At 63.0% G+C, this 47,341-nt stretch carries 48 protein-coding genes; 18 read left to right on the forward strand and 30 right to left on the reverse strand.

Going from position 1 to position 47,341, the window contains the following annotated elements:
• Nucleotides 1-476: 476 nt before the first annotated feature.
• A complete protein-coding gene (locus BW995_RS19515) occupies nt 477-1,940 on the forward strand; it encodes a M23 family metallopeptidase (RefSeq protein WP_084195019.1) in 1,464 nt (487 codons plus the stop codon).
• A 35-nt stretch (nt 1,941-1,975) separates the two neighbouring features.
• Here the strand turns inward: BW995_RS19515 and BW995_RS19520 are convergent, their stop codons facing one another.
• On the reverse strand, nt 1,976-2,476 hold the full coding sequence (locus BW995_RS19520) for a DUF721 domain-containing protein (RefSeq protein WP_076402115.1): 501 nt from the start codon (nt 2,474-2,476) through the stop codon (nt 1,976-1,978).
• Between the two features lie 89 nt (nt 2,477-2,565).
• Here BW995_RS19520 and mutY point away from each other — a divergent pair, with 89 nt between their 5' ends.
• Complete coding sequence (gene mutY / locus BW995_RS19525) at nt 2,566-3,621, forward strand: A/G-specific adenine glycosylase (RefSeq protein ID WP_076402116.1); 1,056 nt, start codon at nt 2,566-2,568, stop codon at nt 3,619-3,621.
• Nucleotides 3,622-4,000: 379 nt separating this feature from the next.
• Here the strand turns inward: mutY and BW995_RS19530 are convergent, their stop codons facing one another.
• Both BW995_RS19530 and BW995_RS19535 read right to left on the reverse strand, forming a co-directional pair.
• Entirely contained in the window at nt 4,001-5,185 is a 1,185-nt protein-coding gene (locus tag BW995_RS19530) for an MFS transporter (RefSeq protein WP_076402117.1), read from the reverse strand.
• A gap of 255 nt (nt 5,186-5,440) precedes the next feature.
• Nucleotides 5,441-6,451, reverse strand: a complete 1,011-nt coding sequence (locus tag BW995_RS19535; protein WP_076402118.1) for a GlxA family transcriptional regulator — start codon at nt 6,449-6,451, stop codon at nt 5,441-5,443.
• 218 nt (nt 6,452-6,669) lie between these two features.
• Between BW995_RS19535 and BW995_RS19540 the strand changes: the two genes are divergently transcribed.
• Together BW995_RS19540 and BW995_RS19545 are read left to right on the forward strand one after the other, a co-directional pair.
• A complete protein-coding gene (locus tag BW995_RS19540) occupies nt 6,670-7,074 on the forward strand; it encodes a PRC-barrel domain-containing protein (protein ID WP_076402119.1) in 405 nt (134 codons plus the stop codon).
• A 57-nt stretch (nt 7,075-7,131) separates the two neighbouring features.
• Nucleotides 7,132-7,557: a PRC-barrel domain-containing protein gene (locus BW995_RS19545; protein WP_076402120.1), complete on the forward strand. Its 426-nt coding sequence runs from the start codon at nt 7,132-7,134 to the stop codon at nt 7,555-7,557.
• Nucleotides 7,558-7,661: 104 nt separating this feature from the next.
• On the opposite strand, the gene BW995_RS19550 is transcribed toward BW995_RS19545, so the two are convergent.
• Nucleotides 7,662-8,864 (reverse strand): pyridoxal phosphate-dependent aminotransferase, encoded by a 1,203-nt coding sequence (locus tag BW995_RS19550; RefSeq protein WP_076402121.1) that lies wholly within the window; start codon nt 8,862-8,864, stop codon nt 7,662-7,664.
• 258 nt (nt 8,865-9,122) lie between these two features.
• On the opposite strand from BW995_RS19550, the gene BW995_RS19555 reads away from it, so the two are divergent.
• Complete coding sequence (locus BW995_RS19555; protein ID WP_076402122.1) at nt 9,123-10,481, forward strand: diguanylate cyclase domain-containing protein; 1,359 nt, start codon at nt 9,123-9,125, stop codon at nt 10,479-10,481.
• A gap of 13 nt (nt 10,482-10,494) precedes the next feature.
• Here the strand turns inward: BW995_RS19555 and BW995_RS19560 are convergent, their stop codons facing one another.
• The 5 genes from BW995_RS19560 to BW995_RS19580 form a co-directional block, all read right to left on the reverse strand.
• Nucleotides 10,495-10,863: a hypothetical protein gene (locus tag BW995_RS19560; protein ID WP_076402123.1), complete on the reverse strand. Its 369-nt coding sequence runs from the start codon at nt 10,861-10,863 to the stop codon at nt 10,495-10,497.
• Between the two features lie 207 nt (nt 10,864-11,070).
• Nucleotides 11,071-11,592 carry a translation initiation factor IF-3 gene (infC, locus tag BW995_RS19565; RefSeq protein ID WP_076402124.1) on the reverse strand — a complete coding sequence of 174 codons (522 nt, stop codon included), beginning with the start codon at nt 11,590-11,592 and terminating at the stop codon, nt 11,071-11,073.
• A 275-nt stretch (nt 11,593-11,867) separates the two neighbouring features.
• The gene (gene thrS, locus BW995_RS19570) at nt 11,868-13,784 is read right to left on the reverse strand and encodes a threonine--tRNA ligase (protein ID WP_076402125.1); all 1,917 of its coding nucleotides are present in this window, start codon (nt 13,782-13,784) and stop codon (nt 11,868-11,870) included.
• Nucleotides 13,785-14,145: 361 nt separating this feature from the next.
• Complete coding sequence (locus BW995_RS19575) at nt 14,146-15,075, reverse strand: glycosyltransferase family 9 protein (RefSeq protein ID WP_076402126.1); 930 nt, start codon at nt 15,073-15,075, stop codon at nt 14,146-14,148.
• Entirely contained in the window at nt 15,072-16,271 is a 1,200-nt protein-coding gene (locus BW995_RS19580) for a glycosyltransferase family 4 protein (RefSeq protein ID WP_245821550.1), read from the reverse strand. Before BW995_RS19580 ends, BW995_RS19575 begins: the two co-directional genes overlap by 4 nt.
• 42 nt (nt 16,272-16,313) lie before the next feature.
• Between BW995_RS19580 and BW995_RS19585 the strand changes: the two genes are divergently transcribed.
• On the forward strand, nt 16,314-17,096 hold the full coding sequence (locus BW995_RS19585; protein ID WP_076402128.1) for an alpha/beta fold hydrolase: 783 nt from the start codon (nt 16,314-16,316) through the stop codon (nt 17,094-17,096).
• Between the two features lie 34 nt (nt 17,097-17,130).
• Nucleotides 17,131-17,571: an NADAR family protein gene (locus tag BW995_RS19590; protein ID WP_076402129.1), complete on the forward strand. Its 441-nt coding sequence runs from the start codon at nt 17,131-17,133 to the stop codon at nt 17,569-17,571.
• 77 nt (nt 17,572-17,648) lie between these two features.
• On the opposite strand, the gene BW995_RS21395 is transcribed toward BW995_RS19590, so the two are convergent.
• A complete protein-coding gene (locus BW995_RS21395) occupies nt 17,649-19,427 on the reverse strand; it encodes a DEAD/DEAH box helicase (protein ID WP_076402130.1) in 1,779 nt (592 codons plus the stop codon).
• 299 nt (nt 19,428-19,726) lie between these two features.
• On the reverse strand, nt 19,727-20,830 hold the full coding sequence (gene leuB / locus BW995_RS19600; protein WP_407656343.1) for a 3-isopropylmalate dehydrogenase: 1,104 nt from the start codon (nt 20,828-20,830) through the stop codon (nt 19,727-19,729).
• A 294-nt stretch (nt 20,831-21,124) separates the two neighbouring features.
• On the opposite strand from leuB, the gene BW995_RS19605 reads away from it, so the two are divergent.
• The 6 genes from BW995_RS19605 (at nt 21,125) to BW995_RS19630 (ending at nt 27,596) form a co-directional block, all read left to right on the forward strand.
• Nucleotides 21,125-22,507 (forward strand): ethanolamine ammonia-lyase subunit EutB, encoded by a 1,383-nt coding sequence (locus BW995_RS19605; protein WP_076402132.1) that lies wholly within the window; start codon nt 21,125-21,127, stop codon nt 22,505-22,507.
• A 5-nt stretch (nt 22,508-22,512) separates the two neighbouring features.
• Entirely contained in the window at nt 22,513-23,373 is an 861-nt protein-coding gene (gene eutC / locus BW995_RS19610; RefSeq protein WP_084195021.1) for an ethanolamine ammonia-lyase subunit EutC, read from the forward strand.
• An 86-nt stretch (nt 23,374-23,459) separates the two neighbouring features.
• The gene (gene eat, locus BW995_RS19615) at nt 23,460-24,881 is read left to right on the forward strand and encodes an ethanolamine permease (protein WP_076402133.1); all 1,422 of its coding nucleotides are present in this window, start codon (nt 23,460-23,462) and stop codon (nt 24,879-24,881) included.
• 90 nt (nt 24,882-24,971) lie between these two features.
• Entirely contained in the window at nt 24,972-25,517 is a 546-nt protein-coding gene (locus tag BW995_RS19620; RefSeq protein ID WP_076402134.1) for a DUF2867 domain-containing protein, read from the forward strand.
• Nucleotides 25,518-25,569: 52 nt separating this feature from the next.
• Entirely contained in the window at nt 25,570-26,601 is a 1,032-nt protein-coding gene (qhpR, locus tag BW995_RS19625) for an AraC-like transcriptional regulator QhpR (RefSeq protein WP_076402135.1), read from the forward strand.
• A 221-nt stretch (nt 26,602-26,822) separates the two neighbouring features.
• Nucleotides 26,823-27,596, forward strand: coding sequence for a hypothetical protein (locus tag BW995_RS19630; RefSeq protein WP_076402136.1), 774 nt, complete (start codon nt 26,823-26,825; stop codon nt 27,594-27,596).
• Here BW995_RS19630 and BW995_RS19635 read toward each other — a convergent pair.
• Nucleotides 27,587-28,546 (reverse strand): UDP-glucuronic acid decarboxylase family protein, encoded by a 960-nt coding sequence (locus BW995_RS19635; protein WP_076402137.1) that lies wholly within the window; start codon nt 28,544-28,546, stop codon nt 27,587-27,589. The genes BW995_RS19630 and BW995_RS19635 overlap by 10 nt on opposite strands.
• A 308-nt stretch (nt 28,547-28,854) precedes the next feature.
• The gene (gene leuD, locus BW995_RS19640) at nt 28,855-29,475 is read right to left on the reverse strand and encodes a 3-isopropylmalate dehydratase small subunit (protein ID WP_076402138.1); all 621 of its coding nucleotides are present in this window, start codon (nt 29,473-29,475) and stop codon (nt 28,855-28,857) included.
• 24 nt (nt 29,476-29,499) lie between these two features.
• On the opposite strand from leuD, the gene BW995_RS20915 reads away from it, so the two are divergent.
• Complete coding sequence (locus BW995_RS20915) at nt 29,500-29,640, forward strand: hypothetical protein (protein ID WP_175617137.1); 141 nt, start codon at nt 29,500-29,502, stop codon at nt 29,638-29,640.
• 16 nt (nt 29,641-29,656) lie between these two features.
• Here the strand turns inward: BW995_RS20915 and BW995_RS19645 are convergent, their stop codons facing one another.
• From BW995_RS19645 to ffh, 7 genes are all read right to left on the reverse strand, one after another.
• Nucleotides 29,657-29,956 carry a hypothetical protein gene (locus BW995_RS19645; RefSeq protein ID WP_076402139.1) on the reverse strand — a complete coding sequence of 100 codons (300 nt, stop codon included), beginning with the start codon at nt 29,954-29,956 and terminating at the stop codon, nt 29,657-29,659.
• A 148-nt stretch (nt 29,957-30,104) separates the two neighbouring features.
• A complete protein-coding gene (gene leuC / locus BW995_RS19650) occupies nt 30,105-31,514 on the reverse strand; it encodes a 3-isopropylmalate dehydratase large subunit (protein WP_076402140.1) in 1,410 nt (469 codons plus the stop codon).
• Nucleotides 31,515-31,728: 214 nt separating this feature from the next.
• Nucleotides 31,729-32,136 carry a 50S ribosomal protein L19 gene (gene rplS / locus BW995_RS19655; RefSeq protein ID WP_076402141.1) on the reverse strand — a complete coding sequence of 136 codons (408 nt, stop codon included), beginning with the start codon at nt 32,134-32,136 and terminating at the stop codon, nt 31,729-31,731.
• Between the two features lie 6 nt (nt 32,137-32,142).
• Nucleotides 32,143-32,925 (reverse strand): tRNA (guanosine(37)-N1)-methyltransferase TrmD, encoded by a 783-nt coding sequence (gene trmD, locus BW995_RS19660; protein ID WP_084195022.1) that lies wholly within the window; start codon nt 32,923-32,925, stop codon nt 32,143-32,145.
• Nucleotides 32,925-33,626, reverse strand: coding sequence for a ribosome maturation factor RimM (rimM, locus tag BW995_RS19665; RefSeq protein ID WP_076402142.1), 702 nt, complete (start codon nt 33,624-33,626; stop codon nt 32,925-32,927). Before rimM ends, trmD begins: the two co-directional genes overlap by 1 nt.
• A gap of 17 nt (nt 33,627-33,643) precedes the next feature.
• A complete protein-coding gene (rpsP, locus tag BW995_RS19670) occupies nt 33,644-34,033 on the reverse strand; it encodes a 30S ribosomal protein S16 (protein ID WP_076402143.1) in 390 nt (129 codons plus the stop codon).
• Between the two features lie 109 nt (nt 34,034-34,142).
• Complete coding sequence (gene ffh / locus BW995_RS19675; protein ID WP_076402144.1) at nt 34,143-35,669, reverse strand: signal recognition particle protein; 1,527 nt, start codon at nt 35,667-35,669, stop codon at nt 34,143-34,145.
• A 370-nt stretch (nt 35,670-36,039) separates the two neighbouring features.
• Here ffh and BW995_RS19680 point away from each other — a divergent pair, with 370 nt between their 5' ends.
• Nucleotides 36,040-36,798: a Crp/Fnr family transcriptional regulator gene (locus tag BW995_RS19680; protein ID WP_084195025.1), complete on the forward strand. Its 759-nt coding sequence runs from the start codon at nt 36,040-36,042 to the stop codon at nt 36,796-36,798.
• 143 nt (nt 36,799-36,941) lie between these two features.
• Here BW995_RS19680 and fmt read toward each other — a convergent pair whose 3' ends face one another.
• From fmt to BW995_RS19705, 5 genes are all read right to left on the reverse strand, one after another.
• Entirely contained in the window at nt 36,942-37,865 is a 924-nt protein-coding gene (fmt, locus tag BW995_RS19685; RefSeq protein ID WP_076402145.1) for a methionyl-tRNA formyltransferase, read from the reverse strand.
• A 30-nt stretch (nt 37,866-37,895) separates the two neighbouring features.
• Nucleotides 37,896-38,441, reverse strand: coding sequence for a peptide deformylase (gene def / locus BW995_RS19690; RefSeq protein WP_076402146.1), 546 nt, complete (start codon nt 38,439-38,441; stop codon nt 37,896-37,898).
• 64 nt (nt 38,442-38,505) lie between these two features.
• Nucleotides 38,506-39,081 (reverse strand): 16S rRNA (guanine(966)-N(2))-methyltransferase RsmD, encoded by a 576-nt coding sequence (gene rsmD / locus BW995_RS19695; protein WP_076402147.1) that lies wholly within the window; start codon nt 39,079-39,081, stop codon nt 38,506-38,508.
• A 2-nt stretch (nt 39,082-39,083) separates the two neighbouring features.
• Nucleotides 39,084-40,805 (reverse strand): pseudouridine synthase, encoded by a 1,722-nt coding sequence (locus BW995_RS21295; RefSeq protein WP_076402148.1) that lies wholly within the window; start codon nt 40,803-40,805, stop codon nt 39,084-39,086.
• On the reverse strand, nt 40,802-41,518 hold the full coding sequence (locus tag BW995_RS19705) for a gamma-glutamyl-gamma-aminobutyrate hydrolase family protein (RefSeq protein ID WP_076402157.1): 717 nt from the start codon (nt 41,516-41,518) through the stop codon (nt 40,802-40,804). The genes BW995_RS21295 and BW995_RS19705 overlap by 4 nt, the downstream gene beginning before the upstream one ends.
• A 182-nt stretch (nt 41,519-41,700) precedes the next feature.
• On the opposite strand from BW995_RS19705, the gene BW995_RS19710 reads away from it, so the two are divergent.
• The 3 genes from BW995_RS19710 to BW995_RS19720 are packed head-to-tail and all read left to right on the forward strand — an operon-like array spanning nt 41,701 to nt 43,165.
• Nucleotides 41,701-42,222 (forward strand): nucleoside deaminase, encoded by a 522-nt coding sequence (locus BW995_RS19710; protein WP_456152108.1) that lies wholly within the window; start codon nt 41,701-41,703, stop codon nt 42,220-42,222.
• 49 nt (nt 42,223-42,271) lie between these two features.
• Nucleotides 42,272-42,640 (forward strand): carboxymuconolactone decarboxylase family protein, encoded by a 369-nt coding sequence (locus BW995_RS19715; RefSeq protein WP_076402149.1) that lies wholly within the window; start codon nt 42,272-42,274, stop codon nt 42,638-42,640.
• Nucleotides 42,641-42,673: 33 nt separating this feature from the next.
• The gene (locus BW995_RS19720; RefSeq protein WP_076402150.1) at nt 42,674-43,165 is read left to right on the forward strand and encodes a hypothetical protein; all 492 of its coding nucleotides are present in this window, start codon (nt 42,674-42,676) and stop codon (nt 43,163-43,165) included.
• A 112-nt stretch (nt 43,166-43,277) separates the two neighbouring features.
• Here the strand turns inward: BW995_RS19720 and BW995_RS19725 are convergent, their stop codons facing one another.
• From BW995_RS19725 to BW995_RS19745, 5 genes are all read right to left on the reverse strand, one after another.
• The gene (locus BW995_RS19725) at nt 43,278-43,475 is read right to left on the reverse strand and encodes a hypothetical protein (protein WP_076402151.1); all 198 of its coding nucleotides are present in this window, start codon (nt 43,473-43,475) and stop codon (nt 43,278-43,280) included.
• Nucleotides 43,476-43,682: 207 nt separating this feature from the next.
• Complete coding sequence (locus BW995_RS19730) at nt 43,683-43,904, reverse strand: hypothetical protein (RefSeq protein WP_076402152.1); 222 nt, start codon at nt 43,902-43,904, stop codon at nt 43,683-43,685.
• Nucleotides 43,905-44,120: 216 nt separating this feature from the next.
• Complete coding sequence (locus BW995_RS19735) at nt 44,121-45,152, reverse strand: 4-(cytidine 5'-diphospho)-2-C-methyl-D-erythritol kinase (protein ID WP_245821552.1); 1,032 nt, start codon at nt 45,150-45,152, stop codon at nt 44,121-44,123.
• 22 nt (nt 45,153-45,174) lie between these two features.
• Nucleotides 45,175-46,953 (reverse strand): tetratricopeptide repeat protein, encoded by a 1,779-nt coding sequence (locus tag BW995_RS19740; RefSeq protein ID WP_139333017.1) that lies wholly within the window; start codon nt 46,951-46,953, stop codon nt 45,175-45,177.
• Between the two features lie 193 nt (nt 46,954-47,146).
• Nucleotides 47,147-47,341, reverse strand: a 195-nt coding sequence (locus BW995_RS19745; protein ID WP_175616971.1) for a 4Fe-4S dicluster domain-containing protein, incomplete at its 5' end; no start/stop codon positions are given.

Here is a 47,341-nt window from a genome sequence, read left to right on the forward strand (position 1 = left end):
TCCCGGCGTTTTCAGCGTCGTTGCCGTCGCGTCGTCGTCGGTGGAGCAGGTTCTATCCCCCCAGCCGCTAACCGTCAACTCCCTTTTTCAAAAAAAGTGTCATCGAACCGTTTTTTCTCTGCAACAGTTAACTGCCATAGGGATATCGCGCGCGAGGGACTGAACCACCCCGGAGCCATTCCATTAAATCGTTCAACCCCCATGACTGGCCCATATTTTTGCCGCATTCCTGCCGAATAACGCCTTGTCCGTCATGATACGATCTGTTCCAGACTGTTTCAGAAACGGGCAGAACGGAGCAATTCGTCTTGATTTTGATAGAAATTACAGACGAATGGATGGTTGACTTAAAGCAATATGTCTTTCATCCTCCGTCCATCGCACGTTTTTGTAGGGATCACTCGCCGTCATCGTTACCCCGATGATGCTGCGGGAGGCTTTTGGTGCTTGTCTTCGCAAGGGGGAGCAGTCCATACATGGGATACAAGAAACCGCTTCTGTTCGCTGGCTTGGGCATGCTGGCCGGTGCGGCATCCGTAGCCCTGTTGACTGCCTTGATGCCGTCCGGCCCCGAAGAGAGCCTGGCGCAGCAGGCGATGGACTCGATGGAGCTGTCAGCCTCGGCGGTTCATACTCCGTCCTCTTTTGCATCGGTCCCGGCAACGGCGGATAATGCCGTCATCACCAGCCCGCGCAGCGCCAGCCGTCCATCGGCCGTGCCACGGCAACCAGCCAACGGCGTGCAGCTTGCCTCCCTCGGCCCCACCGAGCAGATTCCGGGCCTTCATCAGGAAACCATCAAGGTTCAGCGCGGCGATACCCTGCTGGGCATGCTGGTCGAGGCCGGGGTCAATTCCCAGGAAGCCCACGACTCGATCGCTGCCATGAAGCAGGTCTATAACCCGCGTGACCTGCGGCCAGGCGACGAAATCACCCTGACCTTCCTGTCCGGCCCGCAGGACCGCGAGTTCTATGGATTCTCGCTCGAAGCCGATCCGGTGCGCACCGTTTATACCGCCAAGGAAAACGAGGGCGGTTTTTCGGCCAACGAGCTAAAGGCCAAGCTGTCGGAACAGACCTTCCGCTTTGAAGGCAAGATTCACTCCAGCCTGTTCCTCGCCGCCACCCGTCAGGGCGTTCCGCTGGATGCGCTGCAAGAGCTGATCAAGATCTTTTCCTATGACGTCGACTTCCAGCGCGACATTCAGGACGGCGACAGCTTCCAGATCCTGTTCAAGCAAAAGGCAACGCCGGATGGCCAGCCGGTGGGCGATGCCTACCTGCAATTTGCCTCACTGACCCTGTCCGGCAAGGTGTTTGCCCTCTATCGCTTTGAAGACGCCGATGGCTCGGTTGATTACTACAACGAAAAGGGCCAGAACGTTCGCAAGGCCCTGCTGCGCACCCCGATCAACGGCGCCCGCCTGTCGTCCGGGTTCGGTATGCGCACCCACCCGGTGCTGGGCTATTCCAAAATGCACAAGGGCGTCGACTTTGCCGCCCCCACCGGCACCCCGATCTATGCCGCCGGTGACGCCACGGTCGAAGTGGCCGGGCCGTTCAGCAGCTATGGCAACTATGTCCGCCTGCGCCATACCAGCGACTACGCCACTGCCTATGGCCACATGAATGCCGTTGCCAAGGGCCTGAAGCCCGGCATGCGCGTCCGTCAGGGCGATGTGATCGGCTATGTCGGCAGCACTGGCCGCGCCACCGGCCCCCACCTGCACTATGAAATCCTGAAGGGTGGCTCTCAGGTTAACCCGATCGGTGTCCGCTTCCCCTCTGGCCGGACGCTGGCCGGCAAGGATCTGAAAAACTTCCTCGCCTCGCGCAAAAAGATGGAAGACACCTACGCCGCCCTGCCGGTCAGCAGCCGCAACAATCTGGCGCTCAGTCAGAACAGCGACTCGCAGGACGAACAGGAAAACGTCGAATAAGAAAACCGGGGCAGACACATTCTGCCCCGGTTTTTTTACGTCTCTTTCTTTTGCCGCCCGCGCATCGACCGCCCCAACGACAGCAGGGCCTCTTTCAGGTCGGGGTCGGCAATTCCGGCCACCGTCGCCTGCAAATCCTGCTCTTCCGCCGAGGACAGGAGCCGCATCTCCGGCCCCTTGTTGGCCCGGCGGGGCGGCAGCGGGGCCTGAATGATCTTCATCCGGCTGAGAGCCGCATAATTATAAAAGCGATTCACCCGCTCGATGATCCGGGGGGCTTCGTGTTGCAGCATGGTCGCCGCCGGGCCGCTGCCCACCCGGATGGTCAATTCACCATTGTCGCGCTTGTCGCGGGGAAAGCGCACACTTTCCGGCTGCGACAAAGCCGCCAGTGTCGGCCCGACAATCGCCGCCCAATGGCGCACCAGATCACCTTCGGCCAGACCGCGCTTGCCCAATAGCGGACGGGTTAGTTTGTCGGTGACCGCACCAACCGCTTTCAGGCCGTTACTGGGGCGACGTTCCTGCTGTGACATCCGGGCTGCTCCTGTGGCATGAGAGGGCTTGTGTTTTTGCCGCACCTCGGCCTTGATACCAGCTCAGTTTATACCGGGTCGAAAAACCGATGGAAGCAGATCGTCTCAGCCGCACCTTGCTCGCATGGTACGACGCCGAAGCCCGCCGCCTGCCGTGGCGTTCACCGCCCGGAGTCTACGCCGACCCTTACCATGTCTGGCTGTCGGAAGTGATGCTGCAACAAACCACCGTTGCCGCCGTCATCCCCTATTTCCGCAAGTTTCTCGACCGCTGGCCAACCGTGCTGGACCTTGCCGCCGCAGACTCCGAAGAGGTGATGGCTGCCTGGGCCGGGCTAGGCTACTACGCCCGTGCCCGCAACCTGCTGAAATGCGCCCAGCATGTGGCCAGCGTTCTGGGCGGGCGCTTTCCCGACACCGAAGACGGCCTGCGCAGCCTGCCCGGCATCGGCGATTACACCGCTGCCGCCATTGCCTCGATTGCCTTTGGCCGGGCAACGGTGGTGGTTGATGGCAATGTCGAACGGGTAATGGCCCGGCTGTTTGCCGAACAAGCCCCCCTGCCCGGCGTCAAACCCCGCCTGAAGCAGCGGGCGGCGCAGTTGGCACCGCAGGAACGGTGCGGAGACTATTCTCAGGCGTTGATGGACCTGGGGGCCACCCTGTGCACCCCGCGCAACCCGGCCTGTGGCCTGTGCCCGTGGGTGCGCGACTGTCAGGGCCGCCTGCAGGGCATTGCCGCCGACCTGCCCGCCCGCACCCCCAAGGCCGAAAAGCCGACCCGCCACGGGCTGGCGTTCTGGATTGCCCGCTGGGATGGCTCGATCCTGCTGCGCAAGCGGCCTCCGCACGGTCTACTGGGCGGAATGCTGGAAGTCCCCTCGACTCCATGGCGCGACAGCAGCGAAGGCGGAGCATGGACACTGGACGAGGCCAGCAAACACGCCCCGCTATCCTGTAGCTGGCACCCGGTCCGCGGCACGGTGCGCCACACCTTCACCCACTTTCATCTTGAAATGACAGTGGTGACCGGAATCGCCCGGGGCGGCGAACCACCCGCCAGCCGCTGGGTCAGCCCGGAGTCGCTGGGCGAACAGGCCTTGCCAACCATCATGCGCAAGATTGTCCGCCACGCGATGCTTTAAAGCAGATCCCAAGCAGATGGATACGCCTGCGACGACGTATTTGCTGGAATGCAAGAGCATTGTGCGAAAAGTGGGAATCGATTTTCGCAAAAATAATGCGACAAAACAAAAAGTTAGAGCAGCGTGCCTGCGTCCGGTCACAGTACACGACAGTAGGAAAACAAGGACGTGGAGCGCTGCTCCACACCTCGCTGGGGCCTGGAGGCCCCAGGCCCCATTAATTTGATATTGAAAGAAAAAATGGGGGTTTGGAGGCATCGCACCCAAACGAGCATGGGCGGTAGCCCACTTTTGTTTCCCTGCTGTCGTGTACTGTGGCGTCCGATTTAACGCACGCTGCTCTAAGGCCCCGACGAGGTGTGGAGCAGCCCTCCCTGCCCTAAGATTCGGCAGGAGCAGGGGCCACCAGACGCGGGGCCGCCATCAGCAGGATGACCGCCACCACGGCCACCAGCGCCATCATGCCGCCATTCAGCCAGCTCCAGCCGCCTCCGGCCACCGCCACTGCGGCAGCCAGCGAGGCGACCGCCGCCGAGGCGCTGGAGGTCAGCTCCATCAGTCCCTGCGCCGCCGGGCGTTCCTGCGAATCATGCCCCCGCCCGAGCAAGGTCGTCCCGGCCACCAGCATCACGTTCCACCCCGCCCCCAGCAGCAGCGAACTGACCGCAAAGGCCTCCAGCGAGCCATTGATCAGGGCGACTCCGCCACTGACCAACAACAACACCGCTCCCAGCAGCAGAATCTTTTGCGACCCCAGCCGGTCCACCAGCCAGCCACTGACCAGCGCCGGAAGAAACATACCAAGAACATGGCCCTGTACCACCCACGAGGCTTCGCCGGTGGAGTGACCACAGACCACCATTGAGACCGGGGTGGCATTCATCACCAGAATCATCATCCCGTGACCACAGGCCGTCGCCAGCACCGCCGCCCGGATGGCGGGCCGTTGCAGCAACACCCTCATCATCGCCAGCGAGACATCGGGCCGGGGCTGGGCGACTCCACGCGGCAAACCGGCCAGCACCACCATCGCCGCCACAGCCAACACCGACAGCATCAGATAGGCCCCGATAAACGGCACTGGCAGAATTTCCCGACTGAGCGAGGCCAGCACCGGCCCGACCACCGCCGCCGCAATGCCCCCGGCCAGCACCAGCGAGGCCGCCCGCCCCTTGCCTTCGGGCGGAGCCGACTCCAGCGCGGCATAGCGATAACTCATCGCCGTTCCCTGATACACACCAAGGAACATCGATCCGAGACAGAACAGCGCAAAGCTCGACATCTGCACCCCGGCGGCATAGCTCAGCCCGCCCATCACTCCACTGGCCGCCCCGGCGATGAACACCGCCCGCCGCCCGTGCTGCGCCATCTGCCGCGCCAGAGTGGGGGCCAACACCATATAGGTCAGCACCAGCAGCGCCAGCGGTAACGACGCCAGCCAGACCGCCGGGGCCAACTGCCGCCCGACCACCAGCGTCAGGGTGATTCCAACAATGGAGCAGGACCAATAGAGAGCCTGCGCCACCGCAAGCCGCAGCAGCGGCGGTGACGTGAGAAACGACATCGCGATATCCTCGCCCGAAGATGAAAAGAAGACAGAAGGCTAGAGCCGTGAGCCCTGGATGTGACTCCACGGCACACGACAGTTGGCGGAATCAGTGCGGGCTACCGCCCGAACCCATTTGGTGGCGATGCCCCCAAACCCCCATTTTTCTTTAAAAATCAAATCAATGGGGTCCGGGGCCTCAAGGCCCCGGCGAGGTGTGGAGCAGCGCTCCATAATCTTTTGTGTACTGTGATGTGACTCATGCTCACTGCTCTAGCCCGCGCGGGACAACCCGAAGCGGGCGGCATAGTCCTGTGGACTGACCCCAAGATGACGGTGGAACGCCCGCCGCAGGGTCTCCGGGTGGCCAAAGCCGCAACAGCGGGCCACCATCGCCAGCGAGCTGGTCCCGCTCTGGACCATCTGGCGTGCCGCCTCGACCCGCAGCCGTTCAAGATAGCGCCCCGGCGACTCGCCCACCTGCTGGGCAAACACCCGCGAGAAGGTGCGCGGGGTCATCCCGGCCTGTTCCGCCATCTGTTCCAGCGTCAGGGATTGCCCCAGCACCGACGGCAACCATTCCAGCAACCCGGCCAATCGAGGAGCCCGTTCAAGGTCCGGGGCCAGAAAGGCCGAACACTGCGCCTGTCCGCCGGGACGACGCAGGAACATCACCAGCCGCCGCGCCACCGCCAGCGCCATCGACGGCCCCAAGTCGTCTTCGATCAGCGCCAGTGCCAGATCAATACCGGCGGTGATGCCCGCCGAGGTAAAGACATGAGCATCATCCTCGGCACCGTGACCATAAGTGTGCAGGCGGTCACTCTGCACCCGGATCGCCGGATAGCGGCTGGCAAGCTCGCTGGCCCGTGACCAGTGCGTCGTTGCTGGACGGCCATCAAGCACACCGGCTTCGGCGAGGGCAAAGGCTCCGCTGCACACTGACCCCAAGCGCGGTACCCGGCGTTCCTGCTGCCGCAACCAGTCAAGGAATCCTGCCGTCAGCACCGCCTGATCAATCCCCGGACCACCGACCACCAGCACCGTATCGCAGCCATCGGCCAGCGCCGGGTCATCAAAAGCATAATCCACCAGCACCCGCAGCCCTGCCGAGGTGGTGACGGCGCCGTCCTGCATTCCTGCGGTCAACAGGCGGTAATGGGCTGGCTGCCCTCGCCGGGCCAGTTCTTCGTTGGCGATGGTAAAGGCCTGCATCGGCCCGGCCAGATCCAGAATCACTGCCTGCGCATACAGAACAAAGACGATTGTGCGTTCCGTGATCATCCTCAGCCCTCGCCTTGCCACCTCGTGCTGTCGGCAGCAGGATCGCAAGATCATCTGCTGGCGACAATGACAATCACCCCACGGATTTCGCCACGGATGGTTCTTTCTCCTCAGGATGACCGCGAAATGGTCATGGAATGACCTTATTCTGCCCCGGAATTGCCCTATCGCGCCGGTAGGATATTTCTTATCACGAGGTTGCAGAAAAGGAGGGTCCGATGCTGTCCTCGGCACCACCATTCCTGAAGCATCTTGGCTACAGCACTGTTCTTGCCGTCGTTCTGGCGGCCCAGCCGTTTACCGTTGTCGTCTCGGCCCAGCCCGCCGCACCGGTTCAGCACGGCGTCCCGCTCAACAGCCTGAATGCCACCGACCTGCCGGAAGAAATCGAGGACCTGCCGGTCCGCACCACCCACGGCATTCTGGTCGGTCACGTCAGCGACGTTCGCATGGACCCCAGGTCCACGCAGTTCCGGGTTCAGGCGGTTCAGATCACCGCCGACGATGTCAGCACTGCCGCGCCGCTGTCGTGGTGGGTTGACGCCCAGCGTATCAGCATCACCCCTGATGCGATCATTCTTGCTTCGCCCGGCGACCAGCAAGCCAGTGCGGTTTCCCGGTAAACGTCCGTTGGAAACAGCTACCGCGAAGCACGACATCCACCACAGGAGAGTCTGATCATGGTCTTTCACCGCTCCCCCCGCCGCACGATCCTGCCGTTTGCCCCGCGCACGGTTGCCCTGGCCTGCGTCATTGGCCTCGGCTCCCTCAGTCCGGCTTTCGCTCAGGGCATGAACGATGACGATGCCCCTGAAATCTCGCTGCAGGCACCGCCGCCCGCACCCTCACTTGATGGCAGTGTGATTGGCAAGCCGGTGTTCAGTCAGGATGGACAGGAAGTCGGCACCGTCCGTGATGTGGTGATGGTCGATGGCCGCGCCCGCGTGCTGAATATCGGCCATGGCGGCTTTTACGGCTTTGGCGAAAAGAACGCCGAGATTGATGTCAGCCGCGTTTCTGCCGGGTCCGATGCCATCGTGGTTCAGATGAATGCCGATCAGGTGGCCAGTCTGCCCGATGTCGGCGAGCCGGTCGCGGCGGAGTAACCTGTTCCCCCGCTGTCGGTCAAACAAAACGGCCCCCGCCAACAGGCAGGGGCCGTTCTTTTGTTAACCCTCAGTCTGCTTCACCGGGAAGCAAACGGAGTCCCTTACTTCAGCGATGCACAGAAACGCTGAATGCGGGTGCAGGCTTCGGTCAGGACGTCCGCCGAGGTGGCATAGGAGATGCGGAAGTACGGCGACAGGCCAAAGGCCGCGCCCTGCACCACCGCCACGCCTTCGGCTTCCAGCAGGTAGGTGGCGAAATCGCTGTCGCTTTCGATGGTCTTGCCGTCAGCGGTGGTCTTGCCGATCGCGCCCGCGCAGGACGGATAGACATAGAACGCGCCTTCGGGGGTCAGGCAGCTCAGACCTTCGGCTTCGTTCAGCATCTTGACCACCAGATCACGACGCTCCTGGAACGCCTTGCGCCACGCCGGGAAGAAGTCCATCGGCTCGGACAGGGCGGCAGCGGCGGCGGCCTGCGACACCGACGCGGTGTGGGTCGACGACTGCGACTGGATGACGTTGATCGCCTTGATCACCGGCAGCGGGCCAGCGGCATAGCCGACGCGCCAGCCGGTCATGGCGAACGACTTCGACACACCGTTCATGGTCAGGGTGCGGTCGTACAGCTTCGGTTCTACCTGGGCGATGGTGGCGAACTTGAAGTCGTCGTAGACCAGATGTTCATACATGTCATCGGTCATGATCCAGACATGCGGGTGCTTCAGCAGCACATCGGCCAGAGCCTTGAGGTCCGCCGCCGAATAGGCCGCACCGGTCGGGTTCGACGGGCTGTTCAGCACCAGCCACTTGGTCTTCGGGGTGATCGCGGCGTCCAGCTGCTCGGCAGTCAGCTTGAAGTTGTTGGCTTCGGTGCATTCGACGAACACCGGCACGCCACCAGCCAGCAGGGTGATGTCGGGGTATGACACCCAGTACGGGGCCGGGATGATCACTTCGTCGCCAGCGTCAACGGTCGCCATGATGGCGTTATAGATCACCTGCTTGCCACCGCAGCCGACCGTCACCTGATCGGGGGTATAGTCCAGGTCGTTTTCCCGCTTGAACTTTGCGCAGATCGCCTTGCGCAGGGTCAGAGTCCCCGCAACCGCAGTGTACTTGGTTTCGCCCCGGTCCAGAGCCGCCTTGGCAGCCGCCTTGATGTGGTCGGGAGTGTCGAAATCCGGTTCACCAGCGCCCAGACCGATCACGTCACGGCCAGCGGCCTTCAGTTCAGCAGCCTTCTGGGTGACCGCAATGGTCGGAGAGGGCTTAATCGCGGACAGGCGTTGAGCAAGAATAGACATGGGATTACCCCTTGCGAGTGCCATGGATGGGGAACAGAAAACTGCCGCACCCTACCCCCGCCGGGCGTTGACCGCAAGGGGACAATGGCAGGGATGGCGGCATTGATGGTGGCATTGGCAGGGCTTTCACCTCCCGCAGAATGGGGGTGATCTTCCTGTGGAAAAACAGCCGCAGGCCCCCGATACTTCCTGTCATGCAACCTCTACATTTTCCGGCTCGCTTTCTGGCAGAGCCGCCATCACCACAGACGGGGTACAATGGGCAGCGGCTGTTCTTTTCCGGCAACCTCCGATCCGCAGCAAGGTGAACAGCCTTTCGCGACCTTGCGCTTTGATGCCTTGTGCCGCACGATCCGCGCCGTGCTGAACGTCGCTTTGGTGGTGATCCATCTGGACCCCACCAACGAATGGGGGACGCCATGCATCTGGCACGACACCGCGCCAGAGCAGACTCCGCCCCCCTGGCAGGATCTCCGACTGCCCGCCGGGAGCCAGCCCACCCTGTTGCTGAATGATGCCCACGCCCACCCTGACCTCGGGCTCCCCCCCTGGGTACGTTTTTATGCCAGCCTGCCGATCGGGCCGGACGGAGCAGGGCGGGTGACGGTCATCGACAGCCACCCCCAGCCGATCACCGCCAGCCTGCGACAGAGGCTGGATGATTGCGGTGCCATTGCCGATCAGTGCTTGCGCCTGCACACGGCCGCCAGGGATGCCGAAGAACAGGAAGCCGAATTCCGCCTGCTGACGGAGACCTCGACCGATACGATCGTCCGCGGAACGCTTGATGGCGTGCGCCTGTACATTTCACCGTCGGTGCGCACCTTGCTGGGATATGAGCCGGATGAGTTGATCGGCCAGCGCGCCATTACCCTCACCCACCCTGACGATGTTCCGGCCTTTGCCGCCCTGATGCAGAAGGTGCGGAATGGTACCCTTGAGGTCGGTATCAGCGAACAGCGCCAGCGCCACAAGAACGGCTCATGGGTATGGCTGGAAGCCTTTGTCCGCCTGACCCATGACCGCCACAGCGGTTTGCCCAATGGCTATGTCTCGTCCGTCCGTGGAGTCGACCACCGGAAAAGGGTTGAAGCCCACCTCACGCAACTGGCCTCCCACGATCCATTGACCGGTCTGCCCAACCGCAGCCTGTTCCGGCAACAGTTGCAGGACACGCTTGCCACCGGACACGGGGCAGAGGTGATGGTCTTTTATATGGACCTCGACCGGTTCAAGCAGGTCAACGACACGCTCGGCCATCAAAGCGGCGACAGCGTCCTGCGCGAGGTCGCCCACCGCTTGCGCGCCATCCTGCGCCCCACCGACTGCATCGCCCGCCTGGGTGGCGACGAATTCACCGCCCTGCTGGTCGCCGACCGTCTGCACGCCAGCGACCTGGCCGCCCGACTGGTGGCCACCATCGCCGCCCCGATCCCCTGCGGCGGCACGCAGGCCCACATCGGCCTGAGCATCGGCATTGCCTGCTTTCCAGACCATGGCCGGTCAGCCGAAGCCCTGCTCGTTGCCGCAGATCAGGCCCTGTATCGCGCCAAAGCCGCGGGCCGGAACGGCTTTTGCTTTTTCACCCCGGATCAGGAGAATGGCGGACAGGCCTGACCCGACGACCGTCTTACCGTGGCAACCGCCTGCCCCGCAGCAGCAGGTCCACCTGCTCCTGCGTCAGCCCGTCGCTGGTGGGCGGGACATGCGCCGACAGTTCATCGCCCGGACTGGCTTTCTCGCGCAGATAGCGCAGCAGACGCCCGACTTTGGTCAACCGCTGCCCGGCCAGATCCTGAAAGGCACAGGCTTCGAGGATACCTTCCAGACGGGCGTGCGTGACCCGGTCCGGGGCCGAGGCCAGCAGCAGCTCGACCAGCCCCAGAATGCGATTCACCGCCAGTTCCTGTTCATGGGCAACAACGTCGAGGTGGTGAATGGCCGCCACCAGCGCCGCATCGACTGGAGGCTGAGAGGGGGAGGAAGACGATGGTGGCACGATCTGATACCCATACCGAAGGTATGGATAGTGTCGGTCGAACACACGTTTCGCGCAATTTAAAACCTGCGCGGCAGAGCACGGGTGATGCACAAAAACAAAAACGGGCCGGAAAACTCCCGGCCCGCCGAAGACACGGATCCACCCCCGGGACCGGGGACATCACCGCCATCGCAAGTCCTAACGGAACCAGATGGTTCCGGCAGTTTATTTCGGAGACATCACCATGGTCATCTGACGTCCCTCCATCTTGGGGAACTGCTCGACCTTGGTAATATCAGCGAAATCTTCACGCACACGGTTGAGCACATCCATGCCCAACTCCTGGTGCGCAAGTTCGCGACCACGGAAGCGCAGAGTGACCTTGACCTTGTTGCCTTCTTCGATGAAGCGGCGCAGGGAGCGCATCTTCACTTCGTAGTCGTTGTCGTCAATATTCGGCCGCAGCTTGATCTCTTTGATTTCGATGACCTTCTGCTTTTTCTTTTGCTCGGCCTTCCGTTTCTGCGACTCGTACTTGAACTTGCCAAAGTCGAGAATCTTGCACACCGGAGGTTCGGCGTTCGGCGAGATTTCCACCAGGTCAAGCCCGGCCGACTCGGCCATTTCAATGGCTTCACGGATATGGACGACCCCGACCTGTTCCCCTTCGGCATCGATCAGGCGGACGGTCTGGGACTTGATGGCATCGTTGACGCGCGGTCCATCTTTGGACGGCGGCGCCGTCATCGGCGGTCTAGCTATGTAAAAATCTCCCTTAGCCAGAGTTATGCTCAAAAGCCCACCCCGAAGGCTCAGGCTGAGCACCGGACCGACCCCCAGGGAAACCCCTCTCTTTCGGCGGTGACACAGCCCTCGGGATGATGATGGCGGGACAGGTCAAAGACCTGATTGCTTCCCGCACCACCGAGCGGCGGCAGTGGACTCTTATCCTTTGTGGCGCTGTCCCCGGAAACGGGCAAAGCCCGTCCCGGAGCAGAACCGGTATCAAGTCGCCGGCGGGGTTAGCACCCCGGCATGGCGGCTTCTGCTTGGAGTGTATCCAGCGCCGTTCCCAGCGCAAGGATTTCTTGGGCCTTTTCGCTGCCCAGACGGCGCAGGGCAACGGTTTTTTCTTCCGCTTCGCGCTTGCCGACCACGGCAATCACCGGCACCTTGGCCAGCGAGTGCTCACGGACCTTGTAATTGATCTTTTCGTTGCGGGTATCAACCTCGACCTTCAGGCCGCGCGCCCGCATCGCTGCGGCAACCTCTTCGGCGTACTCGTTGCCGTCGCTGGTGATCGTGGCCACCACCACCTGGGTCGGGGCCAACCACAGCGGGAACTTTCCGGCGTAGTTTTCGATCAGCATGCCGATGAAGCGTTCGAACGACCCGAGGATCGCCCGGTGCAGCATCACCGGACGGTGACGGTTGCCGTCTTCGCCGACGTATTCGGCATCCAGACGCTCGGGCAGCACAAAGTCCACCTGCAGCGTCCCGCACTGCCAGTCACGCCCAATGGCATCGCGCAGAACGAATTCCAGCTTCGGGCCATAGAAAGCCCCTTCGCCGGGGTTCAGGGTCCAGGCCAGACCGGCGGCGTCGGTGGCGTCCTTCAGGGCGGCTTCGGCCTTGTCCCAGGTGGCATCGGTCCCGGCGCGCTTTTCCGGCCGGTCGGAGAACTTCACCCGGACTTCGGTAAAGCCAAGGTCCTTGTAGACGCTTTGCAGCAGGTCACAGAAGGCCTTGGTTTCGGTGATGATCTGGTCTTCGGTACAGAAGATGTGCGCATCGTCCTGGGTAAAGGCCCGCACGCGCATCAGGCCGTGCAGACTGCCCGACGGCTCGTTGCGGTGACAGGCGCCGAACTCGGCCATGCGCAGCGGCAGGTCACGATAGGACTTGATGCCCTGATTGAAGATCTGCACGTGGCACGGGCAGTTCATCGGCTTGATGGCGAGGGTTTTTTCTTCCGCCTCGCTGATGAACATCCCTTCGCGGAACTTTTCCCAGTGGCCCGAATGCTCCCACAGCACACGATCGACCATCTGCGGCGTATTCACTTCCACATAGCCCGCCGCATCCAGCCGGTTGCGCATGTAGGTCTGCAGCGCCCGGTACAGACGCCAGCCTTTCGGGTGCCAGAACACCGCGCCTTGCGCCACGTCCTGCAGGTGGAACAGGCCCATTTCGCGGCCCAGCTTGCGATGGTCGCGCTTTTCGGCTTCCTCCAGCATGTGGAGGTAGTCCTTCAGCTGCTTTTCGGTCGCCCAGGCGGTGCCATAGATACGCTGCAGCATCTCGTTGCGCGAATCACCGCGCCAATAGGCTCCGGCGACCTTCATCAGCTTGAAATGCTTGCCCATCTTGCCGGTGGACGGCAGGTGCGGCCCACGGCACAGGTCTTTCCACTTGCCCTGGCGGTAGACGGTGATGGTCTGCCCGGCCGGGATCGCTTCGATCAGCTCGGCCTTGTACTTTTCACCGATCTCGAGGAAATGGGCGATGGCGGCGTCGCGGTCCCATTCTTCGCGGATGATCTGTTCGTTGCGGTCAACGATTTCGCGCATCTTCGCTTCGATCTGTTCCAGATCTTCGGTCGAAAAGGGCGTGTCGCGCGCAAAGTCGTAATAAAAGCCGTTTTCAATCGCCGGACCGATGGTCACCTGCGTGCCCGGATACAACTCCTGTACCGCTTCGGCCATCACATGGGCGGCGTCGTGGCGGATCAGCTCCAGCGCCGCGTCGTCCTTGACCGTCACCACCGACAGCGCAGCGTCGCTGTCAATTGTCCGGCCCAGATCCCACATGTCACCGTTGACGAACACCGCCAACGCCGCCTTGGCAAGGCTGGGGGCAATATCCGCAGCCACCGACGCGCCGGTAACCGGGCCTTCGTAGTGGCGAACGCTGCCGTCCGGCAGGGTAATGGCAACCATTGTTATAATCTCTTTTCCTGACACCCGATGGCGCACGATAGCGCGCCCGGGCGATGTTGCAAGCAGTTCGGCGGGTCCCGCCTGACTCATGAAAGGGAACGTCACATGCAGCGGAGCACCGCCAGCGGCGAGCAAAGGCTCAAGCCGAGGATCAGCACTCCGTGCCCATAGTTCGTGTCACCGCCGTCGCCAAAGCAACGCGGATCATCACACAACCGATGGATAACGAACCAGAGACCACGGAACTCGTCCTGACCAGAAACAACAGACGGATCAAGAAAAATACTCTTGATCCGTCTGTTTATAGCATCCATGCGCCCAAAAGGCCAGAATTTGTCCTGCCATCAGGCGCGCAAGGCCGTCATGACGCCACCGCAGCCATTACCTGCGCCGGGGTCAGGTCGGTTGCCAGCGAGGCCACCCGCAGGAACTGCACCTGCTCACCACGCTGGCCGCACAGCGCCGGGTCGGACGCCTGGGAGTACAGCACCACACAGCGGCAGCCACAGCCCGCCGCCAGATGCATCGGCCCGGTATCATTGCCAATCGCCACCTGCGCCCGCCGGGCCAATGCCGCCAGATCGGCAATGCCGGTTTTCCCGATCAGGGACACCGCCTGCGGACAGGCCGCCTGCACCGCATCGGCGGCGTCCTGTTCACTGGCTGTCCCGACCACCACCGGCGTCACCCCTTGCGCGGCCAGCAATACCGCCAGTTCGGCATAGCCCGCCGCTGGCCAGCGCTTGTCCGGGCGGTGGGGTGCCCCACCGGGGACCAGCAAAGCAAAGGGCTCAGACAGGGCAAAGGCCGTGATCTCGGCATCCAGCCACGACAGATCGGGTCGGCTGAGCGGCTCGATGCCCGCATCGCGCAACTGCTCGGCCTGACGCTCGATGGTGTGCATCCCGTCCCGCTGCGGATTGCGGTGCGGATGGGAACAGCCACGGGCAATCCCCGACCACTCCACCGCCTTTGGCCCGCCCAGCAAGCGCAGATAGCCGGAAGAACGATCCGAGGTTTGCAGGTCATAGACCCGCTCGAACTGACCGCTGCGCAACAGCCGCCGCAAGGCCCGCATCTTGCCGACCTGCCACAATTTGGGCCGCTCGTCGATCCACACCTCGTCAAACCACGGGCTGCGGCGCGCCAGATCGGCAAACAGGCGGGTGGTCAACAAGGTGATCCTCGCCTGCGGGTGAGCCGCCCGAATGGCGGCAAACGGCCCGAACGCCTGCACGAAATCGCCCAGCGCCGACAGCTTGATCACCAGAATGCGCGCCGGGTCACTCATCGGGTCAGGACTTCACGATACACATCAAGGGTTTTCGCACACATCGCCTCGGTGGAAAAATGCCGCCGGACATGGGCCATTTCCCGCTGGGCCAGCGCCTCGCGCTGCTGCGGGGTCAGGGTCAGGGCTTCGCGCAGCATGGTCGCCAGCGAGCCGGGATGCATCGCCCCGAACAGCCAGCCGGTCTGGTGATGCTGGACGATTTCCGGCGAGCCACCATGGTCCGGCGCCACCACCGGCCGCCCCATCGCCTGCGCTTCCGCCGGAACGCGGCCAAAGGCTTCGGGGTCAGTCGAGGCGCAAACCACCACATCGGCCAGCATGTAGGCCGCGGGCATGTCGTGGCAATCGTCGGCCACCTGCACCCGGTCCCGCAGACCGGCGGCCTCAATGGCGTCGTCCACTTCCTGCCGATAGGCCGTCCGCCCCTGATCAGACCCAACCAGTACACAGCGGAACCGCAGGTCTTTCAGGCGCTTCAGGGCCTCGATCAGCAGCAGTTGTCCCTTCCAGCGGGTCAGCCGTCCGGGCAGCATGATCACCGGCTCGTCATCGGCCAGCCGCCAGCGCTGTGACAACTGGATCATCCGTTCGGCGCTGACCTTGTCGGGGTCAAAGCGGCTGAAGTCCACCCCCCGGTGGATCACCCGGATCTTGTTGTCATCCACACCATAGGTGCTGATCATGTGCCCACGGATGAATTCGGAAATGGCGATCACCCGGTCGCCTTCGGTCATCACCGCGTTATAGCGGCGCTTGATTGCAAACGGCCCTAAATTATAGGTGCCGTGGAACGTCGTGACAAAAGGGACTCCCGTGGTTCGGGCCGCCTGCAGTGCACTCCATGCCGGAGCGCGCGAGCGGGCATGAATCAACGAGACGCCCCGTTCCCTGACCAGTCGCGCCAGGGCATCGCCATTGCGGCGGATTTTCAGCGGGTTTTTGGTCGCCAGCGGCATCGTCACGTGCTCGGCACCGATACGGTCAAGCTCCCGCACCATCCGCCCGCCCTCACTGGCCACCACCGCCCGCCATCCGGCCTGAACCAGGGCTTGGGCGATCTCGATGGTGCCACGCTCAACGCCACCGGTTTCAAGCCGGGGCAGCACCTGCAAAATGGTCGGTGGCTGCCCGCCGGCATCGGTGGGGGCAGGGGTTGGGACGGACGATGCTTCGGTGTTAAGATACGGGTTCACAATCATTATTCTTTCAAATCAGCAGAGCGGTCGAATAGCCAAATGACACCCGATACTCTCGCCGAAAACCGGCCCCGGATACTATCACGGCCTGACGGTTCGTCCATTGCCTATCACCAGAGCCCCGGCGACGGAGTCGGGGTGGTTTTCCTGCATGGCCTGAAGTCAGACATGAACGGTGGCAAGGCCCTGTACGTTGAACAGTGGTGCCACCAACACAATCGCCCGTTTCTCCGCTTTGACCAGTTGGGCCATGGTCAGAGTTCGGGGCAATTCATCGACGGAACCATCGGACGCTGGGCCGAAGACACCGTCGCTGTTTTAGACAGCCTGTGCGATGGCCCGCAAGTCCTGATTGGCTCGTCGATGGGTGGTTGGGTGATGTTGCTGGCCGCCCTGGCCCGCCCGGAAAAGGTCGTCGGCCTGTTGGGCATTGCTCCGGCACCGGATTTTACCGATGACCTGACACGTTCGCAGATCAGCCCTGAACAGTGGGAAGCCCTGCAACGGGACGGAATTTGCTATTTTAACAGCGATTATTCCTGTGACCCTTACCCGCTGACCAAAGCCCTGTTCGATGACGGACACGCCAATTCCCTGCTGCACAGCCCGATTCCCTATCACGGCCCGGTGCGTATCCTGCATGGACAACAGGACGACTCGGTGCCTTGGGAACGCTCGCTGACCCTGGCCCGCCAGCTGGTCAGCGATGATGTTCTGTGTACCTTCATCAAACGTGGCGACCACCGGCTGTCCGAGCCGGAAGACCTGGAACGCATGACGCGCACGCTTGATGAACTGCTGGCGCGCGTCGGTCCGACATAACCGACCCGGTAGAACCGAAAGGACTGCAGACAGCATGTATGATGGACAACACGACCTGCCAATCGACGAGTTCACCGCCGAATTTTACTGGCTGTCCAACTTCTCGCCAGCCCCGATCGACTATGAGGGCGAGCTGTACATGACTGTCGAAAATGCCTTTCAGGCCGCCAAGACCAGCGATCACCGCGCCCGCGCCCTGATCCGCGATTGCGGCCCGGACGAGGCCAAGATGCGCGGCCTGCATGTGCCGCTGCGCCCGGACTGGGAACAGTGCCGGGTGGCAGTGATGGAAGATTTGCTCGACGCCAAATTCGCCATCCCCGCCCTGCGGCGGCGCCTGATCGCCACTGGCGACCGGCCCATCATCAACCGCAACGTCTTTGGCGATACCTTTTGGGGTCTGTGCCGGGATCAGGGACGCAATGAACTGGGCGAAGCGATCATGCGGGTTCGCAACCGGATACAGGCCCGGTAAACCGGCCCTCAGGCCACCGATACAAAAAAGGGCGCCTTCCACACGGAAGACGCCCTTTTTTCATTCATCCGAGAGGATTAGCCCTCGGCAGCCCGGCGACGCTGGCCACCCCAGCCACCGCCCTTGCCGATGCTGTCCTTTTGGTTGGAGCGCGGCTTGCGGTTGGAATTGGCGGCCGGACGGTCACCGTGACGGGCATCCGCCCGCGGACCATCCTGACGGCTGTGCTTGCGCTCGCCCTGCGGACGGTCGGCACGCGGGCGATCAGCCTGGAAACGCTCACCCTGCGCGCGGTCATGGCGCGGACGGTCACCATGGGGCCGGTCGCCCTGCGAACGATCCGCCTGGAAACGGTCACCATTCGGGCGCTCGCCCTGCGGACGATCACTATAGGGGCGGTCGCCCTGCGGGCGGTCACTATAAGGGCGGTCGCCCTGCGGGCGACGGGGCCGATCACCCCGTTCGACGAACGGCCGGCCTTCTTCGCCATTGGCAGCCACCGGACGGCCCTTGAAGCCACCCCGGAAGCCCCGGCCCTGACCCGAACGGTCACCGCCGCGCTCGCCACCCCGTTCGCCGCCCCGTTCACCACGGAAGCCCCGACCGCTGTCCTGACGCTCTTCGCCCTGATCACGACCAAAGCCACCCCGGCCCCCGGTCGCACCACCGCGCTTCGGACGCGGGGCCGGACGCTTGGACTGGTGCAGGTCACAGGTCTGTTCGCAATGCCACGGATGGTCGCCCACCACCGGCACCTGCTGACGGATCGACTTTTCGATGTCGCGCAGGTAGGCCACTTCTTCCAGTTCGCACAGGGAGATGGCGGTGCCGTCGGCACCAGCACGCGCGGTGCGGCCAATGCGGTGGACGTAGCTTTCCGGCTCGTTCGGCAGTTCGTAGTTGATGACGTGGGTCAGACCCTCGACGTCAATGCCACGAGCGGCAATGTCGGTGGCGACCAGCGCCCGCAGCTTGCCTTCACGGAAGGCGTTCAGCGCCTGCTGACGGGCCCCCTGGCTCTTGTTGCCATGGATGGCAGCAGCGGAAACGCCTTCCTTGTCCAGCTGTTCGGCCAGACGGTTGGCGCCGTGCTTGGTACGGGTGAAGATCAGCGCCCGCTCGATGCCGTTGACGGCCAGCAGGTGTTCCAGCACCGCCCGCTTGTCAGCGCGGTTGACGAACAGCACCGACTGGTTGATGCGCTCGGCAGTGGTCGATTCCGGGGTCACTTCCACCCGCTGCGGGTTATGCAGGATCGACTGGGCCAGCGAGGCGATCTGGTCGGGCATGGTGGCCGAGAACATCACCGTCTGCCGCTTCGCCGGCAGGTGGCTGACGATCTTGCGCACGTCCTGAATGAAGCCCATCGCCAGCATGCGGTCGGCTTCGTCGAGCACGAAACGCTCAACGGTATCCAGACGCACATGGCCCTGATTGATCAGGTCGAGCAGACGGCCCGGCGTTGCCACCAGCACATCCACCCCGCGCGACATGGCATACACCTGCGGGTTCTGCCCGACGCCACCAAAAATCACCGCCCGCTTGAAGCGCAACTGGCGACCATAGGCGGCAAAGCTGTCTGCCACCTGTACGGCCAGTTCACGGGTCGGGGTCAGCACCAGCACCCGGCAGCTGCGCGCCCGCGCACCCTGCTTGACCGCCTGCAAGTGGTGCAGCAGCGGCAGCGCAAAGGCTGCCGTCTTGCCGGTCCCGGTCTGGGCGATACCCAGCACGTCCTTGCCGTTCATCAGGGGGGGAATCGCGCCAGCCTGGATCGGGGTCGGCTGCTGGTAGCCCTCGGCATCGAGCGCCTGAACGAGCGGCTCGGCCAAGCCGAGGTCATGGAAAGACGTCATGAAGTCTCTTTCAATAAAAAAAAACGTGGCCCGCGCCCCGTTCTGCTCTTTCAGAACGGACTTGTCGGTACCAACTGCACCCGTCGAGCGCGCGGCCACGGGATCTGATAGGGGGAACCGGGCAAAAAGGACGAGGGGTCACCCCTCTGCGCGCTGTCGCTGGCCCGTATAGGGTTGAAGGTGTATGCCTCGGCAGGGGGAATGTCAAAGGAAACTTCGACATGCCCCCAAACGGCAGACAAACAAAAGCCGCCACCCGACCGGGCGACGGCTTTTGTCATTCAAACGTCTAAAACACCTTACGCGCGGGCTTCCAGCGCCTTCAGCAGGGCGTCGCCCATACCCGAGGTGCCAACCAGCGTCGCACCTGCCTGCATGATGTCGCCGGTACGGATGCCCTGGTTCAGCACGTCCTGCACGGCGTTGTCCAGCATGTCGGCCACGTCGAGCATGCCGAACGAATAGCGCAGCATCATCGAGTAGGACAGGATGCAGGCCAGCGGGTTGGCCTTGCCCTGACCGGCGATGTCCGGGGCCGAGCCATGGACCGGCTCGTACATCGCCCGGCGCTTGCCGCCGCCGATGTCGGCACCGATCGAGGCTGACGGCAGCATGCCCAGCGAACCGGTCAGCATGGCGGCGCAATCAGACAGCAGGTCGCCGAACAGGTTGTCGGTGACGATCACGTCAAACTGCTTGGGATTGCGGACCAGCTGCATGGCACAGTTGTCGGCATACATGTGCTCGAGGGCGATATCGCCATACTTGGCATCGCGCAGCTTCTGGACTTCTTCGCGCCACAGCAGGCCCGATTCCATCACGTTGGCCTTTTCGACGCTGTGGACCTTTTTGCCACGCTTGTAGGCGAGGTCAAAGGCCACTTCGGCGATGCGGACGATTTCCGAGGTGGTGTAGACCTGCGTATTCAGGCCCTGACGCTCGCCGTTTTCCAGCGTGGTGATGCCGCGCGGCTGGCCGAAGTACACGCCACCGGTCAGTTCGCGGACGATCATGATGTCCAGGCCCTTGACGATGTCGAGCTTCAGCGACGACGCTTCGGCCAGGGCATCGAACACCAGCGCCGGGCGCAGGTTGGCGAACAGTTCCATTTCCTTGCGCAGACGCAGCAGGCCGCGTTCCGGCTTCACCGAGAAATCGAGGCTGTCCCACTTCGGGCCACCGACGGCACCCAGCAGAACGGCATCGGCATCCATCGCTTCGGCCATCGTTTCGTCGGCCAGCGGCACGCCGTGCACGTCATAGGCCGAGCCCCCCACCAGACCTTCGGAGACGGCGAAGTCGGTCAGGCCCCGGGCGTTCATCCACGAAATGATGCGTTTGACTTCGGTCATCACTTCGGGGCCGATGCCGTCACCGGCCAGGATGAGGATCTTTTTGCTCATGAGTGGGATTCCCCTGCTGAAATGCATGGATCAAAAGGTGGCGCGGATATTACGAGCGTGTGGCAGTCCCGGCAATGTCCGAGTGCATGCCTCCCTCGTCTTTCGGGGAGGAAAATGCCGGACTCTTTTGCGAATGCACAAATAGTGTGCATATGCGAAGGCTGTCTAATTTCTGTGCTCAAATGTCAAACGGCTTTTGCCTGCCTACTGTCATAGTCCAGCGAGGGTGCTTTCCTCCATCCGACTTTCGACGCAGTCACACAGTCCCTTGCAGTCACATAAGGACGCCGCGCCATGGCCTATTCAGCCCGACTGGGAACCGAACGCCATACCTTCGCCGACCTGAAAGCGGTGATGGCCTGCGCCTCGCCGCGCCGGTCGGGGGATGAACTGGCCGGGCTGGCAGCCAACAGTGATGAACGGCGGGTGGCCGCCCGCCGGGTGCTGGCCGACCTGCCGCTGCGCACCTTTCTTGACGATCTGCTGATCCCCTATGAACAGGACGAAGTCACCCGCCTGATCATTGACAGCCACGATGCCGCCGCCTTCGCCCCGGTGGCGGCGATGACCGTCGGCGAGTTCCGCAACTGGCTGCTGTCCTATGACGCCACCCCCGCCACCCTGCGTGCCCTCGCTCCCGGCCTGACGCCGGAAATGGTGGCGGCGGTTTCCAAGCTGATGCGCAATCAGGACCTGATTTCGGTGGCAGGCAAGTGTCAGGTGGTGACCGCCTTCCGCTCCACCCTCGGCCTGCCCGGACGGCTGGCTTCGCGCCTGCAACCCAACCACCCGACCGACGACCCGGCGGGCATCGCCGCCTCGACTCTCGATGGCTTGCTGTATGGCATCGGTGATGCGGTGATCGGCATCAACCCGGCCACCGACAGTGTTCCGGCCTGCACCACCTTGCTGGAAATGCTGGATGCGGTGCGCCAGCGGTTCGACATTCCAACCCAGTCGTGCGTGCTGACCCACGTCACCACCTCGTTGCGGGCGATGGAGCGCGGGGCGCCGCTGGATCTGGTGTTCCAGTCGGTGGCCGGATCGCAGGCCGCCAACAAGGGCTTTGGCATCGACCTCGCCCTGCTGGCCGAAGCCCACAGCGCCGCCCTTGACCTGAAGCGCGGCACCGTCGGCGACAACGTGATGTATTTTGAAACCGGTCAGGGCGCGGCCCTGTCGGCGGATGCCCATCACGATGTCGATCAGCAAACGATGGAAGTCCGCGCCTATGCCGTCGCCCGCGCCTTCCGGCCTCTGCTGGTCAACACGGTGGTCGGCTTCATCGGCCCGGAATACCTGTTCGACGCCAAGCAGATCATCCGCGCCGGTCTGGAAGACCACTTCTGCGGCAAGCTGCTGGGGCTGCCGATGGGGGTGGACGTCTGCTACACCAACCACGCCGAAGCCGATCAGGACGACATGGATGTCCTGATGAACCTGCTGACCGTCGCCGGGGTCAATTTCCTGATTGCCGTCCCCGGTGCCGATGACGTGATGCTGAACTACCAGAGTCTGGCCTTTCACGACATCGTCAGCCTGCGCCACCAGCACCACCGCCCGCCCGCCCCCGAGTTCGAAGCCTGGCTGCGCCGGATGGGGATGACCGATGCCGATGGCCGGGTGGTGCCGCTGTCGCCGTCGTCGGCACCGGTGCGCCGTCTGCTGGAGGGCTGAAGCCGATGACCCGTTCCCCCTTTTCCGCCAGCCCCAGCCGGAGTTCTGCCGTGGTCGATATCGACAGCCAGCGCGACCCCTTTGCCCGTCTGCGGCCTTCGACTCGCGCCCGTATCGGCCTTGGCCGTGCCGGTGATGGCCTGCCGACCGATGCCCTGCTCGATTTCCAGCTGGCCCACGCCCGCGCCCGCGATGCCGTCCATGCCGCCGTTGACTGGGACACCATCGCCACCGGCCTGCATCAGGGCGGCTGGGACCAAACCCCGCTGCGGGTGCAGTCGCGCGCCACCAACCGCCCGGATTATCTGCGCCGCCCCGACTGGGGTCGGCGGCTGGATGCGGCCAGTGTCGGCACGGCCCTGACCGCCCGCGATGACGAGACTCCCTATGATCTGGCCTTTGTGCTGGCCGATGGCCTGTCGGCAACGGCGGTGATGCAAAACGGCGTTGCCACCCTGCTGGCCTGCCGGGCGGCGCTGTCCGACTGGCGCATTGCGCCGCCGGTGTTTGCCACGCAGGCCCGCGTCGCTTTGGGCGACGAGGTCGGCCAGAGCCTGAACGCCCGCATGGTGGCGATCCTGATCGGCGAGCGCCCCGGCCTGTCGGTGGCCGAGAGTCTGGGCATTTACCTGACCTGGCACCCGCTGGTCGGGCGGCGCGATTCCGAGCGCAACTGTATTTCCAACATCCACCCGGACGGCCTGTCGGCCGACCATGCGGCCGCCTTGCTGGCCTGGCTGGCGCGGGAAGGCCAGCGGCTGGCGATGACCGGGGTGGATCTCAAGCCCGATGAACGGGCGCTGTTGGCCTCCCCGGGCGGCTCCCCTGCCGTGCCGGGGCCATCAGAACACCAGGCGCAATCATAAAAAAGCCGGCGCGCCGCCACGCGCCACCCCTGAGAGCTCCAAGAAGGCCTCTGGATTCAACCGGACAAGACAGGAGGCATCCGCCCATGTCCGAACAGACCAAACCCGAACTCAAGAAAAGCCTGAGCGGCCTCCATCTGTGGGGTATCGCGGTCGGGCTGGTGATCTCTGGCGAGTATTTCGGCTGGAGCTATGGCTGGGCGCAGGCGGGGACCCTGGGCTTTCTGGTGACCGCCCTGCTGATCGCCGCCATGTACACCACCTTCATCTTCAGCTTTACCGAACTGACCACCGCCATTCCCCATGCCGGTGGGCCGTTTGCCTACAGCCTGAAAGCCTTTGGCCCGGTTGGCGGCTTTGTGGCCGGTTTTGCCACCCTGATCGAATTCATCTTTGCCCCACCCGCCATCGCGCTGGCCATCGGCTCGTACCTGAACGTGCAGTTCCCGGCACTGGACCCGAAAATGGCCGCCGTCGGGGCCTATATCGTGTTCATGGGTCTGAACATCGTCGGCGTGACCATCGCCGCCACCTTTGAACTGTTCGTCACCGTACTGGCGATTGTCGAGCTGCTGGTGTTCATGGGCGTGGTTGCGCCGGGCTTTAGCTGGAGCAACTTTGCCACCGGTGGCTGGTCGGGGGAATCGACCTTCACCCTCGGCTCGGTCGGCGGCATTCTGGCAGCCATTCCGTTCGCCATCTGGTTCTTCCTCGCCATCGAAGGCGCGGCGATGGCCGCCGAAGAAACCAAGAACCCGAAAAAGACCGTCCCCATCGCCTATATCGCCGGCATCCTGACGCTGGTGTTTCTGGCCTTTGGCACCATGGTGTTTGCCGGTGGCGTTGGCGACTGGAAAGCACTGGCCAACATCAACGACCCGCTGCCGCAGGCGATGAAGGCCGTCGTCGGTGAAAACAGCAGCTGGCTGCACATGCTGGTGTGGATCGGCCTGTTCGGCCTGATCGCCTCGTTCCACGGCATCATCATGGGCTATTCACGCCAGTTGTTCGCTCTGGCCCGCGCTGGCTTCCTGCCGCCGGTGCTCGCCACCCTGCACCCGACCCGCAAGACCCCGCACTGGGCCATCCTGCTGGGCGGTGTGATCGGTATCGCCGCCATTTTCTCGGATGAACTGCTCAGCTTTGGCGGCCTCAGCCTGACCGCCAACATCGTCACCATGTCGGTGTTCGGTGCCATCGTGATGTACATCATGTCGATGGCTGCGCTGTTCAAGCTGCGCAAGGATGCCCCGGAGATGGACCGCCCCTACAAGGCGCCGTTCTATCCGTTCTTCCCTGCCCTGTCGCTGGTGCTGGCCATTCTGGCTCTGGGGACGATGGTTTATTACAACCTGCTGGTGTTCGGCCTGTTCCTGGTGCTGTTTGCCATCGGCTTTGGCATCTACTTTGCCACCGCCCACCTGCGTAGCGGCGACGTGCACGCTGCCAACCTTGAGCATGGCACGCTGGACATTGCCCAGGCCGAAGCCCGGACGCTGGTTGACTAAAGCGCGATTGCCTTCACATCATGCGCGTGCGCCGGAGTGCTCAGGCACTCCGGCGTTCTCTGTATTGCAGCGATCAGGGGTATCATCGCCATGAGCCAGTTTCCATCCGCCTCCCTGCTCTCCGCCGAAGCGGAAAGTTACCCGTATCACGACGCTTTTCGGGCCGGGATCGGCGATCATCTGCCCTCGTCGCAAATGCTGATCCGGGCCTTTTTCGCTTCGTTTCCGGGCTGGGCAGCGGCGTTGATGCGGCTGCGCAACGCGATGACCCGCCGCCTTGGCCTGAAGAGTGACAATCCACCCTTGTTCCTCACCACCCCGTTCGAGGTCGGGCAGGAGATCGGCGTGTTCCGCCTGCTGGCCATCACCCCCCACGAAGTGATCATTGGCCAGAATGACCGGCACCTTGATTTCCGCCTGTCGCTGCACGTGATCCCCTCGACAACGGGAACCGATCTGGAAGTCGGCTCGCTGGTCAAGCCGCATAACCGACTCGGCTGGAGCTATTTGATGCTGGTGCTGCCGTTTCACCTGCTGATTGCCGCAACGATGGTGCGGAGGATGGCCCGTTTTCTGCATGAAAACAGGGATGCCGACCGCGTGGTGATGCTTGATCAAAAGGATGGGTCTTTCTGATCCCCCCGAATGCCCCGTACACTTGCCCTTTGCCCCCGCAGGAGAACGCCGCATGTCCGTCTCCGTCCCTGAAACCAGCGCAGGCCGCAAGGTTCTGGCCTCTGCCGCGAATGGCTTTGCCTCTTTTCTCGGCACCATGGGGGGCGATTGTGCCTCGGTTTTGGGCCGGGCGGGGGTTGCCGAGCACGATATCAGCAATCCCAGACTGGCGCTCGACCTCGGGGCCTATTGCACGATGATGGAGCTGGCCGCGCAGGAGACCCGCCACGACAATTTCGGTCTGTGGTTCGGTCAGCAATTCCAGCCGGAAATGCTCGGCCTGATCGGCGAGGCCACCCTCAGCGCCCCGACTCTGGGGGCCGCACTGGAAACGCTGGCCGGGCTGTTTCCCTTTCACCAACAGGCCACCCACACCCGGCTGGGCCGCGACTGCGGGCTGTTGCGGCTGGAATACCGCATTCTCGATGGTCGCATCGTCCAGCGCCGACAGGATGCCGAACTGACCATGGGGATGTTCGTCAACGTTCTGCGGCGGGCGCTGGGCGCACAGTGGACCCCCGACGAAGTCCATTTCGAGCACGCCACCCCCGAAGCCCCGCAGGAACACGAGCGGGCCTTTGGAGCCCCGGCGCACTTTGGCCAGCCGTGCAATGCGCTGGTGTTCCGCGCCCCCGATCTGGAACGGCGGATGAAAGACGGCAACCTTGACCGCTGGAGCACCCTGCGCGCCGAGCTGGTCCGGCTGGCGGGCAGCAAGGGCGGGCCGTCGTTTCTGGACCGGGTGAAAGGCGAAATCCGCAGCCAGCTCAGCGAAGGCTATCCCCACATCGACGCCATCGCCGACGCGCTCGAAATCCCGCGCTGGACCCTGCAACGCCGCCTTGCCGACCACGGTGTGTCCTTTTCCGAAGCCGTCGAGCAAGTGCGGCAGGATCTGGCCCGGCTGTATCTGGCCCAGCGACATATTCCCCTGACCGACATCGCCATTCTGTTAGGCTATAGTGAACTCAGTGCCTTTTCCCGTGCGGTCAAACGCTGGAGCGGGGTTTCGCCCAAAAGCATGCGGGACGCGCTGGGGGTATAACGTCGCGCCTCTTTTCTGTTTACGGACTCTTTATGCCGCCGGACACGACACCGCTCCCTGCTCCCCAGAATTCCCAACCGTCAAAGCTGGTTGACCACCCCCTGTTTCAACGGGCCTCCGCTTTCTGGCGGTTTTGGCAAATCCTGCGGCATCCCTTGCGACCATCGCGTCGTCGACCCTTTCCGCTGCCTGTGGATAAAAACAGCTCTGTCTGCCTGACGGTGCTCAACACGCCCAACAGTCAGGGCAGCCTGCGGGCCGTTGCCCACCTCACCACCCATACCAGCCAACAGCCGCAGCCCTTCTGGACCCGCTGGCGTCCGGTCGGGGCAGAGGTTGATTTGCGACAAGGCGTGCTGGCAATTGATCAGCGCACGGCGGGCAAAGCAGCCTTCCTGTTCACGCTGGCCTTTCCCCGGCTGCGTGTTGGCATCGGAGAGCACACACTGGCCGCTCTGGCGCAGGGCACGCTGCACCCGCACCTTGAAGCGGCAACGTTTTCCGTTGATGCCGACGCCGAAGCGCTGCTGCAATGCCCGACCTTGCAAGACTCACTGCCCGAGACCTTGCGCACGCTACGAGCCTTATCCGCAACAGTCCACCGTGATGGCCTGAAGCTGTTTCTGCTAAACTCTGCCCCGGACATGCAGCTTGACCTGTGGCTAAGCCGCGTCAGCTACACCGGACCGGCCTCATTCCTGAACATGTCGCTGCATTTTATCGCCAGCCGCGTCCGCCATGCCCATCTGGTCGCCCGCACCGACGGCGAAACCGTCTTTTTGCGCGGTACCGCCGAGGTCGATGTGCCTGTTTCGGCATGGGTGCTGAAACAGGCCCTTCGCCTCAGCCGGTACTTGCAGGCGGTTGCATGGTTGCCCCCGCTGGACGTGCAGGCGACTCCGCAGGAAACCCTGCTGATCACCCTGCCGGAAACGGCAGTGCCGAAAGCAAGCCTGATCGCAGGACGCACAAAGCCACCTGCGCCTTACGCCTGACCGCTTTCCAGCAAGCCACGGAAGTAGGCAATGGTCCGCTTCAGGCCCTCTTCCAGCGGCACGGTCGGCTGCCAGTCGATGGTGCTCTTGGCATAGGAAATATCCGGACGGCGCTGCTTCGGGTCATCGGCCGGTAGCGGCATGTGGATAATCTGCGAGCGGGAGCCAGTCAGGCGAATCACTTGCTCGGCCAGTTCCAGCATTGAAAACTCGCCGGGATTGCCAAGGTTCATCGGACCGGTGATCCCGGCGGGGGTATCCATCAGGCGGATCAGCGCCTCGACCAGATCATCGACATAGCAGAACGAGCGGGTTTGCTGGCCATCGCCATAGATGGTGATGTCTTCGCCGCGCAGGGCCTGCATGATGAAGTTCGACACCACCCGGCCATCCTGCGGATGCATGCGCGGGCCATAGGTGTTGAAGATGCGTGCCACCTTGATTTCCACCCCGTGCTGGCGGTGGTAATCGAAAAACAGCGTTTCAGCGCAGCGCTTGCCTTCGTCATAGCAGGCACGCAGACCGATCGGATTGACGTTGCCCCAGTAGCTTTCGACCTGCGGATGAACCACCGGGTCGCCGTAGACTTCCGAAGTCGAGGCTTGCAGGATGCGGGCCTTGGTCCGCTTGGCCAGCCCCAGCATGTTGATCGCCCCGTGGACGCTGGTCTTGGTGGTCTGCACCGGGTCAAACTGGTAATGCACCGGGCTGGCCGGACAGGCGAGGTTGAAAATGCGGTCAACCTCGACGTACAGCGGAATGGTGACGTCGTGGCGCAGCATTTCAAAACGCGGGTTGATCAGCAGCGGACGGACATTGCTGCGGCTGCCGGTGAAAAAGTTATCCACACACAGCACGTCTTCGCCGCGTTCGATCAATCGTTCACACAGATGCGAGCCAATAAAACCGGCTCCGCCGGTGACCATCACCTGTTGTTCCGTCAGCACCATTGTCGCGCTCCGTCATGCCATGGGTTGCGGGCGTTCTGCCCCGGCGTCGGTCTGATCCTGAAAGAACCAGAAAAATGAAAGCCTTCGCCGCGCAGTCTAGCAACCGATCTGTTAAGGCTTGCCTTACAGCACCCCCATCCCCAAAAGAAAACGGCGCAGAGGACAAGCCTCTGCGCCGTTTCCAGCATTCTTCCGCCAACAGATCTTAGAGCAGCGTGCGTTTAATCGTACGCAGGCACGCTGCTCTAACCTTTTGTTCTGTCGCAGTGATGGCGCGCAAAACCGGAACCACTTTTGCGCTCACTGCTCTAGCCAGCGATATTGCCAACCGGCACCGCCCACGGAGCCAAAGCGTCTTCAAACGCCTTGATCTTGTCGGCCTTTTGCAGGGTCAGCCCGATATCGTCCAGACCGTTCAGCAGGCAATGCTTGCGGAACTGGTCAACGTCAAAGCTGATCGAACCGCCATCGGGGCCGGTGATCACCTGATTTTCCAGATCCACGGTCACCACCGCGTTGGAACCACGCTGGGCATCGTCCAGCAGCTTTTCCACATCAGCCGGCGGCAACTTGATCGGCAGGATGCCGTTCTTGAAGCAGTTGTTATAGAAAATGTCGGCAAAGCTGGGAGCGATCACGCAACGGATGCCAAAGTCCAGCAGCGCCCACGGCGCATGTTCACGCGACGAGCCGCAGCCGAAGTTTTCGCCCGCTACCAGAATCGACGCCTGACGATAGGCCGGCTTGTTCAGCATGAAGTCGGCAATTTCATTGCCGTCAGCGTCATAGCGCATTTCGTCGAACAGGTTCTTGCCCAGTCCGGTGCGCTTGATGGTCTTCAGGAACTGCTTGGGAATGATCATGTCGGTATCGACGTTGATCATCGGCAGCGGAGCAGCAACGCCAGTCAGTTTGGTGAATTTTTCCATCGGTCTTTATCCTTGGTGCACGGCATGACGGCCAGAGGTCGGCCCCGTCACGCCTTGCGCATTCCCGAGCAGGTGCAACCACCTGCGGCGATGTATGTGCTGAAGGAACAAGAGGCCCGGATGCTGGCCGCCACCGCGAGGCAGCGGCCAACACCCACAGCCTGAAACCGCCGAGGCCCGATCAGCCCTTGCGCAGGCGCGGCTTGCGCCACACCCACACCTGATCATAGGCCGACATGTCATCTTCGATATCGTCGGCGCTGAGGAACATCTCTTCGTCCTCGTCACACTCTTCGAACTCTTCGAACTCTTCGGGCATGCCGAACAGGTCTTCGAGATGGTACAGCGTCCCGTCGTCGTTGACCGCATGACACAGCGGTTCCAACAAATCGGCGGGCAGAACGATATCCGAGGCCAGATCCTGACCAGCAGTATGAGCCGGGTTAATCAACAGCAACACGGCAGCGGCACTCTGGGCCATCGAACGGTTTTCCTTGTTCACACCAAAACGTCAGGGGAGGCCAGACCAGCGTGCGGTGAATCTGACGCAGGCACGCTGGTCCAACCGTTTGGTTTGTCGCAGCGAGCGCAAAACCGGTTCCCGCTTTTGCGCTCACGGCTCCAGACGATCAGGCCATCAGCTTGCGGACGTCGGTCAGCTTGCCGGTGATGGCAGCCGCCGCGGCCATCGCCGGGCTGACCAGATGGGTACGACCACCACGGCCCTGACGACCTTCGAAGTTGCGGTTCGAGGTCGAGGCCGACCGCTGACCCGGGGTCAACTGGTCTGCATTCATCGCCAGACACATCGAGCAGCCCGGTTCACGCCATTCAAAACCGGCCTCGATGAAGACCTGATCCAGACCTTCTTCTTCCGCCTGTTCCTTGACCAGACCCGACCCCGGCACCACCAGCGCCTGCACGCCAGCAGCCACCTTGCGGCCCTTGGCGACGGCAGCGGCAGCCCGCAGGTCTTCGATGCGGCCATTGGTGCACGAACCGATGAACACCACGTCGATGGCAACCTCTTCCATCGGGGTGCCAGCGGTCAGACCCATGTATTCCAGCGACCGCTCGGTGGCCTTGGCCTTGGCAGCATCACGGGCATTGGCCGGGCTGGGAACCACACCGGAAATGCCGATGGTGTCTTCCGGGCTGGTGCCCCAGGTGACGGTCGGTTCGATGTCGGCCGCATTGATGACGATCACTTCATCAAAGTGCGCGCCTTCGTCGGTGTGCAGGGTCTTCCAGTAGGAAACGGCAGCTTCCCACGCGGCACCCTTCGGAGCCATCGGGCGGCCCTGACAGTAGGCAAAGGTCACTTCGTCCGGCGCGATCAGGCCAGCGCGGGCACCGGCTTCGATGGTCATGTTGCAGACCGTCATGCGGCCTTCCATCGACAGCTTGCGCACAGCTTCACCGGCGTACTCGATCACGTAACCGGTGCCGCCAGCAGTGCCCAGCACGCCGCAAATGTGCAGCACCAGATCCTTGGCGGTCACGCCAACGCCCAGTTCGCCATCAACGCGCACCAGCATGTTCTTGGCCGGAGCCTGCACCAGCGTCTGGGTGGCCAGAACGTGTTCGACTTCCGAGGTGCCGATGCCAAAGGCCAGCGAGCCAAAGGCGCCATGGGTGGCAGTGTGGCTGTCGCCGCACACGATGGTCATGCCCGGCAGGGTAAAGCCCTGTTCCGGGCCGACGATGTGCACCACGCCCTGACGGATGTCGTCCATCGCAAAGTACGGCACGCCGAACGCCTTGGTGTTGCGTTCCAGTGCTTCGACCTGAATGCGGCTTTCTTCGTTGGCAATGCCCTTGGAGCGATCTGTCGTCGGCACGTTATGGTCGGCAACGGCCAGGGTGCGCTCGGGGTGGGCAACCTTGCGGCCAGACATCGCCAGACCTTCAAAGGCCTGCGGGCTGGTCACTTCGTGGACCATGTGGCGGTCGATGTAAATCAGGCAGGTGCCATCATCCTGCACGTCCACCAGATGGCTATCCCAGATCTTATCGAACAGGGTACGGGCTTTGGCCATGTGCCGAACTCTCCCTTTCAAGGGTCAGGGCGAACGGGTAGCGGTTATTGCGACTTAGTTTCGACTAAATCCAGACTACCCTTTATTCGCAACACGACGCACCGCTGGTCATAGCCCTCGGTGCGTCCAGACAGGTCACAAATGCAAAACAGCGGGTCAGGCAGCCAAAGGGCGGCGGATCAGTATCGACCACGCCGCCCCCTCGCTCGGAACCTTATTCGCCAGCAGCGGCAGCAGCAGCAGCGGCGCGGGCCTTGATGTTCGCTGCGGTATCTTCGACGATACGGGCAGCGCGACCACGACGACCACGCAGGTAGTACAGCTTCGCACGACGGACCTTACCGCGACGCACCAGCTCGATGCGCTCGACGTTCGGGGAGTACAGCGGGAACACGCGTTCCACACCTTCGCCGAACGAGATCTTGCGGACGGTGAACGAGCTGTTCAGACCGGCGTTCTTGCGGGCGATCACCACGCCTTCATAGGCCTGCAGACGCTCACGCTGGCCTTCGACCACCTTCACCTGCACGCGGACGGTATCGCCCGGGGTGAACACGGGGATCTGCTTGTTGGCGGTCAGGGCGGCAATCTGCTCTTGTTCGAGCTGCTGAATAATGTTCATCTTGACTTAACCCTTGTTGAAGTCGTTTTTTTTGAGGGCGGCGTAGCCTGACCAAAGGTCAGGGCGCCTTTGCCGGGTGATCTCCTCGGCCTGCTGCCGTCGCCATGCGGCGACTTTGGCATGATGTCCCGAAAGCAGAACTTCCGGGACCACGCGACCCTGCCAGTCGGCTGGGCGCGTATACAGCGGGTACTCAAGCAAGCCCCGCTCGAAACTTTCATCTTCACCCGACTCGCTGTTACCCATCACACCGGGCAGCAAGCGGATGACCGCATCCAGCAGCACCAACGTTGCCATCTCGCCCCCGGACAGGATGAAGTCGCCAATGCTGACTTCCTCGATATCCCAGGCATCCAGCACGCGCTGATCAACGCCCTCATAGCGTCCACACAGCAGCGTCAACTCTGGCTCGGCGGCATAGCGACGCACCATGGCCTGATCCAGCACTTTCCCGCGCGGGGTAAGGTAAATCAGAGGCCCACGGCGCGGCCAGACCGCATCAATGGCAGCGTCAACAACATCGGGGCGCATGACCATGCCAGCGCCACCCCCGAAGGGGCTGTCATCAACGGTGCGGTGTTTATCGCGCGCAAAGGTACGGATGTCCACTGTTTCCAGCGACCATTTGCCCTCTGACAACGCTTTTCCTGCCAGCGATGTTCCCAGTGGACCGGGAAAGGTCTCGGGGAACAGGGTCAGGATATTGATTTTCAGCGGAGCAGGCGCGGGGGCATCGCCCCCCTCAACCGCAGAGGACGTGCCCTGATCCGACTCGGGCGTGTCGGTCATCAGTGCCAATCCTCGTCCGGCCACTCCTCTTTCCCGGCGTCGACGGGCTCGGGGGCAGCAGCATCGTCGCGGGCAACCGACTCGCGGCGCGGGCCACCCTTGGGGGCCGAACGTTTGCGGGCACCAGTTGCCCCCGGCATCACCGGACCTTCCAGCGCACCGGGCAACGGCTCAACCACCACTTCCCCGGCCTTCAGGTCGATCACCGGCACGGCAACGCGGGTGAACGGGATCACCGCCACGCCACCGGTCAGGCCGTGCAGTTCCATCACGTCGCCAGCGCCAAAATCATACAGCGCCGACACCCGACCCACCACCGTCCCGTCCGGGAAGCGGGCGGTCAGGCCGATCAGGTCTGAATGATAAAATTCGTCATCCTCAAGGGCAGGCAGCAGGGCGCGATCCAGATACAGGCGCAGACCCTTCAGCTTTTCCGCCCCGGTGCGGTCGGTCACACCACGGATGGTGCAAATGATCACCCCCTTGGCACGCCCGGCCACAAAGACCTCGTAACGGGTCTTTCCGGCCTCGTCCTGCAACGGGCCGTAGGCATCGAGCAGCTCCGGCTCCTCGGTGAAGCTCTTGATTCGCACCTGACCACGGATGCCGTGGGCGCCAACAATGACGCCCACGCATACGCGGTCCTGATCCCCGTTCGGCGGTTCCCCGTGTGCGGGGGATGCGGACAGACTGTCAACCATGGAACCGGAGCTCACGATTATTCAGCAGACGCGGCTTCGGCTTCGGCAGCAGCGGCTTCGGCGGCAGCCTTGGCGCGCTCGGCAGCTTCACGCAGACGCTCCTGGGCCTTGGCGCGCGGCTGGTTCTTCTTGGTCTGCGCCGGAATGGCCGGAGCAGCCATCAGGCCGGCGTTGGCCAGCAGCTTGGCAACGCGATCGCTCGGCTGGGCGCCAACGCCCAGCCAGTACTGGACGCGTTCGCCCTTCAGCACCAGACGCAGGTCGTTGTCATTGCCCAGCAGCGGGTTGTAGGTGCCCAGCTTTTCCACAAAGCGGCCATCGCGCGGCGAACGGGCATCGGCAACAACAACGCGGTAGAACGGACGCTTCTTGGCGCCGCCACGGGCAAGACGGATACGGAGGGACATGTGTTTTTCCTTAGGTCTTCGAGAGTATTTTGAACGGTGTTTGCCTGTACACCCCAATGGCGCACCAGGCGGGAGGATCTGCCATCAAGCGGTGGTCCCTGACGGGAGTTTACCGCTGCTTCGGCCCCCTTTTCCCCAGGGCCTTCAGCACATCCGGCGGCAAGCCACCCGGAAGGCCAGGCCGCCCCAGGGACGGCATACCGGGCGGCAGACCGCCACCCTTTTGCAACATCGAAAGATCGGGCATGCCACCGGCACCCAGCTCTTCCGGCGACGGCATGCCGCCACCGAACAGCTTGCCCAGCCCGCCAAGCAGGCCTTTTTTGCCGCCCATCTTTTTCATCTGCTTCATCACGTCAGCCATCTGCTGATGTTGCTTCAGCAGCTTGTTGACGGCAGCCACATCGACCCCGGCCCCGGCGGCAATGCGCCGCTTGCGGCTGGCCTTGATCAGGTCGGGATTCTGTCGTTCCTTTTTGGTCATCGACAGAATGATCGCTTCCTGACGGCCAATGACCTTGTCGTCAATGTTGGCTTCGGAAATCTGCTTTTTCATCTTGGCAATGCCGGGCATCATCCCCAGCAGACCCTTGATGTCCCCCATCCGCTTGATCTGCTGGAACTGCGACAGCATGTCTTCCAGATCAAAGCGCCCCTCCAGCATCTTCGCCGCCATTTTCTCGGCGTCTTCCTGCTGGATGTGCTGGGCGGCCTTTTCGACCAGACTGACCACGTCGCCCATGCCGAGGATGCGGCCAGCGATACGGTCGGGGTGGAAGCTTTCCAGGGCGTCAAGCTTTTCGCCCACCCCCAGCAACTTGATCGGGCGACCGGTGACCGCACGCATCGACAGGGCGGCACCACCACGGGCGTCACCATCGATACGGGTCAGCACAATGCCGGTGATCCCGATCTTTTCGTTGAATTCGCGCGCCAGCGTCACCGCGTCCTGACCGATCATCGCATCGGTCACCAGCAGGGTTTCCGACGGGGTAACCACGTCACGGACGGCGGCCACTTCGGCCATCAGTTCCTGATCAATGTGCAGACGGCCAGCGGTGTCGAGGATCACCACGTCATAGCCGCCCTTGCGGCCTTCGTCCATCGCCCGGCGGGCAATGTCGACCGGCATCTGGCCAGCAATGATCGGCAGGCTGTCCACACCCAGCTGTTGCCCCAGCACCGCCAGCTGGTGCTGGGCTGCCGGACGGTAAACGTCGAGCGAGGCCAGCAGCACTTTCTTGCGGTCGCGGGTGGTCAGCAGGCGGGCAATCTTGCCCGAGGTGGTGGTCTTGCCCGACCCCTGCAGACCGACCATCAGGATCGGCGCGGGCGGCACCACTGCCAGATTGAGGGCGCTTTCCTGATCGTCACCGCCCAGCATTTCCACCAGGGCATCATGGACGATCTTGACCACCATCTGGCCCGGCGTCACCGACTTGATGACATCCTGACCAATGGCGCGCTCCTTGACCTTGGCAACAAAGTCCTTCACCACCGGCAACGCCACGTCGGCTTCCAGCAGGGCAATGCGGATTTCGCGCATGGCCTCGCTGACGTCAGCCTCGCTCAGCGCGCCACGGCGCGTGAGTTTGTCAAAGACCGACGACAGCCGGGATGAAAGACCATCAAACATACGCAAACCTTATTGCAGCCTGCCCGGGTATCGGGCGGAGAATCCTGTCAGGATCGGGAACGCTGTCGTCCATACCACCATTTCATCGCTTCGCCAAGCAAAACAACAGAACAGCGGACAAACGAATATCGCGCCAGTGCGCGTATCTTCGCGGACTGGCGGACCCCCCGGGCATCCAGTATCCCGAGGCGACGCATCCCGGCCCTGTGCCGGTGACGGGGCTTATACCCGCATTCCGGCCCGGAGTCCAGCCATTCACCATTGCTGCCCCTGATCCCGCCACCAATCCCGTACTGGCCGAGCGCCTTCTCTTGCATTTGCCCCCCCGACCACGCCATACATAAAGGAATTCCAGCGGAGGCCCATGCCGATGAGAGCAGCCCACGCCTACCGGGTTCTGTCCCCGGTCGCATCCGAAGACCCGGCCCTGACCCCGGAGGGCTGCCGCCGCGCCGCCCGCTGTCGGGCCTGCACCGTTCGCCAGAACGCCCTGTTCGTCAACCTGACCTACGACGAACTGGATGCCATCGCCTGGAAAGTCCCCGAAGAAACCATCCCCGCCGGAGAAACCCTCTATCGCAGCGGCGACCAGCCGGGGACGATTTTCATTCTGCGCTCGGGCCTGATCAAGCTGGAGACCTATCTCAGCGATGGCTCGTACCGCATCGTCCGACTGGCCCGCCGGTCGGATTTGCTGGGGCTGGAGCGTCTGCTCGACAGCCCGTGCGACCATACCGCCATTGCGCTGGCCGACACCGAGGTTTGCAAGGTTCCCCTCGAGGTGGTGCGGCAGGTGATGGCGCATCAGCCGTGGCTGTCCACCCAGATGATTCGCCACTGGCATCAGGCGCTGCAACAGGCCGATGGCTGGCTGGCGCAGTATTCGCTGGGGGCCGGACGCCAGCGGGTGGCCCGTTTTCTGGTCGATCTGCACGACCTGAGCGGGGACGATCAAGGCCGGATCACCATCCCGTCCCGCGACGATGTCGGCGCCATTCTGGGCATCACCAAGGAAACCGCCAGCCGCCTGATCGCCGATTTCCACCGCACCGGCCTGCTGACCAAAATCGACCAGCAGCGGGCGACCATTCAGCGTGCTCCGCTGGCCGGGATCGCAGAGGGCGAATAGCAAGTCCCGGACAATGACGGTCTGGAGCATTGTGCGAAAAGTGGAAACCGGTTTTCGCAAAAACAATGCGGCAATACAAAAGGTCAGACCAGCGTGCCTGCGTCATATTTAACGCACGCTGGTCTGACGCGACCCTTGCCGCGTTACGCCAGAACCGTTCCGGCAGGCAGCGACCAGCCGCGCAGCAAGGCTTCGGCCTCCAGCGGGGCCTTGCCCGACCGTTGCAGGCGCAGCAGGCGCACAGCCCCGCCATCACCACAGGCGATCAGCAACCGCTCGTCCACCAGCGTCCCGGCAGCAGCGGTGCTGTGCCCGGCGACCTGTTCGGCCAGCAGGATCTTGACCCGCTCGCCATTCACCTCGCACCACGCGCCGGGGAAGGGTGACAGGCCGTTGATGTGGCGGGCAACGTCACTGGCCGGGCGCGACCAGTCAATATGGGCTTCGGCCTTGTCGATCTTGGCGGCGTAGGTCACCCCCTCAGCCGGTTGCGGGGTGGCGGTCAGCCGTCCGGCGGCCAGACCGTCCAGGGCCTCGACCACCATCCGCGCCCCCATTTCGGCCAGCTGGTCGTGCAGGCTGGCAGCGGTGGTGGTGGGGGTGATCGGCAGGCTTTCCCGCGTCAGCATCGGACCGGTATCCAGCCCGGCTTCCATCTGCATGATGGTAATGCCGCTTTCGGCATCCCCGGCCATGATCGCCCGCTGGATCGGGGCCGCCCCGCGCCAGCGCGGCAGCAACGACCCGTGAATGTTGATGCAGCCCAGACGCGGTGCATCCAGAATCGCCTGTGGCAGAATCAAGCCATAGGCCGCCACCACCGCAATATCGGCCTGCAAGGCGGCAAAGTCCTGTTGCGCTTCGACGGTCCGCAGACTGGTGGGGGTGCGGACCTCCAGCCCCAGCGCTTCGGCGCGGGCCTGCACCGGCGACGGGCGCTCTTTTTGTCCCCGCCCGGCCGGGCGGGGCGGCTGGCTGTACACCGCCACCACCTGATGCCCTGCCGATACCACCGCATCCAGCGCACAGGCGGCAAAGTCGGGTGTCCCCATGAAAACAACGCGCATCAGTCTGCCCCCTTCCCTGACGGTCGTCCCTTACGCCGAACGCGGCTTGGGGGCTTTTTCTTCGTAGTCCCCGTTCTTTTTGCCCTTGGTCAGCTTGCGCAGGATCATGTTGCGCTTCAGCGACGACAGGTGATCAACGAACAGCGTGCCGTTCAGGTGATCAATCTCGTGCTGCAGCACCACCGCCAGCAAACCATCGGCGTCGAGTTCCTTGCTGGTGCCGGTTTCGTCCAGATAGCGCACCCGCACCCGCGCCGGACGCACCACGTCATCGTAATGGTCCGGCACCGACAGGCAGCCTTCTTCATAGCTGCTGAGGTCATCGGATGCCCAGATGACCTCCGGGTTGACCAGCTTGAGCGGAGCCGGCGGCTCGTTGCGATCTGCCGCATCCACCACAATCACGCGCCGGGTAACCCCAATCTGCGGTGCCGCCAGACCAACGCCCGGGGCGGCATACATGGTTTCCAGCATGTCGTCGAGCAGGGTCCGCACCTCGGCATCGACGGTTTCAACGGGGGTTGCCTTGACCTTCAGGCGCGGGTCGGGAGCAACGATGATCGGCAACAGGGCCATCGGAGGAACCTTTATCGAAAAATAGAAGACTGTTTTGCTGAGATAAGCGGATCACCAGCAAAGGTCAAGCAACCGGTGGCACCGCATGGAACGACAGGAAGGTCACCTTGGCCTTGCCATAGCGGCGTTCGTCCAGCACCTCAAAACCGGCAGGCGGTTCAAGGTCGGTGGCAAAGTGCTGTTCACACACCACCACCGCCCCATCGGCCAGCCAGCCCCGCCGGGCCAGCGCGTCCAGCGTCGGAACCAGCACCCCGGCCTCGTAAGGCGGATCAAGGAACACCAGCTCGCCCGCCGAGCCCCTGCCCGCCAGCGGTGGCGTGGTGGCATCGCCAAACACCAGCGTCGTCCGTCGTTCGACCTTCAGCGCCGCAATGTTGGCCTTCAGGGCCGCCACCGCCGGGCCGCCACGCTCGAAAAACACCACATGGGCGGCTCCGCGCGACAGGGCTTCCAGTCCCAGCGCCCCGGTTCCGGCGAACACGTCCAGCACCCGCACACCATCAAGGCTGCCAAAGTGGTTGTGCATCAGCACATTAAACACGCTCTCGCGCGCCCGGTCCGAGGTAGGGCGCACGCTGTCACGGCCTTCGGGGGCCACCAGCGGCTTGCCCCGAAAGTCTCCGCCAACAATCCGCATGATCAACGATCTCCCTTACGCGGGCCACGGGGGCCAGAACCACCGGCCGGACGCGACCCGGACGGCCGCGATCCCGAGGGACGACCTCCCTGCGGACGGTTGCCGTCGCGACGGTCACCGTGTGGACGACCGGCACCATAGGGGCGATCCCCCCGCGGACGGTCACCCTCCTGACGGTCACCCTGCGGGCGACCAGCACCATAGGGACGATCCCCCCGCGGGCGGTCCCCATCACGGCGCTCACCCTGCGGACGACCGGCACCATGGGGACGATCTCCCCGCGGACGATCCCCTTCCTGACGGTCACCCTGCGGGCGACCAGCACCATAGGGACGATCACCCCGCGGGCGGTCCCCATCACGGCGCTCACCCTGCGGACGACCGGCACCATGGGGACGATCTCCCCGCGGACGATCCCCTTCCTGACGGTCACCCTGCGGGCGACCAGCACCATAGGGACGATCACCCCGCGGGCGGTCCCCATCACGGCCTTCACCCTGCGGACGACCGGCACCATGGGGACGATCTCCCCGCGGACGATCCCCTTCCTGACGGTCACCCTGCGGGCGACCAGCACCATAGGGACGATCACCCCGCGGGCGGTCTCCGTCCCGGCGGTCACCCTGTGGGCGACCCGCGCCATAGGGACGATCCCCCCGCGGACGATCACCCTCCTGACGGTCACCTTGCGGACGACCGGCACCATAGGGACGGTCTCCCCGCGGACGGTCTCCGTCCCGGCGGTCCCCTTGCGGGCGACCCGCGCCATAGGGGCGATCACCCTGCGGACGATCACCATCACGACGGTTGCCCTGCAGGCGATTGGCACCCTGCGGCCCCTGCGGCTCGTCATCCTGCCGCTGGAATTTCTTGTAGCCCGGACGCACCGGCTTCGGCTTGGCCTTGGCCCACTTCGAGCTGTCGATCTTGTCCATTCGCAGGGCGGGCGGAACGGCCTCGCCCATACCGGCCAGCGCTTCGCGCAGCACCTTGAACGGGACTTCCTCGACCTGGCCTTTTTGCAGACGGCCAATGACAAACGGACCATAGGCAACGCGAATCAGACGGTTCACCGTATAGCCCAGATGTTCCATCACCCGGCGGATTTCGCGGTTCTTGCCTTCGTGTAGTGTCACCTGCAGCCAGGCATTCATCCCTTGCTGCCGTTCAAAGGTCACCTGAATCGGGCCGTACTGAATCCCGTCCACCTCGACGCCATCGGCCAGCGTCGCCAGCTTGTCCATGTCCACCCGGCCATGCATGCGCACCCGGTAGCGACGCGGCCAACCGGTTGACGGGTGTTCGAGCATCCCGGCCAGCGAGCCGTCGTTGGTCAGCAACAACAGGCCTTCGGAATTGAGGTCAAGACGCCCGACGCTGACCACATGCGGCAGGTCACGCGGCAGAACGGCAAACACCGTCGTCCGGCCCTGCGGGTCCTTGTGGGTGGTCACCAGACCGGCGGGCTTGTGATAGCGCCAGACGCGGGTTTCCTGCGCCGCCCGCAACGCCTCGCCATCCACCGCCACCACGTCGGACGGCAGCACGTTGACTGCCGGCGAAACCAGCACCCGGCCATTGACCGACACCCGCCGGTCGGCAATCATTTTTTCCGCATCGCGCCGCGATCCAAGCCCGGCGCGGGCCAGCACTTTGGCGATTCGCTCCCCCGTTGCGTCGGTCACGGTTTCGTCGTCGTCAAGATGCTCGGTTTCGTCGTTCATTTGGCCCCACAGGCTTGTAAAAAGGCGTCAAAGATTTTGGTATCAGCGGCGCTGATATGGTACTCCGGGTGCCATTGCACCCCCAGACAAAAGGCCGCATCAGGCTGTTCGATCGCTTCGATCACCCCGTCAGGGGCACGGGCAGACACCAGTACCCCCGGACCGACCGCCGCCGCCGCCTGATGATGGGCGGAATTGACCGGGAACGAGTCCTCGCCGGTGATCCGGTGCAGCAGGCTGTCGGCCAGCACCTCGACCATATGCCCCGGCTCGGTGCGCGGATTGGGCTGTTCGTGGGCCAGCGGCTGGCTGATCTCGTCGGGGATGTGCTGAATCAGCGTCCCGCCCAGAATCACGTTCAACAGTTGCTGACCGCCACAAATGCCCAGCACGGGCCGGTCCAGCTGCAACATCCGGCGGGTGATGCCGATCTCAAAGGCCGTGCGGCCTTCCTTCAGCACCACCGTTTCGTGGCGGCTGGATGCCCCGAACAGCGCCGGGTCAACATCAAACGCCCCACCGGGGACCAACAGACCATCCAGACCGGCAACGTAATCGTCGATCAGCTCGGGATGGTGCGGCAGCAGCACAGGCAGTCCGCCTGCCGCCACCACCGACTCGATATAGTTTTTCCGCAGGGCGTACCAGGGAAATTTGGAATAGCCACCCCCCTCTTCACTGTCGAGGGGAATACCGATAACTGGTCGTTTCATGATGCCTGTCGTCTGTTCAGCAGGTGGAACCATGGCAACGGTCCCTGAGCCCGGCGAAAAAGTGCCCCAAGATGGACGCAGCCCGAGATTAGCACAAGAGCAGAGTCATGCGGCAGCATCCGTTCGCAAGCCACAGGCAGCCAGAGTATAACACGAGTCTCTGTTCCAGACAGGATATCCCGATGCCTCCCTCCGCTCAGCCGCCCTCCCTGCTGGTTCCTGCCTTTCCCGCCATGGCGCTGGCCCTGCAGGAAGCGCAGGCCGCCGCCACACGCGGCGAAGTCCCGGTCGGGGCAGTGGTGGTGCGCGCACAGGATGGCGAGGTGCTGGCCGCCAGTGGCAACCGGGTCGAAGAACTGGGCGACCCCACCGCCCATGCCGAACTGCTGGCCCTGCGCACCGCCGCCGCCCGCACCGGACAGAGCCGACTCGGGGACTGTGATCTGTATGTCACCCTCGAACCCTGCGCCCTGTGTGCCACCGCCATCAGCTTTTTCCGCATTCGGCGGCTGTATTTTGGCGCCTATGACCCCAAAGGCGGCGGCGTTGACCATGGGCCGCGTCTGTATCACCAGCCGACCATCCACCACCAACCCGATGTTTATGGCGGGATTGCGGAAACGCAATGCAGGGATTTGCTGAAAGCGTTCTTTAGAGAAATACGATATAAAGATTCCACCCCTTCCCCCTCCGGGACCGGCTGACCCGACAGCGTGCAGGCCGGTCCCGCATTCGAACGAGCAGGAGACCGCCATGCACAAGGACTGGATCACCATTGCCGACACCCTCAGCGCTGGCATGAAACCGCTGCGCGGTGGCATCGGCGATACCATGCAGGCGTTCAGCGCCCTAGCCGCCGCCGCCACCAAAGGCGGTGCGCTGGATGCCAAGACCAAGGAACTGCTGGCCGTTGCCATTTCGATTGCCGCCCGCTGTGACGGCTGCATCGCCTTTCACACCAAAGCCGCCCTGCGGCTGGGCGTCACCCGCGAAGAACTGATGGAAACCGTTGGAATCGCCCTTTATATGGGGGGCGGCCCGTCGTTGATCTATGGCACTCAGTGCCTGGAAGCGTATGATCAGTGGGTCGCCGAGCAAAGCGCTGGATCAGCGGCAGAGTAACCACATTTCACCCACGACTCCGGGAGGGCAGGCATGGCATCGGAATTTCAGGCCATTGGTCAATGGGCCACACCGCTGTTAACCGCAGCACTGCTTGCCTTTCCGCTGGCGGTCAGCCCGATGGCAACGACTCCGGCCCATGCCGCTGAAAAGGCATCCAAGCCCCGCAGCAAGGTCGAGGAAGTCCCCGGAGATTACATCCAGCTGGAAACCCTGTGGGTGCCAGTGGTCAACCGTGCGGGCAACAATGGCTATATGGGGCTGGTGGTCCGCCTGTGGCCGGGCGATACCACCCGCTATGAAGGCTGTATCGCGGCTCCCCATGCTGCCGATGCCCTGATGGTGGATTTCAACAAATCCCCCCTGCAGCCTGACGTCTATTACGACGACACAAAGCTGTTGCAGCGGGTCACCAGCGTGGTCAACCAGAAAGTCGCCGACAAGACCTATAAAAAAATCGAGGTGATCCGGGATTTCGTCTCCCCGGATGACCAGTCGGGAATGCTGACCCTGACCTGCCGGTAAGACGTGAAGAAAACGGAACGACCGTGATGGCTGAAACACAAAGGGCACCCCGGCATAACCCGGGGTGCCCTTCATCATCCGCAGACGACAGAGAAACGGAGAGAACAGTGTCTCAGGAAGTGTAGGTGACAGCCTGGCGCATCGCGCGCAGTTCGCCAAAGATGCCGGAAATGTTGATGTTGTCGAACGCCTGCACGCTGCTGCGGAAAGCCGTGGCGTGGGCACGAGCCTGACGGGCCAGAGCAACGCAGTCAGCCTGCATGGTCTGGGTACCGGAGAAGCCTTGGGCGGAGTGCTGCATCTTGGTCATGGCGGTTGTCCCCTTGTGTCTGCGGTTCGTCGGGCGGTGCGCCCTTTCGATCCGTCTCTCTGAACACAGGATGACTCTTGTGCGTTGCAATCGAATGTCGCTCAGATTTCAAAATGTTTCAGAACGTAAAAAAAGTCTTAAAAAAAGCCGGAACACGGCGGGGTGCCATCGGGAAGAGGATAGCCTGTTCCCCGCAAGCCCCCTCCCTTACGGAGCATCGCAAACCTGACCCCGACTGATAGCACGCATGGTCTGCAGGCCCTTCATGATCTTGTCCATATCGATCTGTTCAAAGGCCCGAACGCTTTCGCGAAAGGCCCGCGCATGAGCCAGAGCTTCCCGGGCCAGAGCAACACACGTCGCCGGGGACACATCCCCCTGGCTCTGATGGGAAGCAGAAAAATCAGTGCGGGAGGAGATGTGGGTCATGATGGCTTCTCTCTAACTCGGGACATGTCCGATTGATTTCCGGCGTCCCATTTGTCGTTAAAGGAACATTAACCCACATTTTTTTCATACACATGTCGCCAACATTTCAAAACATTTCACACGAAACAATCACGCCACCAACCCATTGAATATGAAAATAAAAGAGGGGATTCTCTTTTTGAAAATCCCCTCTTGCACGAACATTTTATCCGTCTATCAGCGAATGAATGGCTGTCCCTCGGCCAGTTCAAAGGGATCAAAGGCCCCCAGCAACGGTGCAGGCTCCATCCACCAGCCCGGACTTTCCAGCCGCAAGGCCCGCGCCGCCGCCCGGCATTCATACTCGGTGGTGAACAGACCCCAGCAGGTTGCCCCACTGCCCGACATGCGCGATAGCAGGCACCCCGGCAAGGCTGCCATGGTGGCCAGCACCCGCCCGATCTCCGGCACCAGAGAAATGGCTGCCGCCGTCAGGTCATTGCGCCGTACGGCCAGCGCCGAGGCCAGCGCCGCCGCATCCCGCGGCGCCTCGGACAGCGGCATGTCCTTGCCAAAATCACCGCTACGCGCCTTGAACACCTGCGGAGTCGACAGCGGTACCCCCGGATTGACCAGCAACAGCCACGCCGCTGGCAGCGGCGGCGGCTCGCGCAGGATTTCACCGACGCCACTCATTTCTGTCGGGCGACCGCGCAGGCACACCGGCACATCCGCGCCCAGACCCCCGGCCAGTTGTAGCAGGCGGTCAGTTGGCAGACGCACATCCCACAGCCGCATCAACCCATGCAGGGCGGCAGCGGCATCGGTACTGCCGCCGCCGATTCCGGCGGCCACCGGCAACATCTTGTGCAGGGTGATCCGGGCCCCTTTGCGTGACCCGGTGGCGGCGGCCAACGCCCATGCCGCCCGCAGGACGATATTGTCATCAGTGGGAACACCGGCCAGTGCCGAGGCATTCGGCCCCACCACCTCCAGACTCAGGCGGTCAGCCGGTTCCAGAATCACCCGGTCGAACAGCCCGGCAAACACCACCAGGCTGTGCAACAGGTGATAGCCATCATCGCGGCGTCCGGTGACATGCAGGGTCAGGTTGACTTTGGCCGGGGCGGCCACCCGCACCGTTCCATCCACAAAGGTGGCGCTTGAACCGCCCTTGTCCTGCTGCGTTGCGCCCGAAGCCGGGCGTGTCAAGGTCTGCTCCATCTGCTGGCCCTCCATCCCCCACTGCCTGACAGGCAGGGTCCTCATTCACCTCCCGACAGGCGATCCGTTACAACCCCTTGTCGAGCTTTTCGCGCAGGGTCTTTTCCTGCTCCGGTTCCGGCTCCAGACCCAGGGCCCGCTGCCACTGGAAACGCGCCTCGTTGGTCCGGCCCACCCGCCAGTAGGCATCCCCCAGATGGTCGTTGATCGTCGGGTCCGCCGGGGTAAACTCGATCGCCCGCTCCAGTTCCTCGACCGCGCGCGCATAATCGCCGGTCAGGAAGTAAGCCCAGCCCAGACTGTCGATGATGTAACCATCGGTTGGACGCTGCTCGACGGCCTTTTCGATCAGGGCCTTGCCCTGTTCGACATTGATGCCGCGATCAATCCAGGAATAGCCCAGATAGTTCAGCACCTGCGGCTGGTTCGGATTCAGCTCCAGCGATGTCTTCAGCGACGCCTCGGCCTTGTCCCACTGCTTGCTGCGTTCCTGGGTGATCCCGATGGAATAATGCAGCGACCACAGTCGGTTGTCGGTGCTCGACAGCAGGCCCAGCGCCTTTTGGTACAGCTTTTCCGCCTCACCCCACTTTTCCTGCCGCCGCAGCAGGTCGCCCTGCGCCATCAGCGGTTCAGGCTGTTGCGGATAGGCCTTGACCAGATCGGCCAGCACCTTGCCGGCGGCATCAACCTTTTTGTCGCGTTCCAGCGTGGTGGCCAGCCGCAGGCGGATCACCAGATACAGCGGGCTGGACGACGGCACTTTCTGATAGGCCGCCGCCGCTTCGGGGAAGCGTTCCAGCTCGTCCAGAATGTCGCCAACCATCATCCCGGCGAATGGAAAGCCGGGATGGAGGGCTTCGGACAGGCGACAGAACACCAGCGCACTGTCATAGGCGCTGTTTTGCAGCAACGACGATGCCGTGCCGTACAGGGCTTCGGCCATCCCCTCTTCAGCCGAGGTCACCAGCCGGGCTGGTTTGGCTTTTGTGTCGGGGAACAGCGATTTTGCCAGCAACGAATTCGGGTTTTGCCGCAGATAACGGTCCTTCAGCGCCACCAGATCATCGCTGCGTCCCTGCCGGGCGAGGAAGTTCAACGCCATTTGCACCGGCCGCAGCGACAGCATTTCGGTGCCGTCCAGCGTCGCCTGATAGTGCGCCCATGCCTGCTCGTCGCGCCCGGCGAGATCGGCAATCATCGCCGAATGGAAATGATACAGTTGTTGCAACTCGCGGCGCTTGTTCATCGGCTCAAGGGCCGCCTGCGCCTCGTCCCATTTCTTTTGCCCGGCCAGCGCCCACGCCCGCATCATCGGCACCACCACGCCGTTGATGCCCTGCTCTTCGGCACCATCCAGACGATGATAGGCGCGGTCATAGTCTTTTTTCAGGCTGTCGCCAGCGGCCAGCACCAGCGGCGCAATGCCGTTGTCGCCTGCCAGTTCGACCACCCGTTCGGCCAGCGCCACCGCCGGTTTGATCTGGCCTTCGGCCAGCAGATAGAAATAGGCCCGCCGGGCCAGGCCGACGTTGGTCGGATCGGCTTCGAGCGCGGCAAAGTAATAGGCTGCCGCTGCTGCGGTATCGGACTGGTTCTGCGCCACGCTGGCCGCCAGATATTTGCCAAAGCCGAACGAGCCACTCCGCCGCAGGGCTTCAGGAGCCGGGGCCGGAGCAGCCCCGGCTGTCGGGGCCTCGGCCTGCTGAACGGCGGATGCGCCACCAGCCGCGATGGTTTCCCCCCCACAGGCGGCGGGCAACACAGACAGCAACAGCGCGCACGCCGTCGTAAGGTGCAACCGGGACCGGTTCATCAGGCCGGAGCGTACAGTACCAGAGTTCACGATGCTGCTATCCGTTTACAGTTTGATCAACAAGGCTAATCCCTTTCGGGACAGACAGCCAGAGACTTAAACGTCCGGACTCTATTCTGGCGGTCGCTTTCCTCCGGCCCTGCTGATGTCAGGTGCGAGGGCCAAAAGCGCAAGAGAGACCGGTTTCTGCCGGGTCCTGTTGCCAGAACCCGGCAGGACACCCTTACATATTGGGGTAGTTCGGCCCCTCGCCGCCTTGCGGTACCACCCAGTTGATGTTCTGGGTCGGGTCCTTGATGTCACAGGTCTTGCAGTGGATGCAATTCTGGGAATTGATCTGCAACCGCTTTGGCCCGTCGGGGTCGTTCTGTTCCACGCTGACGTATTCGTAAACACCCGCCGGGCAGAACCGCTGCTC

The organism is Insolitispirillum peregrinum, from assembly GCF_900156605.1.
Taxonomy (GTDB): domain Bacteria; phylum Pseudomonadota; class Alphaproteobacteria; order Rhodospirillales; family Rhodospirillaceae; genus Insolitispirillum; species Insolitispirillum peregrinum.

What these genes read in the sequence shown, in the direction of transcription:
- BW995_RS19515 (WP_084195019.1), top strand. Translation starts at nt 477, where the DNA reads ATGGGATACAAGAAACCGCTTCTGTTCGCTGGCTTGGGCATGCTGGCC.
- BW995_RS19520 (WP_076402115.1), bottom strand. Translation starts at nt 2,476, where the DNA reads ATGTCACAGCAGGAACGTCGCCCCAGTAACGGCCTGAAAGCGGTTGGT.
- mutY (WP_076402116.1), top strand. Translation starts at nt 2,566, where the DNA reads ATGGAAGCAGATCGTCTCAGCCGCACCTTGCTCGCATGGTACGACGCC.
- BW995_RS19530 (WP_076402117.1), bottom strand. Translation starts at nt 5,185, where the DNA reads ATGTCGTTTCTCACGTCACCGCCGCTGCTGCGGCTTGCGGTGGCGCAG.
- BW995_RS19535 (WP_076402118.1), bottom strand. Translation starts at nt 6,451, where the DNA reads ATGATCACGGAACGCACAATCGTCTTTGTTCTGTATGCGCAGGCAGTG.
- BW995_RS19540 (WP_076402119.1), top strand. Translation starts at nt 6,670, where the DNA reads ATGCTGTCCTCGGCACCACCATTCCTGAAGCATCTTGGCTACAGCACT.
- BW995_RS19545 (WP_076402120.1), top strand. Translation starts at nt 7,132, where the DNA reads ATGGTCTTTCACCGCTCCCCCCGCCGCACGATCCTGCCGTTTGCCCCG.
- BW995_RS19550 (WP_076402121.1), bottom strand. Translation starts at nt 8,864, where the DNA reads ATGTCTATTCTTGCTCAACGCCTGTCCGCGATTAAGCCCTCTCCGACC.
- BW995_RS19555 (WP_076402122.1), top strand. Translation starts at nt 9,123, where the DNA reads ATGGGCAGCGGCTGTTCTTTTCCGGCAACCTCCGATCCGCAGCAAGGT.
- infC (WP_076402124.1), bottom strand. Translation starts at nt 11,592, where the DNA reads ATGACGGCGCCGCCGTCCAAAGATGGACCGCGCGTCAACGATGCCATC.
- thrS (WP_076402125.1), bottom strand. Translation starts at nt 13,784, where the DNA reads ATGGTTGCCATTACCCTGCCGGACGGCAGCGTTCGCCACTACGAAGGC.
- BW995_RS19575 (WP_076402126.1), bottom strand. Translation starts at nt 15,075, where the DNA reads ATGAGTGACCCGGCGCGCATTCTGGTGATCAAGCTGTCGGCGCTGGGC.
- BW995_RS19585 (WP_076402128.1), top strand. Translation starts at nt 16,314, where the DNA reads ATGACACCCGATACTCTCGCCGAAAACCGGCCCCGGATACTATCACGG.
- BW995_RS19590 (WP_076402129.1), top strand. Translation starts at nt 17,131, where the DNA reads ATGTATGATGGACAACACGACCTGCCAATCGACGAGTTCACCGCCGAA.
- BW995_RS21395 (WP_076402130.1), bottom strand. Translation starts at nt 19,427, where the DNA reads ATGACGTCTTTCCATGACCTCGGCTTGGCCGAGCCGCTCGTTCAGGCG.
- leuB (WP_407656343.1), bottom strand. Translation starts at nt 20,830, where the DNA reads ATGAGCAAAAAGATCCTCATCCTGGCCGGTGACGGCATCGGCCCCGAA.
- BW995_RS19605 (WP_076402132.1), top strand. Translation starts at nt 21,125, where the DNA reads ATGGCCTATTCAGCCCGACTGGGAACCGAACGCCATACCTTCGCCGAC.
- eutC (WP_084195021.1), top strand. Translation starts at nt 22,513, where the DNA reads ATGACCCGTTCCCCCTTTTCCGCCAGCCCCAGCCGGAGTTCTGCCGTG.
- eat (WP_076402133.1), top strand. Translation starts at nt 23,460, where the DNA reads ATGTCCGAACAGACCAAACCCGAACTCAAGAAAAGCCTGAGCGGCCTC.
- BW995_RS19620 (WP_076402134.1), top strand. Translation starts at nt 24,972, where the DNA reads ATGAGCCAGTTTCCATCCGCCTCCCTGCTCTCCGCCGAAGCGGAAAGT.
- qhpR (WP_076402135.1), top strand. Translation starts at nt 25,570, where the DNA reads ATGTCCGTCTCCGTCCCTGAAACCAGCGCAGGCCGCAAGGTTCTGGCC.
- BW995_RS19635 (WP_076402137.1), bottom strand. Translation starts at nt 28,546, where the DNA reads ATGGTGCTGACGGAACAACAGGTGATGGTCACCGGCGGAGCCGGTTTT.
- leuD (WP_076402138.1), bottom strand. Translation starts at nt 29,475, where the DNA reads ATGGAAAAATTCACCAAACTGACTGGCGTTGCTGCTCCGCTGCCGATG.
- BW995_RS20915 (WP_175617137.1), top strand. Translation starts at nt 29,500, where the DNA reads ATGACGGCCAGAGGTCGGCCCCGTCACGCCTTGCGCATTCCCGAGCAG.
- BW995_RS19645 (WP_076402139.1), bottom strand. Translation starts at nt 29,956, where the DNA reads ATGGCCCAGAGTGCCGCTGCCGTGTTGCTGTTGATTAACCCGGCTCAT.
- leuC (WP_076402140.1), bottom strand. Translation starts at nt 31,514, where the DNA reads ATGGCCAAAGCCCGTACCCTGTTCGATAAGATCTGGGATAGCCATCTG.
- rplS (WP_076402141.1), bottom strand. Translation starts at nt 32,136, where the DNA reads ATGAACATTATTCAGCAGCTCGAACAAGAGCAGATTGCCGCCCTGACC.
- trmD (WP_084195022.1), bottom strand. Translation starts at nt 32,925, where the DNA reads ATGACCGACACGCCCGAGTCGGATCAGGGCACGTCCTCTGCGGTTGAG.
- rimM (WP_076402142.1), bottom strand. Translation starts at nt 33,626, where the DNA reads ATGGTTGACAGTCTGTCCGCATCCCCCGCACACGGGGAACCGCCGAAC.
- rpsP (WP_076402143.1), bottom strand. Translation starts at nt 34,033, where the DNA reads ATGTCCCTCCGTATCCGTCTTGCCCGTGGCGGCGCCAAGAAGCGTCCG.
- ffh (WP_076402144.1), bottom strand. Translation starts at nt 35,669, where the DNA reads ATGTTTGATGGTCTTTCATCCCGGCTGTCGTCGGTCTTTGACAAACTC.
- BW995_RS19680 (WP_084195025.1), top strand. Translation starts at nt 36,040, where the DNA reads ATGAGAGCAGCCCACGCCTACCGGGTTCTGTCCCCGGTCGCATCCGAA.
- fmt (WP_076402145.1), bottom strand. Translation starts at nt 37,865, where the DNA reads ATGCGCGTTGTTTTCATGGGGACACCCGACTTTGCCGCCTGTGCGCTG.
- def (WP_076402146.1), bottom strand. Translation starts at nt 38,441, where the DNA reads ATGGCCCTGTTGCCGATCATCGTTGCTCCCGACCCGCGCCTGAAGGTC.
- rsmD (WP_076402147.1), bottom strand. Translation starts at nt 39,081, where the DNA reads ATGCGGATTGTTGGCGGAGACTTTCGGGGCAAGCCGCTGGTGGCCCCC.
- BW995_RS21295 (WP_076402148.1), bottom strand. Translation starts at nt 40,805, where the DNA reads ATGAACGACGAAACCGAGCATCTTGACGACGACGAAACCGTGACCGAC.
- BW995_RS19705 (WP_076402157.1), bottom strand. Translation starts at nt 41,518, where the DNA reads ATGAAACGACCAGTTATCGGTATTCCCCTCGACAGTGAAGAGGGGGGT.
- BW995_RS19710 (WP_456152108.1), top strand. Translation starts at nt 41,701, where the DNA reads ATGCCTCCCTCCGCTCAGCCGCCCTCCCTGCTGGTTCCTGCCTTTCCC.
- BW995_RS19715 (WP_076402149.1), top strand. Translation starts at nt 42,272, where the DNA reads ATGCACAAGGACTGGATCACCATTGCCGACACCCTCAGCGCTGGCATG.
- BW995_RS19720 (WP_076402150.1), top strand. Translation starts at nt 42,674, where the DNA reads ATGGCATCGGAATTTCAGGCCATTGGTCAATGGGCCACACCGCTGTTA.
- BW995_RS19725 (WP_076402151.1), bottom strand. Translation starts at nt 43,475, where the DNA reads ATGACCAAGATGCAGCACTCCGCCCAAGGCTTCTCCGGTACCCAGACC.
- BW995_RS19730 (WP_076402152.1), bottom strand. Translation starts at nt 43,904, where the DNA reads ATGACCCACATCTCCTCCCGCACTGATTTTTCTGCTTCCCATCAGAGC.
- BW995_RS19735 (WP_245821552.1), bottom strand. Translation starts at nt 45,152, where the DNA reads ATGAGGACCCTGCCTGTCAGGCAGTGGGGGATGGAGGGCCAGCAGATG.